Annotated in this window: 45 protein-coding genes and 9 pseudogenes (2 of these 54 running past the window's edge); 34 read left to right on the top strand and 20 right to left on the bottom strand. The window is 55.1% G+C overall.

Translation table 11 applies throughout. The features are described 5' to 3' along the window. On the top strand, positions 1-241 hold the 3' portion of the coding sequence (locus tag AVCG78_RS27275) for a hypothetical protein (RefSeq protein WP_012649037.1). The gene continues 65 nt to the left of window position 1, outside the view; only the last 241 of its 306 coding nucleotides appear in the window; its start codon lies beyond the left edge, outside the window; the stop codon is at positions 239-241. A 45-nt stretch (positions 242-286) separates the two neighbouring features. Here the strand turns inward: AVCG78_RS27275 and AVCG78_RS26770 are convergent. From AVCG78_RS26770 to tnpA, 4 genes and pseudogenes are all read right to left on the bottom strand, one after another. After that, positions 287-445: pseudogene (locus AVCG78_RS26770) on the bottom strand (ATP-binding protein); the annotation flags it as partial. A gap of 102 nt (positions 446-547) precedes the next feature. After that, positions 548-2,209 (bottom strand): IS66 family transposase, encoded by a 1,662-nt coding sequence (gene tnpC, locus AVCG78_RS26765; protein ID WP_012649036.1) that lies wholly within the window; start codon positions 2,207-2,209, stop codon positions 548-550. 61 nt (positions 2,210-2,270) lie between these two features. Continuing rightward, on the bottom strand, positions 2,271-2,624 hold the full coding sequence (gene tnpB, locus AVCG78_RS26760; protein ID WP_012649035.1) for an IS66 family insertion sequence element accessory protein TnpB: 354 nt from the start codon (positions 2,622-2,624) through the stop codon (positions 2,271-2,273). Next, on the bottom strand, positions 2,621-3,010 hold the full coding sequence (gene tnpA / locus AVCG78_RS26755) for an IS66-like element accessory protein TnpA (RefSeq protein ID WP_234618200.1): 390 nt from the start codon (positions 3,008-3,010) through the stop codon (positions 2,621-2,623). Before tnpA ends, tnpB begins: the two co-directional genes overlap by 4 nt. Between tnpA and AVCG78_RS26750 the strand changes: the two are divergent. The 13 genes and pseudogenes from AVCG78_RS26750 to virG form a co-directional block, all read left to right on the top strand. Then, a pseudogene (locus AVCG78_RS26750) lies at positions 2,984-3,630 on the top strand (IS630 family transposase); the annotation flags it as partial. The gene tnpA and the pseudogene AVCG78_RS26750 overlap by 27 nt on opposite strands. 285 nt (positions 3,631-3,915) lie before the next feature. Continuing rightward, entirely contained in the window at positions 3,916-4,632 is a 717-nt protein-coding gene (locus tag AVCG78_RS26745) for a type IV secretion system lytic transglycosylase VirB1 (protein WP_012649034.1), read from the top strand. Positions 4,633-4,647: 15 nt separating this feature from the next. Next, positions 4,648-5,013, top strand: a complete 366-nt coding sequence (gene virB2, locus AVCG78_RS26740) for a pilin major subunit VirB2 (protein ID WP_012649033.1) — start codon at positions 4,648-4,650, stop codon at positions 5,011-5,013. Further along, on the top strand, positions 5,010-5,336 hold the full coding sequence (locus AVCG78_RS26735; protein WP_012649032.1) for a type IV secretion system protein VirB3: 327 nt from the start codon (positions 5,010-5,012) through the stop codon (positions 5,334-5,336). Before virB2 ends, AVCG78_RS26735 begins: the two co-directional genes overlap by 4 nt. Further along, positions 5,336-7,705: a type IV secretion/conjugal transfer ATPase VirB4 gene (virB4, locus tag AVCG78_RS26730; RefSeq protein WP_012649031.1), complete on the top strand. Its 2,370-nt coding sequence runs from the start codon at positions 5,336-5,338 to the stop codon at positions 7,703-7,705. Before AVCG78_RS26735 ends, virB4 begins: the two co-directional genes overlap by 1 nt. A 27-nt stretch (positions 7,706-7,732) precedes the next feature. Further along, positions 7,733-8,401, top strand: coding sequence for a pilin minor subunit VirB5 (gene virB5, locus AVCG78_RS26725; protein ID WP_012649030.1), 669 nt, complete (start codon positions 7,733-7,735; stop codon positions 8,399-8,401). Between the two features lie 59 nt (positions 8,402-8,460). Then, positions 8,461-9,348: a type IV secretion system protein gene (locus tag AVCG78_RS26720; protein ID WP_012649029.1), complete on the top strand. Its 888-nt coding sequence runs from the start codon at positions 8,461-8,463 to the stop codon at positions 9,346-9,348. A gap of 27 nt (positions 9,349-9,375) precedes the next feature. Beyond that, a complete protein-coding gene (locus tag AVCG78_RS26715) occupies positions 9,376-9,543 on the top strand; it encodes a type IV secretion system lipoprotein VirB7 (protein WP_012649104.1) in 168 nt (55 codons plus the stop codon). Then, a complete protein-coding gene (locus tag AVCG78_RS26710) occupies positions 9,530-10,243 on the top strand; it encodes a type IV secretion system protein VirB8 (protein WP_012649028.1) in 714 nt (237 codons plus the stop codon). Before AVCG78_RS26715 ends, AVCG78_RS26710 begins: the two co-directional genes overlap by 14 nt. Continuing rightward, complete coding sequence (virB9, locus tag AVCG78_RS26705) at positions 10,240-11,118, top strand: P-type conjugative transfer protein VirB9 (RefSeq protein WP_012649027.1); 879 nt, start codon at positions 10,240-10,242, stop codon at positions 11,116-11,118. The genes AVCG78_RS26710 and virB9 overlap by 4 nt, the downstream gene beginning before the upstream one ends. Further along, entirely contained in the window at positions 11,118-12,239 is a 1,122-nt protein-coding gene (gene virB10, locus AVCG78_RS26700; protein WP_012649026.1) for a type IV secretion system protein VirB10, read from the top strand. The genes virB9 and virB10 overlap by 1 nt, the downstream gene beginning before the upstream one ends. A gap of 33 nt (positions 12,240-12,272) precedes the next feature. After that, positions 12,273-13,307: a P-type DNA transfer ATPase VirB11 gene (virB11, locus tag AVCG78_RS26695; protein WP_012649025.1), complete on the top strand. Its 1,035-nt coding sequence runs from the start codon at positions 12,273-12,275 to the stop codon at positions 13,305-13,307. A gap of 266 nt (positions 13,308-13,573) precedes the next feature. Beyond that, positions 13,574-14,263, top strand: coding sequence for a two-component system response regulator VirG (gene virG, locus AVCG78_RS26690; RefSeq protein WP_049777495.1), 690 nt, complete (start codon positions 13,574-13,576; stop codon positions 14,261-14,263). Positions 14,264-14,384: 121 nt separating this feature from the next. Here the strand turns inward: virG and AVCG78_RS26685 are convergent, their stop codons facing one another. Further along, positions 14,385-14,993 (bottom strand): conjugal transfer protein VirC2, encoded by a 609-nt coding sequence (locus AVCG78_RS26685; RefSeq protein WP_041699509.1) that lies wholly within the window; start codon positions 14,991-14,993, stop codon positions 14,385-14,387. Between the two features lie 2 nt (positions 14,994-14,995). Further along, the gene (locus AVCG78_RS26680) at positions 14,996-15,691 is read right to left on the bottom strand and encodes a conjugal transfer ATPase VirC1 (protein ID WP_012649022.1); all 696 of its coding nucleotides are present in this window, start codon (positions 15,689-15,691) and stop codon (positions 14,996-14,998) included. Between the two features lie 256 nt (positions 15,692-15,947). Between AVCG78_RS26680 and virD1 the strand changes: the two genes are divergently transcribed. The 7 genes and pseudogenes from virD1 to AVCG78_RS26645 form a co-directional block, all read left to right on the top strand. Next, positions 15,948-16,394 carry a T-DNA border endonuclease subunit VirD1 gene (gene virD1 / locus AVCG78_RS26675; RefSeq protein ID WP_012649021.1) on the top strand — a complete coding sequence of 149 codons (447 nt, stop codon included), beginning with the start codon at positions 15,948-15,950 and terminating at the stop codon, positions 16,392-16,394. Between the two features lie 26 nt (positions 16,395-16,420). Next, on the top strand, positions 16,421-17,632 hold the full coding sequence (locus AVCG78_RS26670) for a T-DNA border endonuclease VirD2 (protein ID WP_012649020.1): 1,212 nt from the start codon (positions 16,421-16,423) through the stop codon (positions 17,630-17,632). A gap of 355 nt (positions 17,633-17,987) precedes the next feature. Then, on the top strand, positions 17,988-20,318 hold the full coding sequence (locus AVCG78_RS26665; protein WP_139191409.1) for a virA/G regulated protein: 2,331 nt from the start codon (positions 17,988-17,990) through the stop codon (positions 20,316-20,318). Between the two features lie 60 nt (positions 20,319-20,378). Then, a complete protein-coding gene (gene virD4, locus AVCG78_RS26660) occupies positions 20,379-22,367 on the top strand; it encodes a type IV secretion system ATPase VirD4 (RefSeq protein ID WP_041699501.1) in 1,989 nt (662 codons plus the stop codon). A gap of 107 nt (positions 22,368-22,474) precedes the next feature. Next, positions 22,475-24,943: a virA/G regulated protein gene (locus tag AVCG78_RS26655; protein ID WP_012649017.1), complete on the top strand. Its 2,469-nt coding sequence runs from the start codon at positions 22,475-22,477 to the stop codon at positions 24,941-24,943. A gap of 65 nt (positions 24,944-25,008) precedes the next feature. After that, a complete protein-coding gene (locus AVCG78_RS26650; protein WP_158212759.1) occupies positions 25,009-25,455 on the top strand; it encodes a helix-turn-helix domain-containing protein in 447 nt (148 codons plus the stop codon). Then, positions 25,421-25,624, top strand: a pseudogene (locus AVCG78_RS26645) (transposase); the annotation flags it as partial. The gene AVCG78_RS26650 and the pseudogene AVCG78_RS26645, both read left to right, overlap by 35 nt. On the opposite strand, the pseudogene AVCG78_RS26640 reads toward AVCG78_RS26645, so the two are convergent. After that, positions 25,623-26,036 (bottom strand): annotated as a pseudogene (locus AVCG78_RS26640) (transposase); the annotation flags it as partial. The pseudogenes AVCG78_RS26645 and AVCG78_RS26640 sit on opposite strands and share 2 nt — an antisense overlap. Further along, positions 26,015-26,404 carry an IS5/IS1182 family transposase gene (locus AVCG78_RS26635; protein ID WP_041699590.1) on the bottom strand — a complete coding sequence of 130 codons (390 nt, stop codon included), beginning with the start codon at positions 26,402-26,404 and terminating at the stop codon, positions 26,015-26,017. The pseudogene AVCG78_RS26640 and the gene AVCG78_RS26635, both read right to left, overlap by 22 nt. 162 nt (positions 26,405-26,566) lie before the next feature. Here AVCG78_RS26635 and AVCG78_RS26630 point away from each other — a divergent pair. Further along, positions 26,567-27,666, top strand: a pseudogene (locus tag AVCG78_RS26630) (IS630 family transposase). Here AVCG78_RS26630 and repC read toward each other — a convergent pair. The 4 genes and pseudogenes from repC to AVCG78_RS26610 form a co-directional block, all read right to left on the bottom strand. Next, positions 27,663-28,970, bottom strand: coding sequence for a plasmid replication protein RepC (repC, locus tag AVCG78_RS26625; RefSeq protein WP_241868989.1), 1,308 nt, complete (start codon positions 28,968-28,970; stop codon positions 27,663-27,665). The pseudogene AVCG78_RS26630 and the gene repC overlap by 4 nt on opposite strands. Before the next feature lie 199 nt (positions 28,971-29,169). Next, the gene (repB, locus tag AVCG78_RS26620; RefSeq protein WP_012649014.1) at positions 29,170-30,207 is read right to left on the bottom strand and encodes a plasmid partitioning protein RepB; all 1,038 of its coding nucleotides are present in this window, start codon (positions 30,205-30,207) and stop codon (positions 29,170-29,172) included. Then, on the bottom strand, positions 30,204-31,415 hold the full coding sequence (repA, locus tag AVCG78_RS26615) for a plasmid partitioning protein RepA (protein WP_012649013.1): 1,212 nt from the start codon (positions 31,413-31,415) through the stop codon (positions 30,204-30,206). Before repA ends, repB begins: the two co-directional genes overlap by 4 nt. A gap of 410 nt (positions 31,416-31,825) precedes the next feature. Then, positions 31,826-32,925: pseudogene (locus AVCG78_RS26610) on the bottom strand (IS630 family transposase). 865 nt (positions 32,926-33,790) lie between these two features. Between AVCG78_RS26610 and AVCG78_RS26605 the strand changes: the two are divergent. Beyond that, the gene (locus AVCG78_RS26605; RefSeq protein WP_012649012.1) at positions 33,791-34,927 is read left to right on the top strand and encodes an NAD/NADP octopine/nopaline dehydrogenase family protein; all 1,137 of its coding nucleotides are present in this window, start codon (positions 33,791-33,793) and stop codon (positions 34,925-34,927) included. Between the two features lie 290 nt (positions 34,928-35,217). Here AVCG78_RS26605 and AVCG78_RS26600 read toward each other — a convergent pair whose 3' ends face one another. Continuing rightward, a complete protein-coding gene (locus AVCG78_RS26600) occupies positions 35,218-35,985 on the bottom strand; it encodes a RolB family protein (protein WP_139191439.1) in 768 nt (255 codons plus the stop codon). Between the two features lie 566 nt (positions 35,986-36,551). Here AVCG78_RS26600 and AVCG78_RS26595 point away from each other — a divergent pair. The 3 pseudogenes from AVCG78_RS26595 to AVCG78_RS26585 form a co-directional block, all read left to right on the top strand. Continuing rightward, positions 36,552-36,998, top strand: a pseudogene (locus AVCG78_RS26595) (IS701 family transposase); the annotation flags it as partial. Beyond that, positions 36,991-37,814, top strand: a pseudogene (locus tag AVCG78_RS26590) (IS630 family transposase); the annotation flags it as partial. The pseudogenes AVCG78_RS26595 and AVCG78_RS26590, both read left to right, overlap by 8 nt. Positions 37,815-37,873: 59 nt before the next feature. Next, a pseudogene (locus tag AVCG78_RS26585) lies at positions 37,874-38,310 on the top strand (IS5 family transposase); the annotation flags it as partial. Positions 38,311-38,681: 371 nt separating this feature from the next. Here AVCG78_RS26585 and AVCG78_RS26580 read toward each other — a convergent pair. The 7 genes from AVCG78_RS26580 to AVCG78_RS26550 all read right to left on the bottom strand — a co-directional run bounded on the left by AVCG78_RS26580 (position 38,682) and on the right by AVCG78_RS26550 (position 47,561). Continuing rightward, positions 38,682-40,112, bottom strand: coding sequence for an aldehyde dehydrogenase family protein (locus AVCG78_RS26580; RefSeq protein WP_139191475.1), 1,431 nt, complete (start codon positions 40,110-40,112; stop codon positions 38,682-38,684). Between the two features lie 159 nt (positions 40,113-40,271). After that, positions 40,272-41,384, bottom strand: a complete 1,113-nt coding sequence (locus AVCG78_RS26575; protein WP_139191476.1) for an alcohol dehydrogenase — start codon at positions 41,382-41,384, stop codon at positions 40,272-40,274. A gap of 231 nt (positions 41,385-41,615) precedes the next feature. Next, entirely contained in the window at positions 41,616-42,947 is a 1,332-nt protein-coding gene (locus AVCG78_RS26570; RefSeq protein ID WP_012649008.1) for an MmgE/PrpD family protein, read from the bottom strand. An 8-nt stretch (positions 42,948-42,955) separates the two neighbouring features. After that, complete coding sequence (locus AVCG78_RS26565; RefSeq protein ID WP_012649007.1) at positions 42,956-44,746, bottom strand: ABC transporter ATP-binding protein; 1,791 nt, start codon at positions 44,744-44,746, stop codon at positions 42,956-42,958. Continuing rightward, on the bottom strand, positions 44,746-45,627 hold the full coding sequence (locus AVCG78_RS26560; RefSeq protein WP_012649006.1) for an ABC transporter permease: 882 nt from the start codon (positions 45,625-45,627) through the stop codon (positions 44,746-44,748). The genes AVCG78_RS26565 and AVCG78_RS26560 overlap by 1 nt, the downstream gene beginning before the upstream one ends. Next, positions 45,624-46,565: an ABC transporter permease gene (locus AVCG78_RS26555; protein WP_012649005.1), complete on the bottom strand. Its 942-nt coding sequence runs from the start codon at positions 46,563-46,565 to the stop codon at positions 45,624-45,626. The genes AVCG78_RS26560 and AVCG78_RS26555 overlap by 4 nt, the downstream gene beginning before the upstream one ends. A gap of 228 nt (positions 46,566-46,793) precedes the next feature. Further along, entirely contained in the window at positions 46,794-47,561 is a 768-nt protein-coding gene (locus tag AVCG78_RS26550) for an IclR family transcriptional regulator (protein WP_012649004.1), read from the bottom strand. Positions 47,562-48,015: 454 nt separating this feature from the next. Between AVCG78_RS26550 and AVCG78_RS26545 the strand changes: the two genes are divergently transcribed. The 8 genes from AVCG78_RS26545 to AVCG78_RS26510 all read left to right on the top strand — a co-directional run. Beyond that, positions 48,016-50,061 carry a hydantoinase/oxoprolinase family protein gene (locus tag AVCG78_RS26545; RefSeq protein ID WP_012649003.1) on the top strand — a complete coding sequence of 682 codons (2,046 nt, stop codon included), beginning with the start codon at positions 48,016-48,018 and terminating at the stop codon, positions 50,059-50,061. 12 nt (positions 50,062-50,073) lie between these two features. Continuing rightward, complete coding sequence (locus tag AVCG78_RS26540; RefSeq protein WP_012649002.1) at positions 50,074-51,831, top strand: hydantoinase B/oxoprolinase family protein; 1,758 nt, start codon at positions 50,074-50,076, stop codon at positions 51,829-51,831. A gap of 30 nt (positions 51,832-51,861) precedes the next feature. Then, complete coding sequence (locus tag AVCG78_RS26535) at positions 51,862-52,896, top strand: extracellular solute-binding protein (RefSeq protein WP_012649001.1); 1,035 nt, start codon at positions 51,862-51,864, stop codon at positions 52,894-52,896. Between the two features lie 14 nt (positions 52,897-52,910). After that, on the top strand, positions 52,911-54,005 hold the full coding sequence (locus AVCG78_RS26530; protein ID WP_012649000.1) for an ABC transporter ATP-binding protein: 1,095 nt from the start codon (positions 52,911-52,913) through the stop codon (positions 54,003-54,005). After that, a complete protein-coding gene (locus AVCG78_RS26525; RefSeq protein WP_012648999.1) occupies positions 54,005-54,874 on the top strand; it encodes an ABC transporter permease in 870 nt (289 codons plus the stop codon). Before AVCG78_RS26530 ends, AVCG78_RS26525 begins: the two co-directional genes overlap by 1 nt. Further along, positions 54,871-55,653, top strand: a complete 783-nt coding sequence (locus tag AVCG78_RS26520; protein WP_012648998.1) for an ABC transporter permease — start codon at positions 54,871-54,873, stop codon at positions 55,651-55,653. Before AVCG78_RS26525 ends, AVCG78_RS26520 begins: the two co-directional genes overlap by 4 nt. 154 nt (positions 55,654-55,807) lie before the next feature. Continuing rightward, the gene (locus AVCG78_RS26515; RefSeq protein WP_012648997.1) at positions 55,808-57,163 is read left to right on the top strand and encodes an MmgE/PrpD family protein; all 1,356 of its coding nucleotides are present in this window, start codon (positions 55,808-55,810) and stop codon (positions 57,161-57,163) included. A gap of 112 nt (positions 57,164-57,275) precedes the next feature. Next, positions 57,276-57,671, top strand: partial view of an N-formylglutamate amidohydrolase gene (locus AVCG78_RS26510; protein WP_012648996.1) — the start only. It continues 462 nt past the right edge of the window; only the first 396 of its 858 coding nucleotides appear in the window; its start codon is at positions 57,276-57,278; its stop codon lies off the right edge, out of view.

The raw sequence follows: 57,671 nt of genomic DNA, 5'->3' as shown, positions 1-57,671 counted from the left end.
ACTGATCGAAGAGGTGACGGCCAACTCGGACAACATCTCCGATGGCGAACTGGTTTACGTCAGCGATGGCAGTGAAGATGGCACGAAGGGTCTGACCGAGAATGGCATTGAAGAACTTCAAAGTCTCCTCGCCGACATCAGGACGTGGGATGGTGGTATCCGCCAGTTCCTCGTCGACGAACAATGCGATCCCAAGATCATTGAGCGCGTCATGGCCGATGAAATGAAACGCGTCCTATAGCATCGCCAGATCGAACCACCAAAAATCCGTTCGCCGGACGCTCACTTCATAACGATGGGAGATCAGCTCGAACAGCGATTCCGCACCGGTTTTCGACAGCGGCACGAAACCCAACTCATTGATGATCAGCAGCTTGTTGGCTGCCATCTGCTTCTGGAACCGGAGCAGTCGCCGCTCGTCTCGCGCCTCCATCATCTCGCTGATCTGTAAGCGGCGTCTGCGCCCCATTGATTTTTCATTTGCAGCGGCTTGATAGTTTTGCCTTTGGGGCCTCACGATGAGCTCACCGACGAGTATCTGACGAGCTCATTGTGAGGCCTTTATGCGGGCGGCATAGGCCCAAGGCATTAGGGCATCGATGTCTTTGGCGATGTGGCCGTTTGCGAGGCGGGTGAAGAGGTCGCACAGATAGGCGTAAGGCTCAATTCCATTCATTTTACATGTGCCGATCAAGCTGGCAAACCGAGCCCAATTTCGGCCCCCTTCATCGTGGCCCGCAAAGAGCGCATTGCGGCGGTTCATGGCCGGGCGGCGGATCGCGTTTTCCACCAGGTTGGAGTCAATATCGACATGGCTGTCGTCCAAGAACAGCCTGAAGCCGTCTTGCCGTGTCAGCATGTATGCCAAGGCTTTTCCAAGATCTGACTTGCGTGAGACACGTGCAGCCTGAGCCGCGATCCAGGTGAAGAACTTGTCCACCAACGGGAGCGACAGCTCCTGTCGGACTGCCCGACGATGTTCGGGCTCATTGCCTCGAATACTGTCTTCGATCTTGTAGAGCGCGGCGATGCGAATGAGCGCTTCATCAACGATGGGTGATCCGCTCTTTGGCGCAGCCTTGATCAGCTTTCTGCGCCCGTGTGCCCAACAGAAAGCCAGTTTCCAGGGATCGCCGCCCACACGGTCCGACGTGGCAAGGTGAGAGTAACCACCGTAGGCATTGACCTGGATCGTGCCGTTAAATCCTTCGAGGATTTCGGCGGCATAGTCGCCTTTACGCCCAGGCCGATAATGGAACACCACACCTGATGGCGCAGAACCGTTCCAGCCGCGGTCGTCACGCAGCACGGCCCGGAGATAGCCCGTCTTCGTCTTGCCTCGCCCCGGATCCAGCACCGGGGCGGTCGTCTCGTTGACATAGAGCCGCGTGCTTTCCCCCAGAAGCTGTTTAGCCATATGGTCAACCACCGACCGGATTTCGCTGCCCGTGCGCCCCATCCAATCGGCCAGGACCGGGCGGTCTATCGGCCCCCCGTGTCGCGCCATGACCTCAGCCTGCCGGTTGAGCGGCATATGTTCGGAATGCTTGGAGACGGCAATTTCCGCCAGAAGGGCTTCGGTCGGCCAGCTCCCTTCCAAAAGATGTGCCGGCGCTTTGGCCTGGACAACGCCCGTTCGCCCCTTGGGGCATGCGTATTTCGGGCGGATCGTGACGATCACCTCGTAGCGCGCCGGGACCCGGTCGAGCCGTTCCTCGCCGATCCGCACCATGTTGCCGCAACCGCAGGGGCAAACGATGCTCTCGGGCTCGATCACGCGCTCGACCCGCGGCAGGTGTTCAGGCAGTGCACGGGCCTTGCGCTCCTTGCGAGAAACGGCCTTGTCCGGATCGCCAACCTCTCCAGGATTGATTGCACTGGCTTCGATCTTTTTCTCAACGGCGGCAATCCGCGCCTGTGTTTCGGCAATCGCCGTTTCAAGCTCTTCCAACGCCAGTTCCATCTGCGCCGGATCGAGCTTTTCCGATTTCGGCCCGAACTTCGCGCGCCGATATTCATGAACCTGACCCTCAAGCGTCTCGATCAGCTCCTTCAACTCGGCGATGAACAAATCCTTTTCGGCCACCACAGCCTGCTCATGCTGACGTGCTGCACGCTCGACCGACAGCTCGAACTGCATCTCCGCGAAGGCTTTGGCGACCTCTGATGGAAGGTCCGGATACAAGCTGAGATCAATAGGTTGCGACATGCCGCTTTATAGCAAAATGGCATCAAAAATCCAAATAAAACAATGCGATAGCCGCCAGAATTTACCCCGCCGCAGACGGCGCAGTCACCCGTTGCGCCATCACCCGTCGCCAGTCCAGACCTTCGAACATGGCCTCATACTGACCCCTGGAAAGACGCATCGTTCCATCCTGAACCTTGGGCCAAGCAAAGCTGCCTTGTTCCAGAATTTTATAAATTAGCACCATTCCGCGGCCATCCCACACCAGGATTTTAAGGCGATCTCCGCGCTTCGACCGGAAGATGACCGTAATCCCGGAATGCGGATCGAGCTTCAACTCGGTCTGCACCATCAGAGCCAGCGCCTGATGCCCACAGCGGAAGTCCACCGGACGCGTTGCGATCAGGATCGGCAGTCGTTGGCCCGCGACAATCATGGCGCTCCTCGCACAGCGCGAACCAGAGCGGCGACCCGTTCAACGGATACATCGTTCGGAACCCGCATCACAACGTCTGAGCCAATCTCCAACGTCAAAACCTGCACCTTCGGCCTGTCGGAGGCCAGCTTCGGCAGCGGCAACCGATTGACAGGCTCAGGCGCATCCGCAGCGATTGCCAGAGGCACGAATGCCGGCTCGATACCATCGTGCTCCGACGGCGTCGTTGCCGCCGCAAACGGCAGAACCAGAATGCCGTCGCGCACCTGACGTCGCCAATCGGAAAGCTGGTTTGCTATAACGCCGTGACGGCGCGCGACATCAACAACGCGAACACCAGGCTCAAAGCTTTCCGCCACGATCCCCTGTTCGTTGATAAGGTGCAAGACATAGTCGGCCTTTACATGTCGCCACCTGATCGGGCAGTCGTGCTATGCGTGGATGAGAAATCGCAAATCCAGGCACTGGATCGCGAGCAGCCGGTTCTGCCCATGGCGCCGGGCATCGCCGAGCAGCGGCGCACCCATACCTATGTCCGCAACGGCACGACATCCCTGTTCGCCGCGCTCGACGTTGCGACTGGCGCGGTAATCGGCCAGTGCTACAAACGTCACAGGGCGACCGAATTTCTCGACTTCTTGAAGCGGATTGACGCCGAGATGCCCAAGGGGCCGGACGTGCATTTGGTGATGGACAACTATGCGACCCACAAGACGCCGAGGATCAAGGCCTGGCTCGCACGCCGCCCGCATTGGCATGTTCACTTCACGCCAACGTCAGCCTCCTGGATCAATCAAGTCGAGCGGTGGTTTGCAGAGCTGATGCGCAAGCAATTGCAACGCGGTGTCATCGTTCCACCGCCGAACTGGAAGCCGACATCGACGCGTTTATCGCAACGCACAACGAGAATCCCAAGCCATACAGATGGGTGAAATCCGCCGGCCAAATCCTCGCCTCCGTCAAGCGATTCTGCCAAAACAATGAGCCGAACTTCAGATTCCGGTGACTAGGGCTAGCCATAGGCGTAGACATAGATCCTCACAATCAGAGAAAATCAGATCCCTGATGCCATAACGTGATCACCATCAGACTTGCCAGATGGGGTCTGCTTGTCGCTTACAGAAGTCTCCAATCACGAAATCGAACGGATTTGCTTCAATGCTTCAAATGAAACCAAGAGTAAGGGCAATAAAATCAGAGAGTAACAGATCCCTAACATCATCGCGACTGTTAACGGTTGAGTCATCTCATGGCTCATCAGGATTAGTGCGGTACCGAGGGGAATAAACGAATGCTGAAGGCGGCGGGATCTTTCGGGATCATTCTTCTGATGATCCAGCCAAGCAAAGCTGCGCCGCTGTCTTTCGCCGAATTCAACCAGCTCGCTCGCGAATGCGCGCCTTCAGTCGCTCCATCTACACTCGGAGCGATTGCGAAGGTCGAAAGCCAGTTTGATCCACTCGTGCTGCATGACAATACGACCGGTGAAACTCTTCATTGCAGGAACCATGCGGATGCTACGCAAAGCGTAGACCATCGTCTCGTAGCCGGGCATTCAGTTGATGTAGGCCTAATGCAAGTAAACTCCAAGAATTTCGCGAACTTGGGCCTGACTCCCGGCACTGCAATCGAGCCATGCGCGTCCTTGTCCGCCGCGGCGCATCTGCTTGTACGGCATTATCGTGGCGGCAACACTGTAGAGTCAAAACAACTCGCCCTCAGGCGGGCAATCTCGGCTTACAATACCGGCGACCCAACACGCGGGTTCGCAAACGGTTATGTGCGAAGGGTCGAAGTGGCGGCTCAGCAACTCGTGCCGCCGCTGGCTCAGTCGGCGAAAAAATCCGATCGTGGTGAGCCAAACTCAGAAGAACCCTGGAACGTCTGGGAGTCATACGAGCGCTCCCACTCAGCAATTGGAGCGGACGGCTCATCCGCGCCGCCGGAGGCGCAGGAACTGAATGACCGCGCGCCCTCCGAACAAGATCAAGTTTTTCGAACTGACTGATGGAGATGCACTATAATGGCATGCTTTGAGAAATACCCCGAGCTCTCGAAAATCCGTGACCTCAGGGACAGAGTTGTGAGCCTGCTGGTTCCGCACTTGCCGAGCGTCAGTGGCGCGATCGGCTGGAGTTTGTTTTTCCGCGAGCCAGCTGCCGCGCAGGCCGCTGGAGGCACTGACCCGGCCACTATGGTCAACAATATCTGCACGTTTATTCTCGGTCCATTTGGTCAATCGCTCGCCGTTCTTGGTATCGTAGCCATCGGCGTTTCGTGGATGTTCGGCCGCGCTTCCCTTGGTCTTGTGGCAGGTGTTGTTGGCGGAATCGTTATCATGTTTGGAGCCAGCTTTCTCGGCCAGACACTTACCGGGGGCGGGGGATGATTAAGGATCTTGAAGAAGCCACACTCTATCTGGCGGCGACGAGACCTGCATTGTTCTTCGGGGTACCGCTGACGCTTGCTGGAGTTTTTATGATGTTGGCAGGGTTTCTCATCGTTATTGTGCAGAACCCCCTCTATGAAATTGTTCTCTTGCCGCTGTGGCTTGGAGCGCGGCTCGTCGTAGAGCGTGACTATAACGCGGCAAGCGTGGTCTTGCTGTTTCTCCAGACGGCAGGGAGAAGCGTTGATGGCCACACGTGGGGCGGGGCGAGCGTCAGTCCCAATCCCATCAGAGTGGCGTCGCGAGGAAGAGGAATGACGTAATGTTCGGAGCAAATGGACGGACCGAGAGATCTGGGGAAATCTACCTGCCTTACGTGGGGCACCTTAGCGACCATATCGTTCTTCTGGAGGACGGTTCCATCTTGACCATGGCGCATATCAGTGGCCTTCCCTTCGAACTAGAGGAAGTAGAGGTCCGTAATGCGCGCTGCCGTGCCTTTAACACGCTCTTTCGCAATATCGCCGATGATAACGTCTCAGTATATGCCCATCTCGTCCGTCACAGCGATGTGCCAGCACCGCCGGTACGCCATTTTCGCAGCGCCTTCGCGTCAAGCCTAAGCGAAACGTTCGAGCAGCGTGTTCTCTCCGGTAAGCTGTTTCGAAATGACCACTTCCTAACACTCATTGTTTCTCCTCGCACCGCTCTCGGCAAAGTGAGAAGCAGATTCACCACGCGCTATGGGAAAAACCTAGGCGATCTTGCGCATCAGATCCGGCATCTGGAGGATCTTTGGAATATTGTCGCTGGCGCGCTTGACGGGTATGGACTTCGTCGCCTTGGCATCCGAGAAAAAAATCAGGTGCTTTTCACGGAAATTGGTGAAGCCCTCCGCCTGATAATGACTTGCCGTTTTCTACCAGTGCCGGTTGTTAGCGGCTCCCTCGGCGCCGCCGTTTATACAGACCGAGTCATCTGCGGTAAGCGTGCCCTAGAGATTAGAGCGCCAAAAGATCGTTACGTTGGATCAATCTTTTCATTCCGCGAATATCCGGCAAAGACGCGGCCCGGAATGCTTAACATACTCCTGTTATCAAGTTTTCCACTCGTTTTGAGCCAGAGTTTCTCTTTCTTAACACGTGCACAGTCTCACGCCAAACTCAGCCTTAAATCTAACCAGATGACCAGCTCGGGTGACAAAGCAGTCACCCAGATCGGTGAGCTCGCCCAAGCAGAAGATTCATTGGCCAGTAGCGAATTCGTTATGGGTTCTCATCATCTCAGCCTTTGCGTCTATGCCGATGATCTCGATACCCTTGCCGACTACGGTGCGCGAGCCCGCACAAGCTTGTCGGACGCGGGGGCTGTAATCGTGCAGGAAAGCATTGGAATGGAGGCTGCATACTGGTCTCAGTTTCCAGGAAACCATAGATGGCGTACCCGTCCTGGAGCTATCACGTCACGTAACTTTGCTGGATTGGTTTCATTCGAAAACTTCCCTATCGGCAGAAAGTCGGGCCATTGGGGCGGTGCGGTTGCTCGTTTCCGTACAAACGGCGGGACACCCTTCGATTATATTCCGCACGAAAACGACGTTGGTATGACCGCGATCTTCGGGCCGATTGGCAGAGGAAAAACAACACTTATGACCTTCATCCTGGCAATGCTCGAGCAGAGCATGGCTGGCCGCAGCGGGACGATCGTTTTTTTCGATAAGGATCGTGGCGGTGAACTGCTTGTGCGTGCCACGGGGGGCACTTACCTAACGCTACGAAGAGGTGTCCCAAGCGGTCTTGCACCTTTGCGCGGCCTAGAGGATACGGCAGCGGCGAGGGACTTTCTCCGCGAGTGGATCGTGGCACTGATTGAAAGCGACGGCAGGGGAGGGATTTCACCGGAAGAAAATCGCCGCTTAGAGCGCGGTATTCAACGGCAACTCTCATTTGAGCCAAACATGAGATCCCTTGCGGGCCTAAGGGAGTTCTTATTGCACGGCCCCTCCGAAGGAGCGGGAGCTAGGTTGCAGCGGTGGTGCCGAGGCAATGCTCTCGGCTGGGCGTTTGACGGGGAATCGGACGAAGTGAAGTTAGATCCTTCGATTACGGGCTTCGATATGACGCATCTCCTCGACTATGAGGAGGTATGTGCGCCAGCCGCAGCATATCTTTTGCATCGAATAGGAGCGATGGTAGATGGTCGGCGCTTCGTTATGAGCTGCGATGAGTTTCGTGCCTACCTGCTTAATCAGAAATTTGCAGCAGTCGTTGACAAGTTCCTGCTGACCGTCCGGAAGAACAACGGAATGTTGATTCTTGCGACACAACAGCCCGAGCACGTACTCGATTCACCGTTGGGCGCAAGCCTTGTAGCACAATGTATGACCAAAATTTTCTACCCATCACCCACTGCAGACCGCTCTGCTTACATAGACGGGTTGAAGTGCACCGAACGAGAATTTCAGGCTATTCGCGAGGACATGGCGATCGGCAGCCGCAAGTTCTTGCTTAAGCGCGAGAGCGGAAGTGTCGTCTGCGAATTTGATCTGCGCGATATGTCAGAATACGTCGCCGTTCTCTCCGGACGCGCCAACACTGTGCGTTTTGCTCAACAGTTGCGCGAGACCTGTGGAGAGGATCCCTCTGCCTGGCTGGACGAATTTATGACGCGCTACCGCGAGGCACAGGATTGATACAGGATTGATATGGAGATCCAAGTTATGAAAACAGCAAAGCTCGCGATAAACGCACTTTTCATATGCCTAGCTCTGTCGGGTTCTGCCAAGGCACAGTTTGTCGTCAGCGACCCCGTGACGGAGACGGAGACGCTTACTACGGCGCTGAATACTGCGGCGAATCTCGAACAGCTGATAACGATGGTGACAATGTTGACAGCGCCCTTTGCTGTTACCGGTATACTGTCAGCGCTTGACCAAAAAAACCAATACCCATCCGCCGGCGAGCTCGACAAGGAGATGTTTTCGCCCAAGACGCCTGCTTCGACGAATGCGCGCACAATTACCTTGGATGCCGATCGCGCAGTCGTGGGTGACGACGCAGAAGCAAATCTTTTGCGCCGGCAGATCGCAGGAGCCGCAAACGCGGCCGGTGTCGCAGCTGATAATCTGGATGCAATGGACAAGCGCCTTAAGGCAAACTCGGAAACATCGGCCCAGCTCTCCCGCTCACGCAATATCATGGCGGCCACCGTCACCAACGGCTTGCTTCTCAAACAGATCCATGACGCAATTATTCAAAACATTCAGGCGACCAGCCTTTTGACGATGACCACCGCACAGACCGGGCTGCACGAGACGGAGGAGGCGGCGACCCAACGAAAGGAACATCAGGCAACTGCGCTTATATTTGGCGCCGCTCAATTGCATTGATCCCCCTGTTCGGGCAGGCCCCTCTCCGAAGAAAACCAAGACTAATCCAGGTAAGGGCAATGAATTTTAGCATTCCTGCGCCTTTTACGGCGATACATACGATCTTCGACCTTGCCTTTACCGTCGGGCTGGATACGCTGCTTGGGGACATTCAACGGGCAGTCAGCGCGCCTCTTGTGGCCTGCGTGACGCTATGGATCATTGTCCAGGGCATCCTTGTAATGCGTGGAGAAATGGACGCACGGGGCGGAATCACCCGCGTAATCATGATATCGGTCGTTGTTGCTCTTGTCGTTGAGCAGGCGGAATATCATGATTACGTTGTTTCGGTGTTCGAGGATACAATTCCGAATTTCATTCAACAGTTCGGTATTAGTGGCCTTCCTTTGCAGACGATTCCTGCTCAGCTCGACACGATGTTTTCACTCACTCAAGTAGCCTTTCAGAAGATTGCTTCTGAAATTGGGCCGATGAACGACCAAGACATCCTCGCCTTTCAGGGCGCACAATGGATTTTCTATGGAACGCTTTGGACTGCGTTTGGAATATATGATGCCGTCGGGATCCTCACCAAAGTGCTATTGGCGATCGGTCCATTGATCCTCATTGGCTATCTCTTTGATCGTACTAGAGATATGGCCGCGAAATGGATCGGTCAGCTTCTCACTTATGGGATACTTCTGCTTCTATTAAACGTAGTGGCAACGATCGTTGTTCTGACGGAAGCGACAGCGCTCGTGCTAATACTCGCGGCCGTCACTTCTGCTGGCACAACGGCAGCCAAGATCATTGGTCTCTATGAACTCGACATGTTCTTCCTAACCGGCGACGCCCTGATCGTCGCTCTTCCGGCAATCGCCGGGAATATTGGAGGTAGCTATTGGAGCGGCGGGACGCAAACTGTCGGTAGTCTAAATCGTCATCTCGCCCGGACAATCCGCCGTTAGTTCCAGCTTCACAAATGGAGGGTTTCCTTGAAGTACTTTCTATTGTTTCTGATCCTCGGTTTGGCGTCCTGTCAGACAAGCGATCAGTTGGCGACTAGTAAGGGGCCTGTTTTTCCGCTGAACGTCGGGCGCTGGCAGCCTACTCAGTCGGACCTTCAGCTTACCAACGCAGGAGAGGCTAATGATCGACTCTGAATACGCGCTATTGGTAGAGCGGGAAGCATTGGCGGACCACTATAAGGAAGTAGAAGCATTTCAGTCCGCACGTGCTCGATCAGCTCGGCGAATCTCCAGAGCCTTGGCTGCTTTGGCAATCATTGCAGTCGCAGGAAACCTGGCGCAGGCCTTCGCCATCGCCGTTATGGTTCCGTTGAACAAACTTGTGCCCGTATATCTGTGGGTGCGCCCGGACGGTACAGTTGACAGTGAAGTATCTGTTTCGCGGTTGCCGGCCACGCAGGAGCAGGCGGTCGTGAATGCGTCTCTATGGGAGTATGTCCGTCTGCGTGAGAGCTACACATCGGATACAGCTCAATACGCCTATGATCTGGTCTCGAGCTTTAGTGCCCCAACGGTGCGCCAAGATTATCAGCAGTTCTTCAATTATCCCAGTCCTAGCTCCCCCCAAACCATCATTGGTAAGCGCGGAAAACTGGAATCTGAGCACATCTCTTCAAACGAACTTATGCCCGGCGTTCAGCAGATCCGCTACAAACGCACTCTCACCATGGAAGGGCAAGCTCCAATAGTAACGACATGGACCGCAACGGTACACTATGAAACGGTAGCTAACTTGCCAGGCCGACTGAGGCTGACAAATCCGGGCGGTTTAATCGTTACCTCCTATCAAACTTCGGAAGATTCCGTTTCGAACACGACGCGGAGCCAGCAATGACCAAGAATTTGTTTCTGGGCTTGGTTTGCATCCTCTTTGTAACTAGTGGCGCGAAGGCGGAAGACACGCCGGCGGCAGGCAAAATGGATCCACGGATGCGCTATCTCGCCTACAATCCCGATGAGGTTGTGCACCTTTCAACCGCTGTTGGAGCCACATTAGTCGTGACATTTGGGCCCAATGAAACGGTGACAGCCGTCGCCGTTTCCAATAGCAAAGATCTCGCTGCGCTCCCACGCGGCAATTATCTATTTTTCAAGGCCAGCAAAGTGCTGCAGCCGCAGCCTGTGATCGTCCTTACCGCAAGCGACGCGGGAATGCGGCGCTATGTTTTCAGCCTAGCGACCAAAACGATGTCTCGGCTCGATAAAGAGCAGTCTGACCTCTACTACAGCGTGCAGTTCACTTATCCTGCCGACATTGCCGCTGCTCGCCGAAAAGAAGCCGAACAGAGAGATCTTGCGGGTCTGATGCGGGCGCAAGCACAATATCAGCGTCGAGCCGAGGACTTGCTGGGACGCCCGGCAGAAGGTGGCGACTCAGGCGCGAAAAACTGGAGTTATGTCGCGCAAGGAGACCGGTCGCTATTGCCGATCGAGGTTTTCGACAACGGGTTTTCCACGACATTTCGTTTTCCCGGAAACGTACGTGTGCCTTCAATCTACGTGATCAATCCAGATGGCAAGGAAGCCACTGCCAATTATTCAGTGAAGGGAGATTACGTCGAGGTCGCATCAGTTTCCAGGGAATGGCGCCTGCGGGACGGTCATACAGTACTGTGCATTTGGAATAAATCATTTGACGTTGTCGGACGGAAGCCGGGGACTGGCACAGTCAGACCCGATGTAGTGCGCGTGTTGAAGGAGCCGAGGTGATGGAGGAGGTGAGTGCCCAATCCAGAGAGGGTATCGACGCCCCCGGATCCCTCGTTACCGATCTTCACGGCCGGCGCCTTTCAGGATCGCAAAAGCTCCTTGTTGCTGGCTTGGTTCTGGTACTGTCGTTGGGCCTTATTTGGCTTGGTGCGCGTCCAAAGAAAAAGACCGAGCCGTCACCACCAAATACAGTGATTGATGCCAACACGAAGCCCTTTCGTCCGGCCCCGATTGATATTCCCACAACGCCCCCGCCAACTTCAGAAGCAACGGTCTTGCCGTCGGATCAACATCAGCGAGAACACAACGAACTGAGGCCCGAAGAAACACCGATCTTTGCTTACAGCGGAGGTACTCAGAATGGCGTCAAATCTGTGGCGAATGCTGAAATCAAGAACGGCGACGACGACGATAGAAACCCCGACTCCCTAGCAGTGTCTGAGCATTCGGCTGAAAACGATCTTTCGGCCCGCTTGAAACCGACAGTGGTGCAGCCTAGTCTCGCTACACTTTTGCCGCACCCAGATTTCACTGTTACGCAAGGAACGATCATTCCCTGCATACTGCAAACCGCCATTGATACACATCTCGCGGGGTATGTGAAATGTGTATTGCCACAAGACATACGCGGAGCAACCGGAAATGTTGTACTTCTGGATCGTGGAACGACCGTCGTCGGTGAGATCCAGCGTGGACTGCAGCAGGGAGATGCCCGCGTTTTCGTTCTCTGGAATCGCGCGGAGACGCCCTCACACGCCGTCGTCTCTCTTTCGTCTCCGGGGGCCGACGAACTCGGCCGTTCCGGACTGCGCGGTACGGTCGACAATCATTTCTGGAAACGCTTCAGCGGGGCAATGCTACTGAGTGTCGTTCAGGGCGCAGTCCAGGCGGCAAGTAGCTACGCAGGGAATTCGGCCGGCGGGACCAGCTTCAATAGCTTCCAAAACAACGGCGAACAAGCGGCCGATACGGCCTTGAGAGCGACCATAAACATTCCCCCAACCCTGACAAAAAATCAGGGTGACACGGTCTCTATCTTCGTCGCGCGGGATTTGGATTTCTCAGGAATTTACCAGCTTTATGTGACTGGTGGATCGGTGAAACGCCGGCGTCTGCCCTAACGCACAGATAGCCAAAGCTGCGAGGTGCATCCAATGGAAGTAAATCCGCAATTGCGCGTCCTTCTTAAACCAGTCTTGCAATGGCTCGATGACCCGAGAACTGAAGAAGTCGCCATAAACGGACCGGGAGAAGCCTTTGTACGCCAAAGTGGCGTCTTCACGAGGTTCGCTGCACCGTTCTCTTGTGATGACCTTGAAGACATCGCCATTCTAGCAGGGGCGTTGCGAAAACAAGATGTCGGCCCCCGGAACCCTCTTTGCGCCACCGAACTCCCTGGCGGCGAGCGGATGCAAATCTGCTTGCCGCCAACTGTACCCTCTGGCACCGTTAGCTTGACAATTCGACGGCCGAGCAATCGTGTCTCGGAATTGGGAGAAGTCTCCGCTCGCTACGATGCCCGTCGATGGAATCAGTGGCAAATCAGGACGCAGCGACGAGATCAACTAGACGAAGCGATCCTGCGCGACTACGACAACGGCGATCTAGAATCATTTTTACGTGCATGTGTTATCGGTAAGCGGACGATGTTGCTTTGTGGTCCGACCGGTAGTGGCAAAACCACGATGAGCAAGACCTTGATCAGCGCTATTCCACGGGAGGAAAGGCTGATAACCATTGAAGATACGCTCGAACTGGTCATTCCACACGAGAATCATGTCAGACTGCTGTACTCCAAGAGTGGGGGCGGGCTAGGTGCGGTAACGGCGGAACAATTGCTTCAGGCAAGCCTTAGGATGCGTCCTGACCGAATATTACTCGGTGAGATGCGCGACGACGCTGCGTGGGCTTACCTGAGTGAGGTTGTCTCAGGTCATCCTGGATCAATTTCAACGATACATGGTGCGAACCCCGTCCAAGGCTTCAAGAAGCTGTTCTCACTTGTGAAGAGCAGTGCCCAAGGTGCGAGTTTGGAAGATCGCACATTGATTGATATGTTAGCCACGGCTATCGATGTGATTGTTCCCTTTCGTGCGTATGGCGATGTTTACGAAGTGGGCGAGGTTTGGCTCGCCGCCGATGCCCGCCGGCGCGGTGAAACGATAGGGGATCTTCTAAACCAGCACTAGAGATCCATGGATTTTGCTCACGTAGATTTTTCAGGGTTACAGTTGTAGCAAGCCGTAACACCTCCTGTAATCAAATTGAAATATTCCATTAGCATGTTTGTCATGCCCGCTCGGCCGAAATTTTGCCGAACTACCCGGATAGTGGGAGAAAAAACGAGTTGAGGCTGGCGCATACAGCCTTTACTTGCAAGAATCTATGGTTCTGCAGAATCCTGAATGGAGGCGAACTGGTGAAACACGTTCTTGTCATTGATGACGATGCCGCGATGCGCCATCTTATCACGGAGTATCTAACGATCCACGCGTTGAGGGTGACCGCCGTATCCGATAGTCAGCAATTCAACCGCGTACTCGCATCCGAGACAGTCGATGTCGTTGTCGTGGATCTCAACCTGGGACGTGAGGACGGACTTGAGATCGTGCGCGGTCTGGCCACGAAATCCGATATCCCTATAATAATCATCAGTGGAGACCGCCTCGAAGAGGCGGATAAAGTTGTCGCGCTCGAGCTGGGGGCCACGGATTTCATAGCAAAACCTTTTGGGACACGCGAGTTCCTGGCACGCATCCGTGTGGCATTACGCGTGCGACCGAATGTCATGCGAACCAAAGACCGGCGCTCATTTTGTTTCGCTGGCTGGACACTTAGTCTCAGACAACGGCGGTTGACATCCACAGACAATGGCGAGGTGAAACTGACTGCTGGGGAATTTAACCTGCTCGTCGCGTTCTTGGAAAAGCCTCGCGACGTCCTTTCTCGAGAGCAGCTGCTCATCGCGAGCCGCGTGCGTGACGAGGAAGTATATGACAGAAGCATCGATGTTCTCATTTTGAGACTGCGCCGAAAGCTTGAAGAGGATTCAGCCAGCCCACACTTGATTAAAACGGCCAGGGGTGCCGGCTATTTCTTCGACGCCGATGTGAATGTCTCCTTCGGCGGCATGATGGCGGCTTAATGCAACGACGCATATTCCTTTTCAATTTGATCCCGTAGTGAACAGGCTATTCTTTTTGTTGGAACGGGCCGCCTAACTCCGGGCCCATTTGGATCATCACCACCATCACGTGATCGGACGATCATTTACCTTCTTTTCTTGTCTTCTCTGTTGCAAAGAAAGATGCAAGGGCGGCCGTAGCCAGTTTGTGACCAAAAGCGCGAGCAGTTTCCAGTCTCAACGGATCAAAGTGATTGCGTGCGAGCTCTAAAAGCGACACCGGGAACATGCGGGAGGTCTGAACAATGATAGGCTTATTGACGACATGCGAGATCGGGTAGCTTTTTGGGGCCGTGCTGAACGATCCGTCCTCTAACATGCTCTCAAAATCGGCGAGCGCACGGCGCAAGATCATCTGCAGCGACTTGGAAGCGCTGTACTGCAGAATCAAGGTGTCATATATTTTTGATACCTCAGGAGCTGGCGGCCGCGCCGAGAGGAAGATCTGGATTTTTTCGGGCGCAGCTGCAGAACTCAAGGCGTCCGCCGTTAGCACTAATTGCCGATCAAAGTTGTCGCGACGCTTGGCGGCGGTAGGAAGAGGTCGATCTAACGGTCTGCCTCTTTCAGGTAGCCGAGGAGGCTGCGCGCCTTGCGAGAAACGGGTTGGAACTGTTTGCACGATCTCCGGTCGCGCGGCAGCAAGCCGTTTTGCTTCACCGACAGACAAAGCTGGTTTGTGGATCCCCATCTTCAATTTCCCAAGGTTTTGCCAATTAGCTCTGAAATTGTCACGAGTTCCTCCATCGCAATTCTGAGGTTCCGCTCAAGGAGGCGCATCGTCGGATCATTTGTTGTGTTTAACAATGTGAGATGCAACATGCCACGTTCCTTCATTGCGGCGAATGCGTCTCTCTCATGCATTGGAGATTGCACGACAGGCAGGTTCGCCAGCATGTTGGACATCGCGCGCTGCGACGTGGTTAATCGCCCCACTGGGACTCGCTGGCGCAACACTGCGGTCGGAATGACCAAGTTCTCGCTCAGCAGCAGTTCGATGACATAGCGGTATGTCGAAAGTGCCTCATCGATATCGAGTGGAGTTAACATTGTGGGGATCAAAAGCAGGTTTGAGCTAGCGATGATAGTGTTGTTGAGCTCGCTCGAACCACCATGCGTATCGGCCAACGCATAATCAAATTCCCGAAGCTCGGCGTCCTCATAAGCCGCTTCAAGTAGCGACATTTCTTCTGCAGCGTACACCTCGCAGGATCTATCCCAGGTATTGCTGCGTATGGCGTTTTCTTTCCAGCGCGTTAAAGGCCGGTTCTCATCGGCGTCGAGAAGAGCCACTCGTTTGCCGTCTCTTGCAAAAGCAGTACAAAGGCCCATGAGCGCCGTCGTCTTGCCGGCGCCTCCTTTAAACGAGCAAAAAGCCAGAAGTTTCATGTGTTTGTCCTGTAGACTTTGTGAGCGCGAGTGCGTTGTTATTTTTATTCGTATGTGCAACTGTGTATTAAAACGAAAGTTACCAGATTTATATTTCATATATATTGTTAGATAATTGCAAATGTAACCTCTTAGATCCAAAAATATGCAAATTATTATTGATTTTATTCTGCTCGAGGCTAGGCTTCGCCACTCTTGACTGGAGAAATCCGCTACCAGCGAATCCAGGTCATTCCGCTTTCTATGGAGCATAGCGATGTCCCAAAGCGCAAAATCACCCTCAGATAACATTGTCGACCGGCGCGAAGGCTCGACGATTGAAGGTTTCAAGGTTGTTAGTACCCGTTTGCGATCGGCCGAATATGAGAGCTTCTCCCGCCAAGCCCGCCGGCTGGGGCTTTCCGATAGCATGGCCATAAGAATTGCGGTCCGCCGGATCGCCGGCTTTCTCGAGATCGATGCAGAGACTCGTCATGAAATGGAAGCCATACTTCATTCCATAGGAACACTCTCAAACAACATTGCCGCGCTGCTAAACTCCTACGCTGAAAATCCGACGACGGATTTGGGTGCTCTTCAAGCTGAACGTAACGCTTTCGGTAAAGCGTTCGCCGATCTCGATGGCTTACTCCGTTCAATTTTGTCCGTATCACGGCGAAGGATTGACGGTTGCTCCATGCTGGCGGACGCCTCGAAGCACTGACATGCTATTGGCAGGAAATTTGATAGATGCCCGATCGATCTCAAGTCATCATCCGCATTGTGCCAGGAGGTGGGACGAAGACCCTCCAACAAATTATTAATCAATTGGAATATCTGTCCCGGAAGGGCACCTTGGAGCTGCAGCGTTCAGCACGGCATCTCGATATTTTCGTACCACCGGATAATATCCGCGATCTCGCCCGAAGTTGGATTCAAGAAACCGGGACCTACGACGAAAGTCAGCCCGACGAGGAAAGGCAAAAGGAATTGACCACCCATATTATTGTAAGCTTCCCTGCTGGTACAAGTCAGCCAGCGGCTTATGCAGCGAGCCGCGAGTGGGCAGCCGAGACGTTCGGGTCAGGCGAAGGGGGAGGTCAATACAACTATCTTACGGCCTTCCACACTGATCGCGATCACCCACATTTGCATGTCGTCGTTAATCGTCGCGAACTCTTGGGACACAAGTGGCTGAAAATATCCCGGCGCCACCCTCAACTGAATTACGATGCCCTGCGCACTAGAATGGCCAAGGTTTCGTTTCGTCATGGCATCGTCCTGGAAGCGACCAGGCGAGCTGAGCGCGGCATCACCGAGCGGCCAATGACTTTTGCCCAGTATAGGCGCCTTGAGCGGCAGCAGGCCAATCAAATTCGTTTCGACGATCCTGATTTCGAACATTTCACGCCCGGCGAAAACGATCGCGAACCGGAACAATTCTTCGATTCGTCGTACGGTGAGCGACCGCAAAACCTGCCAGAAAGTCCGGAACGAAACGAGCATCTGCAACCGATGTCCGAAGGGCGTTCCCGGGCACGAATCGGATCGAACGGCGATGGCCGGGATGTTGAAGGCGCTTCCGGTACTGGTTTGGCGATCGAATCCGTCACGCACCCAACAAGCGAGGACGACGTTCAGCAACGACTTCATCGAAAACGCCCTCGTGGTGATGAGGATGAGGACAGAGGCGCAAAACTGACTAGGGTAAACAGAGTTCGGGCGGGAGTGGCAATCACGGACGTACCGGTTACCGGGGACGGTCCGACATCGTCAATACAGGCTCCTGGATCAAACCCGTCGCAGACCGACATCGCTACGGATGGATTGCCTGCCACAGCCGATCGCCCGCAGCAGGGGGGCCCAAATTCTAAGCGTCCCCGTGATGAGGAAGCCGAGCCGAGCATTCGCAAGCGTTCAAGGGACGGACGCAGCCAAGAAGATGAGGGAAATAGAAGATAGTAAAGGATTGATTATGGCAGACGAAGAACCTCGTAGAGACTTCAGCCGCTCCGCTACGGTGAACTCAAATCACGGAGGTGCCAGAAGCGCACCGATCCAGGTCACACCGCTATCGACTGCTGTCCGAGACAACCGAACAGAACCCTCGATAAGGACCGGTTTCTTACGACCGTTAGTTCCTGCTGGGACCGATCTTTCAGGTATTTCCCTCGGAAATCAACAGCCTGAAACCCATGCCCAAAATGCCTCAGAGATACTTCCGGTGAGATCAGCGGAGGTCCCGGCAGGCCCAAGGGTTATGACGAGGAGCATGGGGTACTTTCGTACCGCCATGCAATACCTTCGGGAGCTGGAAATGCAGTCCATTTCTAGGGCGGACCACGAGGTGATGTCGTCGTCACGTTTTGGCAACGGGGAATTAAATCGGCTGCGCGAACACGAGCAAACCAGTGATCAAAGTAAATCAATGGTGAAGCGAAATATCAGTTCGGAATTGCAGGTGGGAACTATTGCCGCGTCTTTGACTATGGAAGATGGCTTGACCGCGACGCCGGCTATGCAAGGGGCGCACCGGTCTGTCATGGGGCTGGATGATATCGAGACGGGAGAGAGTGATATGCAATCTCAGCACGAAATTGCGACGCTACCCATCGACACAAGCACTTTTGGCTCAACTCAAGATGCAATCATTCCTGGAGAGGGTCAGCCCGAAGAAACATTCGACGGCGCACCGTATTGGATCGAAGACACCGGTGATAGCGAGACCAACAATATTCAGTCGGCGCAACAAGGCTTCTCTGGGCCAGGGCTAGATGACATTGATTTGCTCGCTGACAACAGTTCGCCGCTCAGCACTCCCGTTGCTCCTACTGAAATAGCTGCCGCGAATTCAAGCACAGAGGCAGGGTCCACCAACATCGAAAGCATCCAAATCTGCGGCGACAGTGCCTATTCCGATGACGCGACCGAAATCGGTAGCCAAACAGTCGCATTGATCGATTACAGTTCAGTTCGATCGCTTGGCTCGCCAGAGGAACGCTTCGACGACTTCCCCGAGTTGACCGACGAGGATCTGGCGCGGATCGACGCACTCTCCGAAATCCGCCCGACTGCCAGACGGGAAGTTGCGAACACTATTCATACGGTCAGGTTGGACGACGCTTTCTCATCGGAGGATTTTACCGAACGCCTCGGTGGGGGGCTCACGAATCCTGCGGTCCGCCAGGAAGGTTCGCGGCAGGAGCCGAGCCCATCAGACCCGAAGTCCGACGACTTCCCCGAGTTGACCGACGAGGATCTGGCAAGGATTGACGCACTTTCTGAAGCCCGCCCGACTACCAGGCGCGAAGTTGCGAACACTATTCATGCGGTCAGGTCGGATGGCGCTTTCTCACCCGTGGGTTTTCCCGTAGGCCGCGGAGGGGGGCTCACGAATGCTGCGGTCCGCCGGGAAAGTTCGCGGCAGGAGCCGAGCCCATCAGAACCGAAGTCCGACGACTGCCCCGAGTTGACCGACGAGGATCTGGCAAGGATTGACGCAATCTCGGAACCACATTCCAAGAGATATCGTTTTGAGCAGGGTGTTGGGGAAAATTCTCATAAACTCAGTGTGAAGGAGGCTATCCGAGAGGTGGGCTGGCCCAATGCTGTTTCGGGAACAAAAGCCGCCCGGGCGGCACCCGTCGCTCTCGAAAGCGGAGTACCTAGGTTACCGCAGGCAAACGAGACGGAGCCTACCGCTTCGGACGTTGCGCGTCCGCTGCAAATCGACAACCCGCCGTCTGCCGATACACGGCGAGATGTTTCGGATAAAGGCAAACGAAAAATCTCGCTTCATTATGAGGTTCAGCAAAATCCTGGGGCGACCTGTGCTTACCGGCCGCACCCGTCAACACGAGCGGCTTTTGATGCTGAACAGCTTGGTGACAACCTGCTCATTGGGCATGAGCCAGTTCCTCGGTGGCCCCACCCTTTGGACCAAGTTGTTCTTTTTGAAACCGGAAAGCAACTATTTGAAAGATTAAGGAGGTGGCCCGCTGCAGAGGAGCTGGAAAAGAGTGTTATCCTCGTCAAAGCGGATGGCGCGCAAAGATCCTATATGCCGCGAAATCAGCTCCTTTTGCATCTCGGACCCGAACAGTATCTCGAACGAATGAAAGCGCTCGGTCTCCCCGGTAACACCTTCAGCGGATTAAAGTCCGATAGCAAATATTTCTATGATACACCTGCTGGACTACGGGTCAGCGAACATGATTATGAGTTCCCGCGGCAGGCTGGCGTTCATAATCCGGAGGTGATGGTCCAGCATCCAAGCGGAATGTTCTTCGCGTTTTGGCCAAAACTTCTCAGGTTGGAGAGGCTTGCCACCGTAACGAATACGTATGGGGCGGAAAATGTTTGGCTTAAATCGCCAACCAACGCTTACATGACGCCGGAAACCTATAATTCCAAGGCTGCAAATGGCGCCGAAAACCTTTTCATCGAGTTCCTACGTCCCGATCCTGTCCACGACCACTCGGACCCTGGAACTTCAAACACAAAAACTGTTGACGGCCGGAACGAAGGTCGCGCGCAACAGGCCGAGCAGCTAGCAGATCGGCCGATGGGCCGGAACGGGGATGGCCGTGACGCGCAGGGCGGCAAGAGGACGCTGGAACCGCGCGTGCGCGAAACGTATGGGCTGTAGATCCAGCTCCCGTAAAACAAGCAACCGCGTCCAATAGGATGAACGGAGCATGGTCATGTGATGAATTCAGGCAAGTACACGCCAATAGGCCTAGCTGCGATCATTGCATGTTCACTGGCCGTTGGTTTTTGTGCAGCAAGTCTCTATGTCACATTTCGCCATGGATTTACGGGCGAAAAGATGATGACTTTCAGCGTTTTTACGTTCCTGTACGAGACACCACCTTACTTGGGGTACGCAAGCCCTACGTTCTACCGCGGACTTGCCATCATCGTGGTGACGTCGACAGTTGTGTTGCTAGGCCAACTGTTGTTATCGATGCGCGATCGCCAACATCACGGCACCGCTCGCTGGGCCGGTTCAAGCGAGATGCGGCACGCCAAATACCTCCAGCGCTACAGTCACGTCACGGGTCCCATATTCGGCAAAACATGCGGACCGCGCTGGTTCGGTAGCTACCTGAGTAATGGAGAACAACCTCACAGTCTTGTTGTTGCCCCAACCCGCGCTGGTAAGGGCGTAGGCGTCGTTATCCCGACGTTGCTAACCTTTAAGGGCTCAGTAATCGCTTTGGATGTGAAAGGCGAGCTATTTGAACTCACATCGAGGGCGCGCAGATCAAGCGGCGACGCCGTTTTCAAGTTCTCGCCCCTAGATCCAGAGCGGCGAACCCACTGTTACAACCCCGTGCTTGATATTGCCGCGTTGCCGGCCGAACGGCGCTTTACAGAAACGCGTCGCCTTGCTGCGAATCTCATCACAGCCAAAGGAAAGGGAGCGGAGGGTTTCATCGACGGCGCACGGGATCTTTTCGTAGCAGGCATATTGAGTTGTATTGAGCGCGGCACACCAACGATCGGCGCGGTTTACGACCTGTTCGCTCAGCCGGGCGAAAAATACAAGCTATTTGCGCAACTGGCGGAGGAAACACAAAACAAAGAGGCTCAGCGAATCTTCGACAATATGGCCGGAAATGACACCAAAATACTGACGTCCTACACATCGGTGCTCGGCGACGGCGGCCTCAATCTTTGGGCCGATCCACTCGTTAAGGCGGCTACAAGCCGCTCGGATTTTTCCGTCTACGATTTGCGGCGGAAAAAGACTTGCATTTATCTTTGTGTCAGCCCGAATGATCTCGAAGTCGTAGCGCCGTTGATGCGTCTTCTCTTCCAGCAGGTTGTATCAATCCTGCAGCGATCGCTGCCCCTTGGGGATGAACGGCACGATGTTCTATTTCTCCTCGATGAGTTCAAGCACCTGGGCAAGCTGGAAGCCGTAGAGACGGCGATTACTACGATCGCCGGCTACAAGGGCCGCTTCATGTTCATCATACAGAGCCTGTCGGCTTTGACCGGAACCTATGATGAAGCTGGTAAGCAAAATTTCCTCAGCAATACTGGTGTGCAGGTATTCATGGCGACCGCTGATGACGAGACGCCAACCTACATTTCTAAAGCTATCGGCGACTACACGTTCCAAGCTCGCTCGACTTCGTACAGCCAAGCGCGCATGTTTGATCACAACATCCAAATCTCCGAACAAGGAGCGCCGCTTCTGCGTGCCGAACAGGTCCGCCTACTCGACGATGACCATGAAATAGTCCTTATCAAGGGCCAACCTCCCCTTAAACTGCGAAAAGTGCGATATTATTCGGATCTCATATTGAAGCGGCTCTTCGAAAGCCAACAGGGTTCCCTTCCCGAGCCCGCATCTTTGAGGCTGCCGGAAGATACGAACATCTTCGAAGGCAAGCTTGACCAGAAAGCAGTCGATCCAATATCGCAAAAACCGGTGCAGATTGAAGAGAGCGACTACGGGAAAGTCGTTACCCCCGTAAGCAGACCTGTGGCCGAGGGAGAGCACAGCGCGGTGATAGAAGTTCGCACCGGTTCAAACGAAGTTGATGACAAACATGAATACAGGGGCGCGGACGCCGCAACCTCCGAGGAGCTTCTGGACATTGCTCCAGCTCTTCTGGCGCAACGCGAACTCCTTGAACAGATCATTTCTCTCCAGCAACGAGGTGGAACAGATTCCGGCACTTGAAGCTCAGTGTTATACCGCTTCGGATCAAGTCTTGTTGGCGCCGTCAGAAGTCCCGCTTCGTGAATGCACTAACAACGCTGAAGGTTGCCGATTGATGAGACATCGCCATGAAAACATCGGGAAGCTCGCAAAGCGGATACGGTGAGTCGGCTAGATCCTCGGCAGAGGTTAACACCGGGATTACGCCTGTCCTACATCCCAAAGTGCCTTCGAACCGTTTCGCTGGATCCACATCCGACGGCCAAACGGATCATTGGGAAAATTCGTGTTCGCCATTCTTTTATGACGGAATGAGACTTGGCGCCGCCGAGCGGTCCGCGTACGAGACATGGGACAGAGCGGACAGGCCGGGTTGGAAAGATCCGATAATAAACGCTCGCATGAGCGCGATAGACAGTTCCGATTGGAATCTCGATTTCAGAGAAAGTACCTCATCGACGTTTGTTTATGAGGGTGTGCCCCTGGTGGAAGGGGAACGGCGCGCCTACGAAGAATGGATGGAGCCGGGACAACCCAGTTGGGAACAACTCGTTGTAAACGCGCGTATTGAACAGCTACACGCCGCTTCTTCGATTCCGAACGAGTGTGATTTCGTTCAGCAGGAATTCCGGTCCGATGCCTCCAAGCGCAGGCGGACAAGCTCGATCGATCAAAAAATCGGTTTCCCTCACGCATTCGAATTTGATGGGATGAGACTCGGCTCACCTGAGCGCGAGGTATATGAGAATTGGAGTAAATTACAGGCACCATCCTGGAAAGACCTAATAATCGACGCGCGTCTTGAAGCGATCGACAGCTCTGGCTGGCTCAACGAATCAAATAACAGCTCGGTCTTCGAGTACGAAGGCCTCCCACTTGGGGAGGGTGAACGGCTAGCATACGAAAAATGGCTCGGGCCCGCGCAGCCAGGATGGGAAGATCTCGTTGTTGACGCACGCATTGCTGAATTGGACCGGGTTGCTTCGATGTCGTGCTCACATGAAAGAGGCAAGGAAACTCCTTCCAACGAATGCGAGCGCGTGCCCCGCGTCCCAATTGATGACGATGAGGTGTCGTGTGCGTCCTTTGTGTACGATGGAGTGGCGGAGCGCGCTGCGCATAATCGCGGGAGCAAGCCGTACCAGCCCACCTGGGAAGATCTTATCATAGACGCACGCCAAGCTGTAATCGAAGGTGACGCCGAATCGAATCCGGTGATCGGGACGACACCTTCCTCAGTCTTCTCATATGAGGGAATGTCGCTTGGCGATGCGGAACGTCGGGCGTACGGACATTGGAAGCAGCCAGCCCAGCCGCGTTGGCAAAATCTGGTCGTGAACGCGCGCCTGGCAGAGCTCGACCCCGCGGCCTGGATTCCCGATGAACATGATCCGTTTGAGGATGGCAAGGTGACTGGTCTTCTGTCGGAAGCAAGTACGAACAGTAAGTCCCGTCTCAGTTTGGTTGAACAACTTGAAGCACGCCCACTTTGTCTCACACGGGATGCAGCACAAGAGCAGACTAACGTGCAAAATCTCGCATGCACGCAATTGGAAGCAAGACGCGTACTCAATTTCGGGCCCTCTGGAAGTGACACAGATCAAACCGGAAGCATCGCCAAAAGTAGTCCCCTGGACGACGTCACCAAAGTTAAACGGCTGGGCAGTAGGAGCCGTCGAGGCGCCAGAGCAGCGGCCAATGACGAAATTTTCCACACGAAAGGGTCGCCGTCCCACGGGACGGGGTTGACGCCCCAGTCCACTCAGCCAGAAAAAGCCGCTAGCACGAGAAGCGACAATATTGGCACTTATGGAAGTCGTAAAAACGAACGAGCGCGGCTTGCGACCGAGACCGGAAAATACGAGTCGGAGCATATTTTTGGGTTCAAGGTTGTCCACCATACCCTGCGCTCGACAAAAGAGGGCCGGCGTTTGGAGAGGCCGATGCCCGCTTACCTCGAATGCAAGGAGCTTCATCGCCAACATGTTGGTACCGGAAGGGGGCGGACCGGACTGGTGGGGCGCGGGTGGCCAGATGACGCGAGCTACCGGTCTGATCAAAGGGCAACCCTGTCTGACCCTGTTGCGTCCACGGAAAGTGTAACGGCTTCAAATGGGTATCAATTAAACCAGCTTGGCTACGCGCACCAACTCGCTAACGACGGGTTGCAATGTGAAACGCCAGATGGGGTGATCATGCCACTTCAGGTTGCGACTACCAGCTACAACTATACAGTAAGCCGCGATCCGGTCCTTTCCTCACCTTGTAAAGATCAGACTTCTGAATTGCTGCATCTTGGGCCCCGTGGCCAGACAGAAGCTGTACTCGCCCGCGAAACGGCATTGACAGGAAAATGGCCTACTCGCGAGCGTGAGCAGAAAGTATATCGAGAGTTTTTAGCCCTTTATGACGTTAAGAAGGACCTAGAGACCATGCCACTTGGATTGAGGAAGAAAAAAGCTTTGCTTGTTTCCGCGTTGAACCGTACCGCGGCCTCGATAGGCGCATCAAAAGCTGAAAATGCTTTTGACGAGTTTTATGAACGACGGATTTATGATCCGCGCGATCGGGCACGAGATAATATCAGTGCCCGATGAAGTTGACTCACGGGATTCCGTTTTGAGACAAATCATGCTTCAACATGGCGGAAGGAGATTTCGCGATGGGAACGGCACTCGATATCCGTCGGGACTACACGGCTGAAGACCTGCGTCAGCTTGCCAGAAAGAGCCGGGACACGGACTGGTCCCGGCGATTGCTTGCTTTGTCAGTGATCTACGAAGGCGGCTCGCGGAGCCAAGCCGCCTCTATGGGCGGGGTCGGTTTGCAAATCGTCCGCGATTGGGTCGAGCGCTTCAATCAACACGGTCCAGACGGCCTGAAGACCAGAAAGGCCAAGGGCCGTGAGCCGCTGTTGAACGACAAGCAGCGCAAAGCGCTCATTGAGATCGTCGAGAAAGGTCCCGTTCCCTATCTCGATGGTGCCGTGCGCTGGAGACTTGTCGATCTGGTGCAATGGCTTTGTGAACCGCCCCGTGTTTACCGGAGGCTCCAACTCGTGAGAAAGTGGAGCCATGACAAGCAAGACAACAAACAAATTTTCATCTGAAGTTCGGGCCCGAGCGGTGCGGCTTGTTTTGGACCATGAAGCCGAACATCCGTCCCGTTGGGCCGCGATCTCATCGATAGCGGCCAAAATAGGCTGTGCGCCGCATACACTCCATGAGTGGGTCAAAAAGGCTGAGGTGGATACTGGTAAACACGGCGCAGTTCAATCTAGGCAGTGTGGACGGATTTGATCAAGATGAAGCCTGCGGCGATTGCGACGATGGAGGAGAAATTTTGTTTGGTCTTCTCGCATCGTAGCGCAACGCGCTTGAAGGGCTTGAGTTTTCCGGCTGCTTGCTCGATGCGGGCGCGACCTTTGTAGAGCGCTTTGGGAAAGAACGTCGGCTTTGATTTTGCCGTTGAACGATAAGGAATGACGGGAACCGCACCCCGCCTTCTTGCGGCCTGGCGGTTAGCCTTGCTGTCATAGCCCTTGTCGCCCATGGCGGCGCGGGGATCTACATCGGGGCCAAGGCCAAGCAGGATTGGAAAGTGCGGAGCGTCACCTTTCTCGCCCCCGGTCAGATCAAAGGCGATGGGATGTCCGTCGAAATCGGTCTTCAGGTGGATTTTGGTCGAGAAGCCGCCTTGCGAGCGGCCAAGCGCTTGGCCATATTGCCCCCTTTTGCTCCTGCTGCCGAAACATGCGCGCGCACCACGGTGCTGTCGAACATCTGAACCAGATCGGCCGACGTGCTCAGGCTGCCAAGGTGCTCGAAGAAAATCTCAAAAACACCCGCCTTGCTCAATCGGGAAAAGCGCTTCCAGACACTGTTCCAATGTCCATAGCGCTCCGGCAGACCGCGCCAGGTGATATTGTTGACGGAGAAATAGTGCAGGGCCTCCAAAAACAGCCGGTCATCTCGACCCTTGTCGCCCCGCCGCGGAAGCGAGGCGCGGAAAACCTCAAGTGCGACCGCCCAGTCCGCTTCTGTCATCTTCGTCAGCATCGCCGATCTCCTCTGAAACCGGCAACCCATGAATCATTCAAATACGGATTTGGGAATCGCAGAAATTAAACTTGCGGCAATCCGTCCACACCGCCTATTAACGTGGAACTAAAGTAGGCATCATTTTATTTTGCTTCTGTTGTAACAGCGGGAGTTTGATTGATGGTCGGCAGGCAAGCGGGCTTTGTCGCTCTGAGCGACGAGGATAGAAATTTTCTTGAGTCTCAGGTGCGTCGGCACAAGGCGCCGCGCTCGCTGTCGGATCGATGCCGGATAGTTTTGCTGTGCGCGCAGGGCTTGCGGAGCAAAGATGTTGCCGAACGCCTTGGCGTCCACGAGCACACGGTTGGCAAGTGGCGCCGCAGGTGCGTGCAGGGTGGCATTGACGGGCTGACCGACGAATATCGCGCAGGTCGGCCACGAACCGTCTCTGACGCCCAGGTAGCTGAGGTCGTCGAACGGACATTGAACACCACCCCGAAGGATGCCACGCACTGGTCTATCCGTTTGATGGCAGCCGACCGCGGGCTGTCGCACACCACCATCCGTCGGATATGGACCGCGTTTGGTTTGCAGCCGCATCGTTCGGAGACATTCAAGCTGTCTTCCGATCCCCTGTTCGTTGATAAGGTGCAAGACATAGTCGGCCTTTACATGTCGCCACCTGATCGGGCAGTCGTGCTATGCGTGGATGAGAAATCGCAAATCCAGGCACTGGATCGCGAGCAGCCGGTTCTGCCCATGGCGCCGGGCATCGCCGAGCAGCGGCGCACCCATACCTATGTCCGCAACGGCACGACATCCCTGTTCGCCGCGCTCGACGTTGCGACTGGCGCGGTAATCGGCCAGTGCTACAAACGTCACAGGGCGACCGAATTTCTCGACTTCTTGAAGCGGATTGACGCCGAGATGCCCAAGGGGCCGGACGTGCATTTGGTGATGGACAACTATGCGACCCACAAGACGCCGAGGATCAAGGCCTGGCTCGCACGCCGCCCGCATTGGCATGTTCACTTCACGCCAACGTCAGCCTCCTGGATCAATCAAGTCGAGCGGTGGTTTGCAGAGCTGATGCGCAAGCAATTGCAACGCGGTGTCATCGTTCCACCGCCGAACTGGAAGCCGACATCGACGCGTTTATCGCAACGCACAACGAGAATCCCAAGCCATACAGATGGGTGAAATCCGCCGGCCAAATCCTCGCCTCCGTCAAGCGATTCTGCCAAAAAACAATGAGCCGAACTTCAGATTCCGGTGACTAGGGATTACCATACCCGCGGTCGGCAAGCCCAAAAAGACTGCGCTCCAAATTCAGTCGACCATCAATGGCTCGATCAATCATTGCTCGGAAATAGCCGCCAGGTTTAGAAATCTGCTCAGGGTCACGAATTGACTTTTCAAGTACTGTCGCCAAGATCGCCGCGGCAGCGTAAGGGCCAACTTTCTTCTGACCATCAGCCCAGCCCGCTTCGGACAGACCTATCATCCGGCGAAGCCTCTCCCCAGATCGACCGAGTGCAGACCAGCTGTCAAACTGCTGTGCAATCATCGCCTGGGCCCCTGGACAGGCTGCCTGGAGGAGCCCCACAGACACGGAGCCCAAAACCTCACCCTGGACTGTGTCTGCATCACGATCCTCGCCGTCAGTCTTATCTTGCATCGCAACCGTGGCATTCGTAGGATTTTTTTCAAAAGCCCCTTCGGCCGCGTAGCGGCCGTTTTCTTGAAAAATGCCCCGCTCGTTAGAGCGGGTCGGCATTTTATTACTTTCAGAGAGAGATTCTGGGTTTGTATCGATATCTGGAGTGACGCCGGTGTCACCCTCGCATGTCATATCGAACGGAACGTATTCTGGGGCCAGCCTAGCTAACGTCTGTAGGTGTAGTTGCCTTATCCGCTCCGCCCGCTCAATAACGCCGTCGCTATCCCCCAATATCGCCTGGAGTTCCAATTTTTCAGTCGTGACACCTGATGGATTACAGGTGCAAAGGTCTTCGATTGCACGTGACAACCGGCTGATGTCGCGCTTGGCTGCCAGTTCGATGTTCAGTCGTTGTTGGTACTGATCAACGGCCTGCTTTAGTTCGTCAGCCCTCACTCGGGCTGGTGTGAAATCGATTCCAAAGCCGGCCATCACCTCACCAGCTTTATTGCGGTATACAAACCGTCGGCCCGTTGAGCTGTCTCGATAAGCCGCGATACCAGCTTCAACTAGCCGTCGGATACATCTATTTACCGTGCGTTCTGAACGCATTATATATTCCGCCAGCTTCGCATTCGATATCGCCACAATCGGACGACCAGAGCCCCTCCAGTCATCGGCCCGAGAAAGGCCAAGAAGGATATCCATGACGTGATAGGTGGGGCCGTCGATGCCTAAAATTGGAGCTGCCTTCTTCAAAAGCAGCGCTATTTCGGACTTGGTTGTATCAGGAACATTGTTTGCCATTGCAAGACGCGCGCTTGCAGCAATTCCGGGAGTGACGCGTCGAAATGACGCGACTGACGATAATTCAGTCATGGCTATCCTGCTGCGGATCACAAGATCGCAGTCCCAATCAATCAATTTTCAGGAAGCCCACGGATCGCTACGCGCAAAAATCCGTCCCTGGCAGTTACAGAGACTTGATTAACACCCTCGTCCGTCTTATAATCTGTTCGCTATAGCTGATGTTGATGGTGCATAGACGCTCCGTTGGCCGCTAGTTCAAGGGTCTATCGATTGCAGTCGATGGGCCCTTTCCGGTTCTGGCGACTAGTTCATTCTAAAACCTTTCGTTGTCCCATTGAAACTCTTCAAAAAGATCGGGTAGCCGTTGCAGCAGCCAGTCCGAAAGCCCGGGAAAGCGATTGTCAGGAATTGAAATATGTGTCGGCTTATCGGTTTGTTTTGCTACAATGATAATACCATCGTCCAGCGACACTTCGACCAAGTCTGGCCCGCATTTAGTAGAACGATTGAAGGCAGTCATGATCAATGCGAACCGCCGGGCGCTTCCGATTTTCTCCCATGCAGGAGAGGCAGTGACATCTGCGAGGATTTTCTTCCGCCGAGCGCTCAGATTTCGATTATTAATGAAAGCCCCCAGCTTTTCCCATTTTGGACGCCCCATGGAGGGCGGCGATCCCATCGGCCGGATGAGCTCTTCAGGAATCAGCGCAGCCGTATTTATAAGGATCGAGATATAGGCGCGGCGCTGGCCCTGATTGCGACCTAGCGCGTCTGATATCAGCTCCCGCGAGTATTTCCGCTCTTTTAGGTTCAAGGCAAATAGCGCCTGCTCATTGAAAGATAGATTGAGACGCTCCGAGTTCTCGATCCCTTGTGAAACAACGGGTTCCTCGTCGCTCAACTCACGTACGATCGCCTTGGCGGAACGCTTCAATATCTGGCACGCGGGGAGGCGTCGGTGGCCGTAGGCAGCTCGATAGTGAGCCAGCTTCCCCGCCAAGGGACGCACGAGAATGGGAAGCTTCTGTCCAGCCTCTTTGATACCTTCGACGAACGTATGAAAGCTCTCATCGCCTTCGATGTCCAAGCGATTATTAATGAACGATGGAGCGACGCGATCAGGGTCGAGTTCAACGGCTGATCCTGATGAAAGCAACTGATTATGAAGACGCCTATTCTCATCTTCGATTGAAACGAACGCACGATCCATTGACTTGACGACCGCCGAGCCAACACGCAGCTTTTCCTGCCCGAAACGTAAGGGCGACGATTGTTTCGCGAGACCGTCAGTATCGATGTGCCCGAACAAGCTGTTCATCTGCTGGCTTCGTTCCTCGGGATTGACCATCATCTACCCCACACGTTCTTAACATAGAGGAAGATTTCTCGGTTGACCGAATCTACCGACTCGAGTGCACGGGAAAGTGTATCGCGCCCAACGCTTCCTCTCGACAATTCATAAAGACTTTTCTTTTCGAGGCCCGCGATCGCGATCGCGGTGGTTTCAACGACAACGGGGGCCAAAACATCTTCTTTGAAAAGGGATCGCAACAAAGTGACGACATTAACTTGAGGACCGTCGTTTGGGTTATGTCGCGTGATCAAGTAGCGAATGAAATCGTGACTGAGCGTGCCGCCACGTGCCTCGATCACGCCCATGAGATCGCTCATCGTAGCCAGAAACTGGTTCATACTCGCGACGTCGATCATCGCCGGATGAATGGTGATAAGAAGCGCCGTGGCAGCGCATAGGGCGCCAAGAGTAAGATAACCCAGCTGAGGTGGGGCGTCGATAAGTACTATGTCGTAGTCAGCCTCAACTTCACTGATGACCGCAGACAACCTGCGAAAGAAAATCTCTTCTCCCCGTCCGTAGCCGTCTGCAATCGCCTGCGGAGTTTCGTGTTCATACTCCATAAGTTCCAGGTTCGCCGGGATCAAATCAATCCCGGCGAAATAGGTCTTTCGGATCACATCTTGGACAGCCTTGCGACGTCGATCATAGCGAATTCCTGCATAGACGGTCTCGTTCTGGTCAACGTCGAACTCCGGCTGGTATCCAAATATTGCTGACAGTGATGCTTGCGTATCGAGGTCGATCGCAAGAACCCGGAGCCCCTGGATTGCCAAATAATGCGCCAAATGGACCGTTGTCGTCGTTTTTGCTGAGCCTCCCTTAAAGTTTGCAACAGCAATGACCTGTAATTTTTCACCGTCTCGGCGGCGTGGGAAAAACTCAAGTGCTTCATTCGGGCGCTTTTGAGCGAGATGCTGGCGTATCTGATTTACTTGGTGAAGCGTATAAATTCGTCGCCCATTATCCCGGCGATCGGGTATTGCGCTCTCTCCATCGAGCGACATCTGACGAAGTGTTGATTCCGCAATCCCCAGCAGCATCGCGGCTTCGCGCGACGTGAAGGTCTTCAGAGTCTTTGCTGCTACGGGTTCGTAGAGGCGCTCGCGAATCGACCTCAGCTGTGCAGACAACAATCGAGACTGCCGGCTGATTTTTGCCGCCGATGATTCTGCGGGTTCGACTTGCTGCTGGCTCGCTATCATTTTTCCTCACGACGGATTTTTCGTGATCGTCAGTGATTTTCCGTCGATCGACAGTTGACCGGTCATAGTTTTGCGTCAAACGTTACTTCGTTAACCCAATGTTACGAGCCGGAAGAAAACCCTTTCAAGGGAAGTCAGTTTTTACTAGTAAATCCATCGGTTTATCCGCTTAAAATCAAGCTAATTGTTCGTATTTTGTTCTACTGGAATTCCTACAGACGTAACACTTCTTGGCTAATCATCATCAGCACGGCCTAAGAGTTTTATTCAACTCCTTTGCCGACTCACGGTGATTTGTGCGTCAAAGCGCGGGTTTAACAAAGTCGCGGACAGTCATAGCGGCGGATACATATCGATTTTCGTGAGCGCAGATCTGTTCATCATAGTCCGCCCATGAATGAGCGCCAACGCTAGTCACCGGAATCTGAAGTTCGGCTCATTGTTTTTTGGCAGAATCGCTTGACGGAGGCGAGGATTTGGCCGGCGGATTTCACCCATCTGTATGGCTTGGGATTCTCGTTGTGCGTTGCGATAAACGCGTCGATGTCGGCTTCCAGTTCGGCGGTGGAACGATGACACCGCGTTGCAATTGCTTGCGCATCAGCTCTGCAAACCACCGCTCGACTTGATTGATCCAGGAGGCTGACGTTGGCGTGAAGTGAACATGCCAATGCGGGCGGCGTGCGAGCCAGGCCTTGATCCTCGGCGTCTTGTGGGTCGCATAGTTGTCCATCACCAAATGCACGTCCGGCCCCTTGGGCATCTCGGCGTCAATCCGCTTCAAGAAGTCGAGAAATTCGGTCGCCCTGTGACGTTTGTAGCACTGGCCGATTACCGCGCCAGTCGCAACGTCGAGCGCGGCGAACAGGGATGTCGTGCCGTTGCGGACATAGGTATGGGTGCGCCGCTGCTCGGCGATGCCCGGCGCCATGGGCAGAACCGGCTGCTCGCGATCCAGTGCCTGGATTTGCGATTTCTCATCCACGCATAGCACGACTGCCCGATCAGGTGGCGACATGTAAAGGCCGACTATGTCTTGCACCTTATCAACGAACAGGGGATCGGAAGACAGCTTGAATGTCTCCGAACGATGCGGCTGCAAACCAAACGCGGTCCATATCCGACGGATGGTGGTGTGCGACAGCCCGCGGTCGGCTGCCATCAAACGGATAGACCAGTGCGTGGCATCCTTCGGGGTGGTGTTCAATGTCCGTTCGACGACCTCAGCTACCTGGGCGTCAGAGACGGTTCGTGGCCGACCTGCGCGATATTCGTCGGTCAGCCCGTCAATGCCACCCTGCACGCACCTGCGGCGCCACTTGCCAACCGTGTGCTCGTGGACGCCAAGGCGTTCGGCAACATCTTTGCTCTGCAAGCCCTGCGCGCACAGCAAAACTATCCGGCATCGATCCGACAGCGAGCGCGGCGCCTTGTGCCGACGCACCTGAGACTCAAGAAAATTTCTATCCTCGTCGCTCAGAGCGACAAAGCCCGCTTGCCTGCCGACCATCAATCAAACTCCCGCTGTTACAACAGAAGCAAAATAAAATGATGCCTACTTTAGTTCCACGTTACTAGCGGCCGCTGACGTTGCCCTGAGTTTTATCCAATTTTAAGTTCGCTCCAACGGTTTTTTGAGGTGACGAACAAACGCTCATTCGAACAATCTATTGAACATGACCAAACAATATATCCTGCCAGTCTGTCATTTTTTACAGATTGATCTAAGTTCGCAAGCCCATTTCATTAGAACTTTTTCTTGACTAACTAATCGATCTTAAGCGCAGCACAAGCTCGCTGCATCTGCGAACGTGAAATACGTTTGCATATTTTTGTATCACCCCCTCCACGTTAGCTAATTTATTTTCACTCCAATATTTCTTTATTTTTTTAAAAATCTAATATATAAATATAATATCACTGCCGATAATGTTACTATTATAACATTTATTTCTAGGCTCACCAATATTGATAAAGTAATCTTAATCGTTATTCTAGGTCAATAATAAAATTGTGATCCGTTTACATATTCAATCCCATGCTTTGAGCTTGATAATCCGCATTTTACGGTGGAGAGCATCTTGTACGACGCGGCATATGATCTAATTGCATTCTGGAAATAACAGCATGAATATTGCTATGCGTAACTTTCGTGCCACTCAAGCGAATGCACTTTATTCGTTACTTTCAAATTATTTAACGAATATTATTAACGTGATACGTGTAAATTTCTTTATCATTGCTTTGATTGCTGTCTGGAGGATGTTGTTTGCTTAAGCCCGAGGGGAAGCGCCTCTATAAATGAGCTTGGAAGAACCTTCTCTCCACTGCAATCAACTAAGCATTACATTGCATTCCAATAAAATACTTAAACAATGGCGTCTGAGCTTTCGGTTGGAGTCATTGGAGGCGGTCACGCTGGAACGGCTTTAGCGGCCTGGTTTTCAAGCCAGAAAATTCAAACAGCCATGTGGGCTCCAGCAAATCATCCTGGTTCATTGCTTTCAATTCGCCAACATGGTGGGATAACCGCCAGCGGCGTGGTCGAAGGTAAGCATGAGATCACTATACACGAGGAATTGGCTGATCTGCTTGCTTCAGCGAAGTTTCTGGTTCTTGCAACCCGAGCTGACGTGCACGAAGCCTTCGTTCAAGATCTCGAAAAGTTCGTCCTGAAAAGGCCATTGCTCGTAATATGCGGGCACGGGTTCACTGTCAATTACGCAGCTCGCTTGATGTGCGAACGAATTCTAGAAACTGACGATTCCCCCGTAACAGCAAAGCTGGTCGGCGGACAGGGGAACGAAGTTCACATCAAAGCGATACTGCCTTCGTTTGGTGTGTCGTGCTATCCAGTGAAACGCGATGGCGGGGGCAATTTAAAACTGCCGAAGTCAGTTAGCGAGACACTGGCAAAGATTTTTGGCTCCTCGATAACCGTTATCTCGCCACTCCACTCGCTTTTTTTCTCTAACTATATAATCCATGCAGTTTCAGCGACGCTCAATATTGGCCGGCTGCGCGATCCAGAAGGCTCGCTTACCGAGCGCGCTGAGCGTTGGCGCATGGAATTGGAATCCCGTGTGGGTGCCGATTATCGATTTTATTTTTATGGCCAAGGCACCAATAGCTACGTGTGTTCTGTGATAGATGCTGCAGACAAGGAGCGTCTTAAAGTTGCAGGCGCTTTGGGGATAACGCTAGATACTGTCCTGGCAGAGTGCAATACTCAGTCAAAGACAGACTATGTGAATATGAGGGAATTCAGTCTGGCACCGTTCCCCTACAACGTCAACTTTGCTTGTCCCGACAACTTGCAGCACCGCTATTTCTCAGAAGAAATCCGTACTCTGGAAATGATATGTTCGATTGCCGAATCGCATCGTGTGAAAATTCCAGTTACGAAAAGCATCATGTTGCTGATAAAGGCTGCAAGAGGCGAAGCTCTACACGCACTTTCACTGCCGTTCGATCCAACTAAACTGTCAATCTTTGGAGCGCGCACCGTCTAGTATCGGACATCCGTTGCAAAAATCCAAAAAATACATATGATGCCATATTTATAAAATTTTAATAAACGGCAGGGCGCTCATGTGAAGCGAATGCCTTTGTATTGTGTGCAACGTTTTCATTTTTATGGTGTGTAATAAATCATACTTATATTGCGTGTGCATTGCTGCAAGGTTCCCATGTTAAATATTTGCGCTTGGTATTCCTGGGAAATAATATAAATTTATTTTCAATACATAACCTTCACACCACAGAGTTACTAGCTTTTTAACAAACACAATTAACAATAAACTCAATTGCTATTAAAGCAAGATAGGAACTTTTTAAGCTTTTTAGTTTTGGGCTCTGCCTCTTCAATTGCTCTTAGGGGACTACGTAGGTTGAACAGACTGTCGTCATTCGGAGAACTGTTGCGAAAGTGAGAGCGGCCGAAAGCAATGATATCGTATTTGACTCTCTCACCATCTGCGTGGAAAAATCCACAATATTCGCCGCTGCTTTGAAGTAAAAAGCTAGGCCCCTTAGTAAACGTCTGGTTTGGCAGAATAGCTACATAGTACTCCACATCAGCATCAGTATTGTATGAAACGAAAGATAAACTATTGTGCAAGCGGAGGATCTCTCGCTTGCATATCTCTTCTCTAAAAGGCGGCATTGTACAAGCTAAGATGTCTTGCCTCCTGGGACGCCAGAGCGTTTGAGTTTTGATGTAGTTAGCAATAAAGTTTCTCGGCCCGTATATATACAGCAAAGCTCTATCAAGTTGGACTTCACGGAATACGTGCCCTTTAGCTGGGCAATCAAGAAGAGGTTTTGTGAAGAACTCACCAGCTACCACTCTCCAGTAGAAGTCTGCTGTGAGCGGTACCGTCCGCGCCCATTCCCTTTGCCGCTCCATCAAATCGAATTCGACGAATTTCCTATATAAGTTGAGGGCGATCTCGATAGCTATCGCCACCTGCTCAGGGCAAAAGACCAAACAAAGATTAGATGGAATAAAAATTGGCCTGTTAAACTCCATGATAAAACGTTGAATATTAATGCCAACCGTTCTGATCAACGCATAAGCTTTAATAAGCGAAAATGCGATAATTGCGTCCGCTGATTGGGCCGCAAATTATGGCTTTAATAAAAGCTTTACATAAAGGAAAAGCATTTTAATAACTTTTAATTTTTATCAACAAATGTGCTTTAGCATAATAATATCAACTTTCCAACGAAACTATAGGAGGCTTTATGAAAAAAATCTGCTCGAACATAATCAAACAATATTTAATTATAATTCAATATTGTTTGATAATATACTAAAAGCACAATAGGTATTTGGCTGGTGATAAAAGTTTAGAGAAACTATTAACAAGTTTCACCTATCAAATCCAAGTCGATTCATTATGGCACAAATGTTTACACACCAATATATCCTGCCAACTTTCAATTACGTTAAACAGCCGTTTGGACTTTTCGCCGGCTGAAATTATTAGAGCGTTTCCGCGGTGTCCAGAATCAGCTGGGATTGAACGAAGCCGCTTGCGGGGCATTTTGAGCGTAGATTTGCTTAGCACTACTTTGGCAGATTCGGGCAAGCCTGGTTTGAGATGATTTGCGCTCTCACTTTTGGGGCGCGATATGGTGGATTGGGATACGGAGCTTTCAGCTTTTCTGCAGCCGTTTCTGGAGAAGCTTGGACACAAGAAACGACGACAGATGTGTCCACTTTATGTGGCGGGGCTTATCGGTCCCGGTGACCGCAAAAGTATGGAGCCGATGGCGGAACGGTTCGCTCCAGGCCAGTACGACCGACTCCATCATTTCATTTCGGATGGCCTTTGGGATGCTGTTCCTCTTGAGACCGAGCTTGCGCTGCAGGCGGACAGGATCGTTGGCGCATCCGATGCGTTTCTGGTGATCGATGACACCGGCCTGCCGAAGAAGGGCGATCACTCGGTCGGAGTCGCGCCGCAATACGCCTCGATGCTGGGCAAGAGAGCAAATTGCCAGACGCTGGTATCGGTGACGCTTGCGCGAGACGAGGTGCCGGTCCCGGTTGGCCTGCGTCTGTTCCTGCCGGATAGCTGAGGTCGTCGAACGGACATTGAACACCACCCCGAAGGATGCCACGCACTGGTCTATCCGTTTGATGGCAGCCGACCGCGGGCTGTCGCACACCACCATCCGTCGGATATGGACCGCGTTTGGTTTGCAGCCGCATCGTTCGGAGACATTCAAGCTGTCTTCCGATCCCCTGTTCGTTGATAAGGTGCAAGACATAGTCGGCCTTTACATGTCGCCACCTGATCGGGCAGTCGTGCTATGCGTGGATGAGAAATCGCAAATCCAGGCACTGGATCGCGAGCAGCCGGTTCTGCCCATGGCGCCGGGCATCGCCGAGCAGCGGCGCACCCATACCTATGTCCGCAACGGCACGACATCCCTGTTCGCCGCGCTCGACGTTGCGACTGGCGCGGTAATCGGCCAGTGCTACAAACGTCACAGGGCGACCGAATTTCTCGACTTCTTGAAGCGGATTGACGCCGAGATGCCCAAGGGGCCGGACGTGCATTTGGTGATGGACAACTATGCGACCCACAAGACGCCGAGGATCAAGGCCTGGCTCGCACGCCGCCCGCATTGGCATGTTCACTTCACGCCAACGTCAGCCTCCTGGATCAATCAAGTCGAGCGGTGGTTTGCAGAGCTGATGCGCAAGCAATTGCAACGCGGTGTCATCGTTCCACCGCCGAACTGGAAGCCGACATCGACGCGTTTATCGCAACGCACAACGAGAATCCCAAGCCATACAGATGGGTGAAATCCGCCGGCCAAATCCTCGCCTCCGTCAAGCGATTCTGCCAAAAAACAATGAGCCGAACTTCAGATTCCGGTGACTAGGGTCAGGACCTATTAATTTGGATTGAGATGTGGTTCACAGTTTCCGGAAGGAGACCGTGATGAGTGATTTGTCTTTGCTGAGCGAAAGCCAGATGGCTCGTATTGCACCACATTTCCCGCCGGCACATGGTGTTCCCCGCGTCGATGATCGTCGTGTCGTCAGCGGGATTGTCTACGTTATCAAGGGCTTGCAGTGGAAGGACCCGCCGAAGGACTACGGGCCGCACAAGACACTCTATAACCGTTTCATCCGCTGGAGCCGCCTCGGCGTGTTCGAGCGCATCATGATCGACGCCACACACCTGAAAGCACATCGCACGGCAGCGAGCTTGCTCAAAAAGGGGATGTTCCCCGTCGTATCGGGCGGACCAAAGGCGGACTGAACTCCAAACTGCACACCGTCTGCGATGGTGAGGGACGCCCGATCATCATGCTGCTCAGCGAAGGTCAGATGAGCGACCACAAGGGCGCGCGTCTCGTTCTGGATGCCTTGCCACCAGACAGGCGAGAGCGCTTGTGTCGAATTCTCAGGCGAACGTGTCATGGTAAGAGCCTTATTCGTCGTCGAGAGACCGAATTCCCGGACGGCTGAGCGGAGATTCTGTCCGCGGGCTTGCTGGCCGAGCTTTAGCAGAGGTGCCCGCTGCACACGCGGCCGCCACAGCCTTAATTCCAATAGGACCATAATTATCAATCAGCTCCGATTGCTCGGACGACGCCTTATCTATCGGTTTCATGAATCGACCTTCCAGTTCGAGCATTGGCAGATGGGGATAGGCGTCTCAGGATCGGACGACATCCTTCCCCGCCTGAAAGGTCTCGCGGTGCGATCTCATTCAGGCGGGGATTTTCAATAAGTGCTCGGGCTCAGCCCGCAACGAGCTTCGTCTCGAGGAATTCCTCGATGCCCCAACGCCCGCCTTCGCGGCCATTGCCGGACTGCTTGTAGCCGCCGAAGGGTGTGCCAGGCGCGCGCGCGGACCCGTTGAGCTGAACCATGCCGGCCCGGACGCTCCTGGCCACGCGCTTGCCTTTCGCGGCGTCTTCCGTGTGAATGTAGGCGGAAAGGCCATACACGGTGTCGTTTGCGAGCTCGATCGCCTCCTCCTCGCTATCGAAAGGTGTGATGGCGAGAACAGGTCCGAACACTTCATCGCGGAATAGCGAATGTTCTGGGGTCACGCCCGCAAATACGGTCGGGCTGACGAAGTATCCGCGTTTGTGGTGCTCGGGCCGGCCGCGACCTCCGGTGATCAGGTTGACGCCTTCGCTAACAGCCTGGTCGATGCAGCTCAGGACCTTGTCGTACTGGACCTTGGAAGAAAGCGGCCCGATATGGGTTCCGGGAAGATCGGCTCTCTCGACGACGATGCCCTCTGCGACTTCGGTGGCGAGCTTCACCGCCCGGTCGTAGACGCTGCGCTCGACCAGCATACGAGTCGAAGCATTGCAGGACTGCCCAGTGTTGTTGAAGCAGAAGTTTGCGGTCCAGCGAACGGCCTTTTCGACGTCAGCGTCAGCGAAGACGATGCTGGGAGACTTCCCGCCGAGTTCGAGCGATACACGCTTGATGCTCGGCGCAGCGGCGTACGAAATCGCGATACCGGCGCGCGTCGAACCTGTGAAGGAGACGACATCGACGTCTGGATGGGCAACCATGGCAGCCCCGGTCACGGCGCCGGTGCCCTGCACGAGGTTGAAAACCCCCTTCGGCAGATTGGCAGCCTCGACGATCTCGGCGAAGATCTGACCGGACACCGGTGATACCTCCGAGGGCTTAAGGACCACAGTGCAACCTGCAGCCAAGGCTGCGCCGACCTTCAGGGTGATCTGATTAAGCGGCCAGTTCCATGGCGTGATCAGCGCTGCCACGCCAACGGCTTCACGCAAAATTTCCTGATTTTCGCTCCCGACGAGAGCGGGCTCGGCAAAATGGAACTCCTGCAGGGCCTTGATGAAGGCGCGCAGATGGTTCGCGCCCGCCCCGATCTGGCTTGTACGAGCGAAATCGATCGGAGCACCCATTTCGGCTGCCAACGCCCTTGCCAGGTCTTCGGTCCGAGCAACGTAAGCCTTGAGAAGCCGACTAAGTGCATCGACACGCATGCTCGCTTCGGAGGCGCTCCATGCCGGCAGAGCGTTTTTCGCGGCCTTCACGGCGCGGTCGACGTCCTCTGCGGACGCAATCTGAAACTCGGCAAATGCTTCTTCGGTGGACGGGTTCACCGCCCAGAACGTATCGCCTCCGGTGGCCGGCTGCCAAGTATTGTCGATATAGATGCTAGGACGAGGTGCCATTGCAGTACCCTTTCGTTTGATTGTAGTGGCCGGCCGTCCCGAAATCAGGGGTAGGCCGTCGATCGTAAAAATTTGGATTCCAGCCTTCCGACCACTCTCCTCTTCGCTCGGATGGCGAAGCATGAAAGAAGCCGCGGGCCGCTGCGTTCGAAGCTGCGGTCAGTTAATCAGTACGATCCGGCCGTCGACCCGGCCCTGCTCAAGACGCGACATCGCTTCATTGACTTGAGCCATAGCCATCCGTGTCAAAGGGATCGGCTTCAGAACGCCCTCTTCAGCCAGTCTGATGACATCTTTGAGGTCTTCCGGCGTTCCAGTGATGCTGCCGATAATCGAAAGCCCGGTCACAGCCAATGTGTAGAGCGGGACGACCAGTTCACCGCCGTAAAGGCCGACCTGGATAGTCCGTCCGCCCTTGCGCAGGATACTTAAGGCCAGCCCGGATGTTTCCGAGTTGTTGACGAAATCGAGCACGGAGCTGACCTTGCCACCATTGATCTCGATAACCCTGGCTGCGGTGTCCTCGTCGGCGAGAACCACGAAATGATCCGCGCCTTCCCCCAACACGAGATCGCGCTTAGCCTCAGATTTATCGAGGACGAGGATCTTGTTATTCGTCAGCGCCCTCAGCATGGCGACGGCTTGCAGGCCGAGCCCGCCCGCACCGATCACGACGACGAGCTCTTCAGGCGCGAGTGGCATTATCTTGCGAATTGCCGACCGTACGGTCAGGCCGGAGCAAGCGTATGTTGCCGCCAAAGCCGGGTCGATGTTGCCGGTCGAGGCGAGGTATTTTGAGTGAGGCACTATAACCTTATCGGCAAAGCCGCCGTGTTGCATGAAGCCAAGGCTACGGCTACCGATTGCACAAATATTGTCGCGACCGTTGAGGCAATCGTTGCATTTCCCGCAGCCAAGCCATGGGTAGACAATTACCTGATCGCCTATCTTCACGCCCTGTGCGTCCGGCCCAAGGGCGGAAACCTTGCCCACGATTTCATGGCCCATGGCAATAGGGGTTTCAGGCTGCGGTCGCTGCAGAACGCCACGGCTTCCGTAGTCAGTCACTCCTTGCCAAGTGTGGAGGTCCGAATGGCAAACTGCGCAGTGCGTCACATCAACGACGACCTGTGTCCCGGTCGCGTCAGGCGTTGCGATCTCGACGGCTTCCAACCTGCTGTGATGTGTTTTGTTCAGCCAGGCCCTCATCTCTTCCTCCGTAGTTTCCTGTGGTGATTGCCGCGTGTCGAACCTGCCGGCCTTCTCATGCAATACCCTTGCCCGACAGAGCGACCGGCCTGCGCAGACGGTTGAGCCAACCGCTCAAGTCGATAAAGCGACCTCACAGGAAGTCGCCTCATCGCCGAAAATTTTCAAAATCCGCCGTCTCGGTGACAAGCGGACAAAGAGAAATGGAGCCATTGAACTGAAAGCCCGAGTCGTGCTTGGTTCTGCGCGCCGATACGTCGCGGTTTGATGTTCACGCGAGTTCCCTCGTTTCCCCTAACTGGAGTGATTGGAAAGTGCGACAAGACTGTCGAACAACGGCTTGAAGCCTCTGACAGGCAATTGATCAAGTGCTGCCAGGATCCGGGCGCGCCGCTCTTCGTCCAGCACCTGCGAACCGAGCTGTTCGAATTTCTCTTTCACCTGCTCGTAGGACATTGGATTGGCAACATCACCAAGCGGGTGGAGAACAGTGAGGACTTCTTCACCATGGCCCTGATCCATGATGACTCGACAAGGTGTTCCTTTGGGAAAGCTTGACGCGAAATCCGGATGGGCCTGCAAAACAGTACGCGCTGATAGCTCAAGAACGGCCTGGTCCGTGAGGTAAACGGGATCGACCGGCTGCAGAGCGCGTCCACCGTGGATCGCTGCAAGGGCACAACTGAAGTGATAGCTATACTGCGCACCTTCCAGGCCCGCAGGGTTACGCTCGTTCGACAGTTTCAGCCCTTCAGCGAATGTCTCGATGCGAAGGCTTACTATAGGAGCACTTGGACGGCGTAGTTCAAGTATGGCGTCGATGGCCGCGTGCATGTAGCGGCAGCATGCGTAGGGCTTCAAATAACAATCTTCGAGCCACCAATGAATGCCGAGATCGCCGGTAAGAACCGCGCGCGTGTAGCGCTTCCCATCATCCAGAAGGTCAAGCGGACCGGTCGCTCCAGCCTGAGCGCGGAAGGCCGCTGTCAGCCCTGTCACGACAGCTGGCGGAATGCATTCCTTGACGGTGTTGCCGTCGGCCTTAGAGACCTCTTCGTTGATACCTATCGGGCCTTCGGCGCCGGCGATCCCAATTGCATTGGCCATCTGGGAAGTGGTCAGTTTCAGGAGACGCCCTGCGCCTACCGCGACACCGAAGTTCACCCAACGACCGCTGATATAAGTGTCGATCGTTTCCGTCGGGCGAGCAGTGGCAACGCGCAATGCGATGTCATAGCCAACCGCAATTGCCTCGAAGATCTCCTCGTCGCTCGCGCCTATCTGTTGTGCGACGGCCAGAACAGCCGGAATAATCCCGGCCCCGGGATGCCCGGCTGCGCCACGGTGACCGTCATCGAGATCGAGAGCACTTGCTGCTGCGGAATTCGCCATAGCAGCACCGACGATAGAGAGGCTTCGATCGGTCAACCAGACATCGGCCGTACCTTGACCATAGGCGGCGTAAGCCGCCTTTCTGGCCGCGATAGCCAGGTCTGAGTTGAATCCCGCCGCACTCGCTGCGAGAAGGTCTGTTATGAGTACCGCGCAAGCTTGCCGTGCGGATTGTGGAAGGCTACCAGCCGGAAGGGTAGCCGCGAAGTTTGCGAGTTCCTGAATAGCGTGCATGAGTGGCATCACCGAGGGCTGAGCAATGGCGCGGTGCGGCGGACGAAATGCCCGTCGCTTTTCATATTCCAAAGCGCTGGTTCCGGTGCGAAACCGATGGGCTTCATCGGGCTGCGTGGTGGCGGCGCCTCGCGCTTTGCCGCCGGTCGATCCAGCCGTTGATCCGGATGGGTAATCGGAATGGCGGAAAGCAAGCGCTGGGTATAGGCATGGCCAGGGCGCCCGATTACGTCATCCCTGCTGCCGATTTCAACCAGTTCACCAAAGTACATAACGGCAACCCGATCACAGATTTTCTCTACGGCGGCCATGTCGTGGCTGATGAACAGATACGAAATGTCGAATTCCTTCTGCAGGTTCATCATAAGCTCGATGATCTGCGCTTTGACGGCAACATCGAGAGCAGAAACAGCTTCGTCGGCGATAATCAGCTTCGGTGCCATTGCGAGCGCCCGCGCGATGCAGATGCGCTGGCGCTGGCCGCCGGAGAATTCATGGGGCAGGCTCTTGGCGCGATCGGGAGAGATACCGACTTTGTCGAGCAGCCACTCCATTTTCTCGGTCAGCGCTTTGCCGGTTGCAATCCCGTGTACTTTCATCGGCTCGATAATCGCCGAGCCAATAGTCTGTCGACTGTCGAGCGACCCAAATGGATCCTGGAAGATCATCTGGACGTCACGGCGCAAGCGCGCCAGACTTTTAGGATTGGAATAGTCGATCACGTTGCCGTCGACCGTGATCGTGCCGCCATGCCGCGATACGAGATCGATGATAGCCTTGCCGATCGTTGACTTCCCGGAGCCCGACTCCCCGACAAGGCCGAGCGTCTCACCCTTACCGATCGCGAACGAGACACCTTCCACAGCATGGACATGGCCCAGTCTGCGGCCAAGCAACCCGCCGGTATGGACAAATCTAACCGAGAGATCACGCACCTCAAGAAGGGGCTTGTCACCTTTGCAGTTGAGCGGAAGGACGTCGAGTTCTGACGCTGCCGCATTTTCGATATCGATTTTACCCGCAATCGAGGGTGCTGCTTCGATCAGAATCCGGGTATATTCGCTTTCCGGCTCGGTGAAGATTTTGTTGACCGAATCTGCTTCGATTTGGTGACCGCCTCGCATGACCAGGACCTGATCGGCGACTTCGGCGACAACGCCCATATCATGCGTGATGAACAAGACGGCGGTCTTCGTGTCCTGCTGTAGATCTTTCAAAAGTTGAAGGATCTGCGCCTGAACGGTAACGTCAAGTGCGGTGGTCGGCTCGTCGGCTATGATCAATGCGGGATCGCAAGCCAGAGCCATGGCAATCATCACGCGCTGGCGCATCCCGCCGGAGAACATGTGCGGATAGTTGTCAATCCGGCGTTCCGGGTCGGGGATACCGACCTTTTTAAGCATTTCCAGAACCGCGTCGCGAAGGCCCCGCCCCTTCAATCCCCGGTGAATCCGGATGGCTTCGGCGATTTGATCTCCGACGCGCTGGACAGGATTGAGTGACGTCATCGGTTCCTGGAAGATCATGCTGATCTTGCCACCCCTGATCTGGCGCATCTCTGCTTCAGGCAGATCGAGCAATTCTTTGCCATTAAGGCGGATCGACCCGCTCACCTTGGCGGTGCCTTCGGGCAGAAGGCCCATAATCGCCAGTGAGGTGACGCTCTTTCCCGATCCGGATTCACCGACAACCGCCAGGGTCGAGCCGGCGGCAATATCGAAGCTGAGATCGTGGACGATCGGCTTGCTGCCGAATGAGATCTTGAGATTTTTGACTGAAAGTACAGCGTGCTCGGACATCAGGAAGCATCCTTCAAACGCGGATCGATGAGATCGCGAAGACCATCGCCCATGAGGTTGAAAGCCAGGACGAGGAGAAGGATGCCAAGGCTAGGAAACAGAGCAAGGTGCGGCGAGCTGAGAATGTTTTCAAAGCCGTCGCGCACCATTCCGCCCCATGTCGGAGCCGGCGGAGCGATTCCAAGGCCGACAAAGGCCAAAGAGGCTTCCGTTCTGACCGCGTTGGCCATCCAGAGAGAAGCCATAACCATAATTTCGGGAAGTATGGCTGGAAGGATATGCCGATAGAGTGTTCGGTTTGAAGAAAAGCCCATCGCGCGGCAGGCTTGCACATATTCGCGGTCGCGCTGGGTAATGACCGCAGCGCGGGCGACGCGGGCAAAGGCCGGGATCGAAGTAAAGGCAATCGCGGCAACGATATTGGTCGTTGTCGCACCCATAAGCGCAACGAGTGCGATGCCCAGAATGAGCGAAGGGAATGCCAGAACGACGTCCATGATTTGCATCAAGACGATGTCGAGACGGCCGCCCCTGAAACCTGCAATCATTCCGATGAACGTGCCAATGACCATGGCAACCACAACGGCCAGGAAGCCGATGATCAGCGAGTAGCGCGCCCCGTAGAGCATGCGGGTCCAGATATCTCGGCCGAATTGGTCGGTACCAAAGATGTGGGCAGCACTCGGCGAAGCGAGCTGGTCGACGATGTTCTGTTTTGCGGGCGGATAAGGCGACAGTTGTGGAGCGAATATCGCACCCAGAACGAGGAGAACGACGATGAGCAAACCTGCCCAGGTGGAGAAGTTGACCCGGCGAATGACGGCTTGGGTCTTTTCGAGCCGGCTCTCGGAGCGCTTTAGCGTTACGTTGGAGCTTGTCATTTGTATTGAACCCTGGGATCGAGGAAGCCATAGGTAAGGTCGGTCGCAAGGTTCACGACAACCACGATAAAGGTGTAGACAACGATCATCCCCTGCAGCAGCGTATAGTCGCGCTGGCTCAGGGCGGTCAGGATCAGTTTTCCAAGGCCTGGCCGGGAGAAGACGATTTCGGTCAGTACCGAGTTACCGATCAGGATGCCCAGATAAAGGCCGACAATTGTCGTGATCGGAACAAGGCAGTTTCCAAGACCATGGCGCCAGATGACGGCGCTGTGGTGCACACCCTTGGCTCGTGCCGTTCTCACGAAGTCCTGACTCAAGACTTCAAGCATCGCCGACCGCGTAACGCGCGTGACATAGGCCATCATGATCAGAGCAAGAGATACGGCAGGCAGCACCATTTGCCAAAGACGGTCGCCGATACCCTCGCCAGTCCCTGCACTAATGACAGGGAACCAGCGGAGCTTAATCGCAAATGCGATCAGCAGTACGATCGCCGATACGAAGCCGGGAAGTGACAAGCCAAGCAGTGAAACGAAGCGGATAATGTAATCCGCGGGTCTGTTTCGATACACGGCTGCCCATACGCCTGCCGGAACACCGAAGACGACGCCGAGCGACAGTCCGGCAAATGTCAGCTCCAATGTATATGGCAACACCGACATGACTTCTTCGGTCACAGGGCGTCCTGAGACCATCGATGTGCCAAGGTCACCCTTGAGCGCATTCAGCAGGAAATGGCCGTACTGAACGAGCAACGGTTGATCGAGCCCAAGTCGCGTACGCATCGCGGCGATGCTCTCGGGGCTGGCCTGATCGCCGAGTATCATCTGAACCGGATCGCCGGGCAGCACTCGGACCATGAGAAAGACGAGCGTCAGAACGCTTATCAAAGTGAAAACGGCAAAGCACATTCGCTTCGCGAGATACAATAACATTAAGACCTGCTCCCCTGACACGCTTTAGGCCTTGGCCTATGCGAGTTCTGATACGCATCTAGCTTCAGCTACTGCGAGCGAGATCAGAATTAACAAGATTCAAGTCGCTGTCAATAAATTCTCTTATTTAATATTTTTGGCTCTCAAATATTACGATATTTAGAATTTAAAATTGAGGCACGGTCTTCGGGTTAACGACATGAGAGGCGCGGGTGCGGGACCAAACGCTCAGCTTCGAACAATCTTCTCGATGCTGTCCACCTCTGCTTTCAACAATTCGACGATGTGGGTCCGGCGCGAGGCGGTCAGGAAGTCCGTCGGCAGGTTCACACTTAACGCTGTTGTGGAAACGCCGTTGAAGTTTCTCACAGGAATGGAAAGAGCGGAAAGACCGGCAATCAGAGTTGACTGGGTCTCGGCGTAACCACGCTCTCTGGCATCGGACACTGTGGCAGCGATCACGGCTCGCGTGAGGTCGTAACGCTCGTAGGAAGGTTCGTTCGCCCTGGTGAGCGCTTCAACGTCGCCTTGGTCCAGTGTGGACATGATCGCGATAGAGGCCGCGCCCACCCCCATGGGCACCATGCTCCCGACGTTATCTGTGAGGGTGGAGATATTCTGGCCGGCCCATACGCGATCAACCACGATGACATGATGATCGTTGCGGCACATCAGGAAGACGGTAGCTCCCACCTCCTCGCTGATGCGAACCAGCGCAGGACGGGCTATAGACCGGATGCCTGCAGCGTCTGCGGCTTTGACGCCGAGAGCAAAGAGTTCAATGCCGAGTCTGAGACTCATCTTATGATCGAGCCGCTCGAGCCATCCGTTTTTCTCGAATGCTCTCGCGAGGCGGTAGATCGTCGGCACGCTCATATTCAAGGCGGCCGCGATGTCTTTCACCTTGGCGCCATCTGATCCCGCCGCGGAAATGAACTTCAGCAATGCGATCGACTTGCCGATAACCTGTGCGCCCTCGACGCTTTTCTCACTCATAAATCATCTCCCGGCCTGCGCGTCGTATCTGTTATCATAATGTGATACGATTTTTATTTTATAAATCATATTGTAATTCTGGTTTTCGATGATAGCCTCCTTTCCAAGGAAGAAAAACTAATCTCTGTCTGAGGGGACAGAGCTGATCGTCACAGTTTTTGTCGAGGATTTCGTTGCAACATGATCGAGCTACATGGGCAGGTCACAGAGCGCCTTCGAAGGCAATCCGTGATTTTCTTAGAGCTTGAGAATGACGGCGGTTACGAGGTGACCGCTAGAGAAGCCGAATCCGCGGCGCCGATCTGAGCTTTCCCTTTCGCGAATACACCGTTCGGGCTGGGTCTTTGTGACCACTGGTCCAGCCGGAACATTTACGAGGTTGGGCCACACCAGCCTCCCCCGACAGCAGACTGGCGGCTGCAAGCCGCCACAACAAGTGTCAACGGAGAAGTAGATGGGCATTCGTATAGGTTCCGATACTGGCGGCACGCACACAGACCTTGTGCTGCTCGACGATGATCAGGCGAAGATCGTCACATTGAAGGTTCCGACCACGCCGGAAGATCTCAGCAATGGTATCGCCAAGGGGATCGAAACAATTGTCGAGCGCGCCGGCAGCCAGATGAGCGAGGTTGATCGCTTCGTCTATGGTACGACACTCGTCACCAACCTCATCGTCGAAGAGCAGCAAGTCGATATCGGCCTCATCACGACCGGTGGCTTCCGCGATGTTCTGGAAATCGGCAGGGCATCGCGCCGCCCGAATGTCTACGATATCCACTGGCGCCCGCCGACTGCTCTGATCTCGCGCGACCTGCGCGTGACCGTCAACGAGCGCATTTCAGCAGACGGATCGGTCATAACGCCGATCGACGACACCGATATCGCTGAACGCCTTTCCGAACTGAAGTCCAAAGGGGTTCGCTGCGTCGCCGTCTGCCTGATGAACTCCTACACCAACCCGGAACACGAACAGCGGATCGGTAAGGTCGCGGCAGAGAAGTTTCCGGATCTTGCGATCTCGCTGTCTTGCGAGGTTGCCCGCGAGTTTCGCGAATACGAGCGGACCAGCACCACAGCGATCAATGCATTCGTTGGTGGTCCTCTGACACGCCACCTCGACGGTCTGGCTGCCGCGCTTGCCGCAAAGGGGATAACGCCTGCTCCCTATATCATCCGGGGCAATGGTGGGGTGATGTCCTTCACCTCGGCCAAGAAGCTTCCCGCGGCACTGACGCATTCCGGTCCGATGGGCGGCATTATTGGCGGCGCCGCACTCGCGGAAAAGGCTGGCGTCAACAAGATCATCACATTGGACATGGGCGGCACGAGTGCCGACGTATCCCTGCTCACCGACGGCAAGGCAGAGATGACGACCCGATCGAGCGTCGGCCGTCACCCGCTCCTTCTCCCGATGCTCGACCTCATCACCATTGGCGCAGGCGGTGGCTCGATCGCCTGGGTCGATCAGGGCGGCGCGCTGCGTCTCGGCCCGCGCAGCGCGGGATCCGTTCCTGGTCCGGCCTGCTATGGTCAGGGCGGCGAAAACCCGACGGTCACCGACTCCAACCTTTACGGCGGTCGCCTCAATCCGGAATACTTCCTTGCCGGCGCCCGAAAGCTGCATCCTGCGAAGTCTCGCGAAGCCATCTTGCGCAAAGTCGCCGAACCGTGCGGCATCTCCCTTGATGCCGCAGCGAGCGGCATCATGGCCCTTGCCGAGGCGCATATGGTCAACGCGATCAAGCTCATCACCGTCCAACGTGGACTTGATCCGCGAGACTACACGCTTGTCGGCTTCGGTGGTGCCGGACCCCTTCACACCCTCCGCTTAGCTGAAGAACTCGGGATCCGCTCGGCTCTCATTCCCCCTGCACCGGGCAATCTCTCTGCACTCGGCATGTTGACGGCTCAGGTTCGTCACGATCTTGTCCGTACCAAGCTTGCCTATCTCGGCGAAGTGGATGCTGCGGAACTGTCGGCAGGGTTTGATGAGCTGATCGAGCAAGGTGAAAAGGCTCTCGCGGACGAAGACATCGCGGCTGGCACGTCTCAATACGTGACGAGCCTCGATCTGCGTTACAAGGGACAGAATTTCGAGCTCAATCTCGAACTTCCCGCCGGCGATATGCAGGCCGCGCTGGACGCACTTCAGGCGCGCTTCGCAGAACGTCACAAGCAGATGTACGGCTATGACAACCCCGGCAAGCCGATCCAGATCGTCAACATGCGCGTGGCTGCCATGTCGACGAAACCTGACTTCGTATGGCCGACATTCCCGACCGAGGCGGGTGGCAAAGCCACCGTCGTCAGCCGACGCAAGGTGCTGATCGACGCCGGTCACTGGGAAGAGCTGCCGATCTATCGGTTGGACGACCTGCGCGAGGGCTACATCTTCCCCGGCGCTTCGATCGTCGAATATCCCGGTTCCACACTTTTCGTTCCGCCTGGCTGGACAGCCCGCTGCGATGCCTACCGCATCCTCCATCTGGAACGCTGAGGAGATTTCACCATGGACACCACTACCGAGAACACCCCCGCCGCAAGCGTTGATCCAGTAACGCTTGAAATCGTTCGCAACGCACTGACCTCGATCGCCGAACGCAATGCCCATCGCATGATCCGCGCATCGACGTCGATCATCGTCAAGGAAATGGAAGATTGCTCCGCTGCCGTCTTCGACGGACAGGGACGCCTCTTGGCGGAATCTGCGACTATTCCAATCCACCTCAACTGCACCGGCGTTTGCCTGCGGACCATTCTTGAACAGTACCACCCGCCGGAAACATGGCGCCCGGGCGACATCGTCATTACCAACGACCCCTATGCGGGCGGTGCCTCGATGTCGACGGCCCATACGAACGACTATGTCGTGTTCATGCCCGTGTTTTTCGAGGACTTACTGGTCGGCTTCACAGGCCTGATGGTCCACCATCAGGAAATCGGCGCCATGAACATGGCGACCCGCGGCTGGAACCTGGAGATCTGGCAGGAGGGCCTGCGCGTTCCTCCGATGAAGATCGGCGAAAACGGGATCGTCGACGAAAGATGCATGCGCATCATCCTCAATAACACCCGCCTTCCCGACAACATGGAAAACGACCTCTTCGCGCAGGTCGCATCAGTGGCTGCGGCCGCCGAAGACATGAAAGCCATGTTCGACCGCTACGGCCGCGAAACGCTCTTGCGTTGCTTCGAAGCGCTGATCGACTATTCAGAGCAGCGTACCCGCGCAGAAATCTCGCAAATCCCGGACGGTGTCTACGAACACGAGGAACTCATCCTCGATGACGGCGCCAAGAGTGGACCGTACAAGCTGAAGCTCGCCATCCACAAGACTGGCTCCGACATCCTCTTCGACTTCACCGGCACCGATCCGCAGATCCGCGGACCGATCAACGCCCCGCTCGCCACGACCTGGGCGGCTATCTTCTACGCGATGCGTTGTGTGACCGACCCTTCGATTCCGTCGACAGAAGGGAACAAGCGCCCATTCAAAGTCATCGCACCGGAAGGCACGCTGGTAAACGCCAAGAAACCTGCGGCTGTCTACCAGCGCATGGTGGTGTGCCACAGCCTGGTGGACCTCGTGATGGGTGCGCTTTCGCAGATCGTGCCGGAACGCGTCATGGGCGACTCTTGTGGATGCCTTTATAACTTCACCTCAGCGAGGGAGCGCGACACGGGCAATCCGAGCGTATTCGGCGAAGTGGTACCGGGCGGACTTGGTGCAACGTCCAAGGCCGACGGCATCGACGTCATGTCTTGCCACGTCACCAATTGCCCGATCCCTCCGATTGAAGCGACCGAGGCCGAATGCCCGGTTCTTTATGTCCAGCGCGAGCTTCAGTCTGGAACTGGAGGCGCCGGCAAATGGCGCGGCGGCGTCGGTCAGGTCCTGGCCTATAAGGTGCTGGGCGACCTGGCGGAACTCCAGCATACCTCCCAGAAATCCGTCACACTCCCCCAGGGTGTGGCTGGCGGCTTCCCAGGTGGCGGCGGGCGTTGGGTGATTAACGAAGGAACACCGAACGCACGAGTGCTCGAGCATTCGATCGGCGAACTCGAAATGCTCGACTATGGCGACGTCGTGACCCACTACACGCCGGGCGGCGGTGGTTTCGGCAATCCTCTCGAGCGTGATCCAGCTTTGGTCCTGCGCGATGTCCGTCATGGCCTCGTGACCCGCGAGCAGGCCGAGAAAGTCTATGGCGTGAAGGTCGGCGTCGATCTCAAGGAATGGACCCCGACAAACGATCGAGCAGCTTGATTTCCTATCCGAACCACAAGGAGAATTGAAATGGCCTTCGCATTGCCGAAATACTTGGCAGCCATCGCTGCTGTCCTGAGCGTATCCTCTCCCTGTTTGGCTGATGTCAATATCATTGGGTATCAAAGCGTGTTCGCGGACAATTACCGCAAGGCGGTGATCGAGCCCTTTGAAAAGAAGACGGGCATCAAGGTCATCTACAACGAAATCAACCTTTCAGCGCAAAATCTCGGCCGTATCCGCGCCGAGAAGAACAATCCGACCCTCGATCTTTCGATCATGGACGCGATGGTCTCACGTGCCGGCAATACGGAAGGAATTTTCGATCAGGTCGATCTGACCAAGCTTTCCAACGGCCAGAATCTCTTCGACGAAGCCTATATCAACAAGGGTTTCGGTCCGGGCATTACCTTCGACTACCCCGTGTTGATGTATAGCAACTCGCTTGCCAATCCTCCCAAGGCGCTGGCTGATCTTGCCAAGCCAGAACTAAAGGGGCAGGTCGCCATGTGGCCTGCCCCCGAAATTGCGGCCTTGATGAACACGATCCTGCTCACCCGGGCAGCCGGCGGCGACGAGAAGAAATCTGTCGATCAGGGTGTCGAAAAGTTCGCGGAGATCGCCAAGAACGTACAGACCTGGGCACCGGCGCCGGACGCTTACGAGCTGGTGTCCAACGGTACGGTCAAGGCGGGCGCAGGCTGGAACGCGCGCGCCCAGTTCTTTGCAAAGGATCCAAAGAGCAATATGAGCGTCGTCATACCGACCGAAGGCTCGATGTTCCAAATCAACACGCTGAACCTCGTCAAGGGTGCACCGAACAAGGAAGAAGCGCTGAAGTTCATTGACTACGCTCTGAGCCCAGAAGCGCAGGCAGCCTTCGCCAACCTGATGTTCTACTCGCCGACCAACAAGGACGCGAAGCCGTCGCAGGATGCCCTGTCGAAGACTGCCTCGACCCCGGAAATTCGTGAAAAACTGAAGCCGCTCGACTGGGCGTTCTTTGTCTCGAAGCGCGAATCCTGGCTGCAGGAATGGCGCCGCAAAGTCATTACCGCGAACTGAGGGGACCTTTGTAAATGAAAAGTGGTGCCGAACTCAGTCTCCAAGACCTCTCAAAGTCGTATGACGATAAGAAGCTTGTGCTCAACAAGCTGAACATCACTGCTGCACCTGGCGAAATTGTCTCGCTCCTCGGACCGTCAGGCTGCGGCAAATCAACAGCTTTGAGGATTGTCGCAGGGTTGGTTGGAGCGACGTCCGGCCGTGTGATGCTGGCCGGCAAGGATGTGACATCCCTGCCGACCTACAAACGAAATATTGGTCTCGTCTTCCAGAACTACGCCTTGTTCCCGCACATGACGGTGCTGGACAATGTCGCGTTCGGCCTGGAAATGCGAAACGTCAACCGGAAGGAAGCCAGATCCAGGGCGGGCGAGATTCTGGAGATGGTCAGGCTCGGAGCGCTCGGTCAACGCCGCCCGCGCCAGCTTTCCGGCGGTCAGCAACAGCGCGTCGCACTGGCCCGCGCTCTGGTCATCCACCCCGATCTCCTCCTTCTCGACGAGCCACTTTCCAACCTCGACGCCAAGCTTCGCGAGCAAATGCAGGACGAAATTCGTGACCTGCAGCAACGCCTGGGAACGACTGCCATCTTCGTCACGCACGATCAGTCCGAAGCGATGGCAATCTCCGATCACGTTGCCATCATGAATGAAGGCGTGATCGTCCAGTACGGTCGACCCACGGAGATCTACGAGAACCCGGCAAGCAGTTTCGTCGCCAACTTCATCGGTCGCGTGAACAGTATCGACGGCATCAGCAATGCGGATGGCGATGCGAGTCAGCAGATCAAGACAGACACGGGGCTGTCCATCAAGCTTGCCAAGCCTTCGCTCAAGGGACCCGTTCAGTTTCTGATCAGGCCAAGTTCGATCGAAGTCCTGCCGAGCTCAACCCCGAGCGAGGCTGGGCGAAACCGCGTCCCCGCTTCGGTCCGCAAGGTCACCTATGCAGGAGATATCGTTTCAGTCGCTTGTGATACCCAAGGGATCGCGATGACAGCGGAAATACCGGGCTCGTCTTCGGCCTGGCGCAGCCTGGAACCCGGGCAACAGGTCACATTGGACTGGCCGGTGGCCAGCGGCTTTGTCTTCGAACGGAAGGCGAATTGATGGCTCACAACGACGAAACAACGTCGGCTGGCGCGGCAGTCGGATGGCTGCTCAGCCTCCCGATGCTCCTTGTGATCGGCTTCTTCTTTGTCTTGCCAATCCTCTCAGTTGCCCTGATCTCGTTTTATGGCTCCGCTGAAGGCGGCGTGCTGATCCCTGAACTCGGGATTTCCGCATACGAGAAATTCTTCACAGACCCCTTCTCGCGAGAGATCGTCATCCGATCGATCATATTGAGCCTGCTGGTCACGCTTCTCGCATGCATTTTGACCTACCCGATTGCGCTTTACCTGTACCGCACCACATCAAGGTGGAAAGGGACGCTCGTTCTGCTGACGGTCTCACCTCTCCTCCTCAGCGCAGTCGTGAGAACCTACAGCTGGATGCTAATCTTGCGCCCGCTGGAGGATTTCATTCATTGGATCGGTTTCGCCAATGTGCGCCTAGTCAACGACTATCCGGGCGTCGTGATCGGCCTGACCCATATCATGATGCCCTACATGGCTCTTTGCTTGCTGTCCGGCTTTGGAAAGATCGATCCGAATGTTGAGGACGCTGCCAGTTCGCTGGGCGCAACGCCGGCACGCCGGTTCTTCCGGATCACTTTACCGCTCAGCCTGCCGGGCGTCACGCTTGGCTGCATTCTGACATTCGTGTTGGCAATATCGGCTTTTGTGACGCCAGCCCTGCTTGGCGGGGGACGCGTCTTCCTGCTGCCGACAGAGATCTTCACCCAGGCCCTGGAAATTCTCGATTGGCCACTGGCATCGGCCATGTCGATGGTTCTCCTCGGGCTGTTCATTCTCACCATGGGACTTATCCGCGTCTGGGATATGCGGACGCGTGCTAAATCGGGGGTGTTGTCGTGACCCATATCTTAAGCCGCAGCCTCTTGGTCATTCTGTTCGGGCTGCTTTTGGCGCCGCTCTTGCCCGCGATCGTGATGTCATTCAGTGCCGACAACAACCTTGCATTTCCACCTTCCGGCTGGAGCTTTCGGTGGTACTCGGCGGTTTTGAGCAATGAGCGATTTCTCGCGGGCCTGAAACTTAGCGTGACGCTTGCGATCGCTGCGACAATCCTGTCATTGGCATTCGGGGTCGCAGCCTCCTACGCGCTGGTGCGTTCGAAGATCCCGTTTGCCAATTCGCTCATCGCGCTCTTCACGGCGCCGCTGATCGTACCCTCGATCATCTTGGGTCTTGGGCTTCTTCTGGTGTTCGTGCAACTCAAGCTCAACGGATCGTACTTCGCGCTCGTCTTTACCCATACCATGATCGTGACACCCTTCGTTATCCGGATATTGGTCACCGGTCTGCAGACGATGCCTGCCGACATTGAGTCGGCCGCAGCGAGCCTCGGCGCAAGGCCGCTTACGGTGTTTCGGCGGATTACCTTGCCTACTCTTACCCCTTCGATCACAGGTGCGGCCCTGCTGTCATTCCTCATCTCATTTGACGAGGTCGCGATCACCTTGTTCCTGGCTGGACAGTCCCTGTCGACACTACCGGTGGCAATCTATCGTTACACGACTGAGCGAACCGACCCACAGATCGCTGCGCTGTCGGTCCTCCTCATCCTCTTGAGTGTCTCCCTCATGGTCCTGCTCGAACGGGTCATCGGGCTCGCTCGCGCAATCGGAAAATAACGGCGCCAGATCGTGCCGGGACGAAAGCAGGCGAACCATCGGATCGCAGGTGCTCGGGTCTTCCTCGCCTCTCGCAGACGAAGAAGCCTGCGGGAAATGGCTCAAAGGCCCCGGTACGGTCAGTGCTCTAAAAAGAAACGGTGTTCTCATTATCATGCATGCAATCGAACAACTCGCCACCTTCGCCGCTACCCATCCTGCCGGTAGCCTGCCGCAAGCGACCAAGGATATTTGCGCGATCCTGATCGCGGATCTTCTTGCCGCGACCGCCGCAGGCCTGCACTCGAACCTTGCGCTCGCGGCCCGCCGTGCTGCCATCGCGAGCTACGGGAAGGGACCGTCCACAGTCTGGATGACTGATCAATCCCTGTCGATCGCTGGCGCGGCGATGGCGAACGCGGCGGCCGCGAGCGCGCTCGACATCGATGACGGCCATCGGGGCGCCGCTGGCCATCCAGGTGCAGGCATCATCCCGGCAGCCATCGCGGTCGGTCAAGCGATTGGGACCTCCGACGAGGACATTTTTGAAGCGATTGCGATCGGCTACGATGTTGCCCTGCGTGTCGCGACCGCCCGCCCGACGGAAACGATCGACAGCTATGCGAGTGGCCGCTGGGTCAACTTCGGCGTCGCTGCAGCAGTTGGTAGGCTTTTGAAGCTCTCGCCGTCCCAGATGGCGAACGCAATCGGGATCGCAGGCGCTGAAGGCCCGATCGGATACAAGAAGGGCACCTCGCGTTATCAGGGAAGCACCGTAAAGGAACTCATTCCGCCAGCGGTTGTCGCTGGATTGACTGCGGCATTCCGAGCCCAGGCTGGTGCTACCGGTCCGCTCGATCTACTCGACAACGAGACGCTCTATACCCGTTCCGTTTTGACAGGTGAACTTGGCGAACATTGGTGGATTGGCGACTGCTACCTCAAGCCATACGCCTGCTGCCGTTACATGCATGGCGCTGTCGACGCGATCCTCGAGTTGCGCCGGCCAGATGCACCGATCAAAAGTCTTCGGATCGAGACCTTTCAGCGAGGAACCGAGCTGTCGAACGAGCGCGCACCACGCTCGCTCGAGGGAGCGCAATACAGCTATTATTTCAGCTGCGCGCTGGCGGCTTTGCGGGGACGTCAGGCACTTCAGCCAATGGACCCCGCGAGCCTGCGGGACCCAGAAATCCTCGAACTTTCATCTCGCATCGAGATGGTCGCACACTCTGATTTCAATGACAGCTTTCCAAAAGGAACGCCGTCCCGAGTCATCATTGACCAGGGCAATGGGCCGGAGAGCCGCACGGTTCTCTTCCCTCTTGGCGATGTCGCAAATCCGATGAGCGCCGAACAGGTCATGGAGAAGTTTCGCCTGATCGGTGCGGAAAGCCTCACCGAAGACGGGAGGAACACCATTCTCGTCGCTATCTCAAAACTGACGACGGATGGTTTCACCCCATTGCTTTCCGCCCTTGCGGACCGCGCCGGCCAGATCTCAAGCCCAAGAGCAGATGAGGTCGCCTAACGACTGAACCCATCTGAAAACTGAAGCAGAGCAATCGCGATGCAGGGCCAAGGGTCCGCACCGCGTTTCGTCATGAAAGAATATCGGCTCACGCCACACCGGAGAACTTTAAATGCTTATGGATGTCAAATCGGGAGTGTTCACGCGCGTCGACCCAACAGTCCCTGCCGCACCTGTCCTGTTCGAAACCCCGAGAAGCGGAGGAAAATATCCTCACGATTTTCGCACGGTTGCTCTTCTGAAGGATCTGCAGCGCTCGATCTCGATGTATGTCGAAGAATGCTACCTGGATGTCGTCGACAGCGGCGCCACCTGGCTCTTCGCGGAATTTCCAAACATCTATATCGATCTCAACAGGAATGAACTCGATATCGACCCGAGTCAGCTGACCGGCGAATGGCCTGTGGCTCTGCAGCCCGGCCCTAAGACGAAGACGGGGATTGGTCTCATCCCCACGGTCTGCGCTGGAACAAAGCCTGTCTACGATGCGCCTCTCTCGGTCGCCGAG

This window comes from Gillisella vitis (genome assembly GCF_021559775.1).
Taxonomy (GTDB): domain Bacteria; phylum Pseudomonadota; class Alphaproteobacteria; order Rhizobiales; family Rhizobiaceae; genus Allorhizobium; species Allorhizobium ampelinum.
The sequence above is the reverse complement of the archived record's forward strand: the minus strand, read 5'-3'. Positions and strand labels throughout refer to the sequence as shown.

Bases quoted from the DNA above. Each gene is read 5' to 3' on its own strand.
- tnpC (WP_012649036.1), bottom strand. From the start codon at position 2,209: ATGTCGCAACCTATTGATCTCAGCTTGTATCCGGACCTTCCATCAGAG.
- tnpB (WP_012649035.1), bottom strand. From the start codon at position 2,624: ATGATTGTCGCGGGCCAACGACTGCCGATCCTGATCGCAACGCGTCCG.
- AVCG78_RS26745 (WP_012649034.1), top strand. From the start codon at position 3,916: ATGCTGAAGGCGGCGGGATCTTTCGGGATCATTCTTCTGATGATCCAG.
- virB2 (WP_012649033.1), top strand. From the start codon at position 4,648: ATGGCATGCTTTGAGAAATACCCCGAGCTCTCGAAAATCCGTGACCTC.
- AVCG78_RS26735 (WP_012649032.1), top strand. From the start codon at position 5,010: ATGATTAAGGATCTTGAAGAAGCCACACTCTATCTGGCGGCGACGAGA.
- virB4 (WP_012649031.1), top strand. From the start codon at position 5,336: ATGTTCGGAGCAAATGGACGGACCGAGAGATCTGGGGAAATCTACCTG.
- virB5 (WP_012649030.1), top strand. From the start codon at position 7,733: ATGAAAACAGCAAAGCTCGCGATAAACGCACTTTTCATATGCCTAGCT.
- AVCG78_RS26720 (WP_012649029.1), top strand. From the start codon at position 8,461: ATGAATTTTAGCATTCCTGCGCCTTTTACGGCGATACATACGATCTTC.
- AVCG78_RS26710 (WP_012649028.1), top strand. From the start codon at position 9,530: ATGATCGACTCTGAATACGCGCTATTGGTAGAGCGGGAAGCATTGGCG.
- virB9 (WP_012649027.1), top strand. From the start codon at position 10,240: ATGACCAAGAATTTGTTTCTGGGCTTGGTTTGCATCCTCTTTGTAACT.
- virB10 (WP_012649026.1), top strand. From the start codon at position 11,118: ATGGAGGAGGTGAGTGCCCAATCCAGAGAGGGTATCGACGCCCCCGGA.
- virB11 (WP_012649025.1), top strand. From the start codon at position 12,273: ATGGAAGTAAATCCGCAATTGCGCGTCCTTCTTAAACCAGTCTTGCAA.
- virG (WP_049777495.1), top strand. From the start codon at position 13,574: ATGCGCCATCTTATCACGGAGTATCTAACGATCCACGCGTTGAGGGTG.
- AVCG78_RS26685 (WP_041699509.1), bottom strand. From the start codon at position 14,993: ATGGGGATCCACAAACCAGCTTTGTCTGTCGGTGAAGCAAAACGGCTT.
- AVCG78_RS26680 (WP_012649022.1), bottom strand. From the start codon at position 15,691: ATGAAACTTCTGGCTTTTTGCTCGTTTAAAGGAGGCGCCGGCAAGACG.
- virD1 (WP_012649021.1), top strand. From the start codon at position 15,948: ATGTCCCAAAGCGCAAAATCACCCTCAGATAACATTGTCGACCGGCGC.
- AVCG78_RS26670 (WP_012649020.1), top strand. From the start codon at position 16,421: ATGCCCGATCGATCTCAAGTCATCATCCGCATTGTGCCAGGAGGTGGG.
- AVCG78_RS26665 (WP_139191409.1), top strand. From the start codon at position 17,988: ATGCAGTCCATTTCTAGGGCGGACCACGAGGTGATGTCGTCGTCACGT.
- virD4 (WP_041699501.1), top strand. From the start codon at position 20,379: ATGAATTCAGGCAAGTACACGCCAATAGGCCTAGCTGCGATCATTGCA.
- AVCG78_RS26655 (WP_012649017.1), top strand. From the start codon at position 22,475: ATGAAAACATCGGGAAGCTCGCAAAGCGGATACGGTGAGTCGGCTAGA.
- AVCG78_RS26650 (WP_158212759.1), top strand. From the start codon at position 25,009: ATGGGAACGGCACTCGATATCCGTCGGGACTACACGGCTGAAGACCTG.
- AVCG78_RS26635 (WP_041699590.1), bottom strand. From the start codon at position 26,404: ATGCTGACGAAGATGACAGAAGCGGACTGGGCGGTCGCACTTGAGGTT.
- repB (WP_012649014.1), bottom strand. From the start codon at position 30,207: ATGATGGTCAATCCCGAGGAACGAAGCCAGCAGATGAACAGCTTGTTC.
- repA (WP_012649013.1), bottom strand. From the start codon at position 31,415: ATGATAGCGAGCCAGCAGCAAGTCGAACCCGCAGAATCATCGGCGGCA.
- AVCG78_RS26605 (WP_012649012.1), top strand. From the start codon at position 33,791: ATGGCGTCTGAGCTTTCGGTTGGAGTCATTGGAGGCGGTCACGCTGGA.
- AVCG78_RS26580 (WP_139191475.1), bottom strand. From the start codon at position 40,112: ATGGCACCTCGTCCTAGCATCTATATCGACAATACTTGGCAGCCGGCC.
- AVCG78_RS26570 (WP_012649008.1), bottom strand. From the start codon at position 42,947: ATGCACGCTATTCAGGAACTCGCAAACTTCGCGGCTACCCTTCCGGCT.
- AVCG78_RS26565 (WP_012649007.1), bottom strand. From the start codon at position 44,746: ATGTCCGAGCACGCTGTACTTTCAGTCAAAAATCTCAAGATCTCATTC.
- AVCG78_RS26560 (WP_012649006.1), bottom strand. From the start codon at position 45,627: ATGACAAGCTCCAACGTAACGCTAAAGCGCTCCGAGAGCCGGCTCGAA.
- AVCG78_RS26555 (WP_012649005.1), bottom strand. From the start codon at position 46,565: ATGTTATTGTATCTCGCGAAGCGAATGTGCTTTGCCGTTTTCACTTTG.
- AVCG78_RS26550 (WP_012649004.1), bottom strand. From the start codon at position 47,561: ATGAGTGAGAAAAGCGTCGAGGGCGCACAGGTTATCGGCAAGTCGATC.
- AVCG78_RS26545 (WP_012649003.1), top strand. From the start codon at position 48,016: ATGGGCATTCGTATAGGTTCCGATACTGGCGGCACGCACACAGACCTT.
- AVCG78_RS26540 (WP_012649002.1), top strand. From the start codon at position 50,074: ATGGACACCACTACCGAGAACACCCCCGCCGCAAGCGTTGATCCAGTA.
- AVCG78_RS26535 (WP_012649001.1), top strand. From the start codon at position 51,862: ATGGCCTTCGCATTGCCGAAATACTTGGCAGCCATCGCTGCTGTCCTG.
- AVCG78_RS26530 (WP_012649000.1), top strand. From the start codon at position 52,911: ATGAAAAGTGGTGCCGAACTCAGTCTCCAAGACCTCTCAAAGTCGTAT.
- AVCG78_RS26525 (WP_012648999.1), top strand. From the start codon at position 54,005: ATGGCTCACAACGACGAAACAACGTCGGCTGGCGCGGCAGTCGGATGG.
- AVCG78_RS26515 (WP_012648997.1), top strand. From the start codon at position 55,808: ATGCATGCAATCGAACAACTCGCCACCTTCGCCGCTACCCATCCTGCC.